General features: G+C 54.6%; 47 protein-coding genes and 1 pseudogene (1 of these 48 running past the window's edge). 25 read left to right on the forward strand and 23 right to left on the reverse strand.

The annotated features are described in order from the left end of the window. Positions 1–457: 457 nt before the first annotated feature. Both BLR09_RS21880 and BLR09_RS21885 read left to right on the forward strand, forming a co-directional pair. Entirely contained in the window at positions 458–1,246 is a 789-nt protein-coding gene (locus BLR09_RS21880; RefSeq protein WP_093207875.1) for an SDR family oxidoreductase, read from the forward strand. 9 nt (positions 1,247–1,255) lie between these two features. Continuing rightward, entirely contained in the window at positions 1,256–2,173 is a 918-nt protein-coding gene (locus BLR09_RS21885) for a S66 peptidase family protein (protein WP_093207876.1), read from the forward strand. On the opposite strand, the gene BLR09_RS21890 is transcribed toward BLR09_RS21885, so the two are convergent. Next, positions 2,170–3,048 (reverse strand): geranylgeranylglycerol-phosphate geranylgeranyltransferase, encoded by an 879-nt coding sequence (locus tag BLR09_RS21890; RefSeq protein WP_093208179.1) that lies wholly within the window; start codon positions 3,046–3,048, stop codon positions 2,170–2,172. The genes BLR09_RS21885 and BLR09_RS21890 overlap by 4 nt on opposite strands. Before the next feature lie 185 nt (positions 3,049–3,233). On the opposite strand from BLR09_RS21890, the gene bshA reads away from it, so the two are divergent. The 9 genes from bshA (at position 3,234) to BLR09_RS21935 (ending at position 11,609) form a co-directional block, all read left to right on the forward strand. After that, positions 3,234–4,388, forward strand: a complete 1,155-nt coding sequence (gene bshA, locus BLR09_RS21895) for an N-acetyl-alpha-D-glucosaminyl L-malate synthase BshA (RefSeq protein WP_093207878.1) — start codon at positions 3,234–3,236, stop codon at positions 4,386–4,388. A gap of 26 nt (positions 4,389–4,414) precedes the next feature. After that, positions 4,415–5,743, forward strand: coding sequence for an NAD(P)/FAD-dependent oxidoreductase (locus tag BLR09_RS21900; protein ID WP_093207879.1), 1,329 nt, complete (start codon positions 4,415–4,417; stop codon positions 5,741–5,743). A gap of 85 nt (positions 5,744–5,828) precedes the next feature. Then, positions 5,829–6,485, forward strand: coding sequence for a sterol desaturase family protein (locus tag BLR09_RS21905; protein ID WP_093207881.1), 657 nt, complete (start codon positions 5,829–5,831; stop codon positions 6,483–6,485). A gap of 119 nt (positions 6,486–6,604) precedes the next feature. Next, complete coding sequence (gene recJ / locus BLR09_RS21910) at positions 6,605–8,326, forward strand: single-stranded-DNA-specific exonuclease RecJ (RefSeq protein ID WP_093207882.1); 1,722 nt, start codon at positions 6,605–6,607, stop codon at positions 8,324–8,326. A 23-nt stretch (positions 8,327–8,349) separates the two neighbouring features. Beyond that, positions 8,350–9,084 carry an LPS export ABC transporter ATP-binding protein gene (lptB, locus tag BLR09_RS21915; protein WP_093207884.1) on the forward strand — a complete coding sequence of 245 codons (735 nt, stop codon included), beginning with the start codon at positions 8,350–8,352 and terminating at the stop codon, positions 9,082–9,084. Between the two features lie 76 nt (positions 9,085–9,160). Further along, positions 9,161–10,324 carry an AIR synthase related protein gene (locus BLR09_RS21920; RefSeq protein ID WP_093207885.1) on the forward strand — a complete coding sequence of 388 codons (1,164 nt, stop codon included), beginning with the start codon at positions 9,161–9,163 and terminating at the stop codon, positions 10,322–10,324. 3 nt (positions 10,325–10,327) lie between these two features. Further along, positions 10,328–11,008: a DUF433 domain-containing protein gene (locus tag BLR09_RS21925; RefSeq protein WP_093207887.1), complete on the forward strand. Its 681-nt coding sequence runs from the start codon at positions 10,328–10,330 to the stop codon at positions 11,006–11,008. Further along, the gene (locus tag BLR09_RS21930; protein ID WP_093207888.1) at positions 11,005–11,352 is read left to right on the forward strand and encodes a hypothetical protein; all 348 of its coding nucleotides are present in this window, start codon (positions 11,005–11,007) and stop codon (positions 11,350–11,352) included. The genes BLR09_RS21925 and BLR09_RS21930 overlap by 4 nt, the downstream gene beginning before the upstream one ends. Then, positions 11,349–11,609, forward strand: coding sequence for a DUF167 domain-containing protein (locus tag BLR09_RS21935; RefSeq protein WP_093207890.1), 261 nt, complete (start codon positions 11,349–11,351; stop codon positions 11,607–11,609). Before BLR09_RS21930 ends, BLR09_RS21935 begins: the two co-directional genes overlap by 4 nt. Here BLR09_RS21935 and BLR09_RS21940 read toward each other — a convergent pair. The 3 genes from BLR09_RS21940 to BLR09_RS21950 all read right to left on the reverse strand — a co-directional run bounded on the left by BLR09_RS21940 (position 11,592) and on the right by BLR09_RS21950 (position 15,722). Continuing rightward, positions 11,592–12,293: a YjjG family noncanonical pyrimidine nucleotidase gene (locus tag BLR09_RS21940; RefSeq protein WP_093207891.1), complete on the reverse strand. Its 702-nt coding sequence runs from the start codon at positions 12,291–12,293 to the stop codon at positions 11,592–11,594. The two genes, BLR09_RS21935 and BLR09_RS21940, sit on opposite strands and share 18 nt — an antisense overlap. Further along, positions 12,265–12,882 (reverse strand): hypothetical protein, encoded by a 618-nt coding sequence (locus BLR09_RS21945; protein WP_093207893.1) that lies wholly within the window; start codon positions 12,880–12,882, stop codon positions 12,265–12,267. Before BLR09_RS21945 ends, BLR09_RS21940 begins: the two co-directional genes overlap by 29 nt. A gap of 203 nt (positions 12,883–13,085) precedes the next feature. Further along, positions 13,086–15,722 carry a valine--tRNA ligase gene (locus BLR09_RS21950; RefSeq protein WP_093207895.1) on the reverse strand — a complete coding sequence of 879 codons (2,637 nt, stop codon included), beginning with the start codon at positions 15,720–15,722 and terminating at the stop codon, positions 13,086–13,088. Positions 15,723–15,893: 171 nt separating this feature from the next. Here BLR09_RS21950 and BLR09_RS21955 point away from each other — a divergent pair, with 171 nt between their 5' ends. Together BLR09_RS21955 and gatC are read left to right on the forward strand one after the other, a co-directional pair. Then, positions 15,894–16,679 (forward strand): lysophospholipid acyltransferase family protein, encoded by a 786-nt coding sequence (locus BLR09_RS21955; protein WP_093207896.1) that lies wholly within the window; start codon positions 15,894–15,896, stop codon positions 16,677–16,679. A gap of 29 nt (positions 16,680–16,708) precedes the next feature. Next, entirely contained in the window at positions 16,709–16,996 is a 288-nt protein-coding gene (gene gatC, locus BLR09_RS21960) for an Asp-tRNA(Asn)/Glu-tRNA(Gln) amidotransferase subunit GatC (RefSeq protein WP_093207897.1), read from the forward strand. A gap of 150 nt (positions 16,997–17,146) precedes the next feature. Here gatC and BLR09_RS21965 read toward each other — a convergent pair whose 3' ends face one another. Then, positions 17,147–17,929, reverse strand: a complete 783-nt coding sequence (locus tag BLR09_RS21965) for an amidohydrolase (protein WP_093207899.1) — start codon at positions 17,927–17,929, stop codon at positions 17,147–17,149. A 97-nt stretch (positions 17,930–18,026) separates the two neighbouring features. Here BLR09_RS21965 and BLR09_RS21970 point away from each other — a divergent pair, with 97 nt between their 5' ends. After that, positions 18,027–19,253, forward strand: coding sequence for a glycoside hydrolase family 99 protein (locus BLR09_RS21970; RefSeq protein WP_093207900.1), 1,227 nt, complete (start codon positions 18,027–18,029; stop codon positions 19,251–19,253). 2 nt (positions 19,254–19,255) lie between these two features. Here the strand turns inward: BLR09_RS21970 and BLR09_RS21975 are convergent, their stop codons facing one another. Further along, the gene (locus BLR09_RS21975; RefSeq protein ID WP_093207902.1) at positions 19,256–21,637 is read right to left on the reverse strand and encodes a T9SS type B sorting domain-containing protein; all 2,382 of its coding nucleotides are present in this window, start codon (positions 21,635–21,637) and stop codon (positions 19,256–19,258) included. 195 nt (positions 21,638–21,832) lie between these two features. Between BLR09_RS21975 and recG the strand changes: the two genes are divergently transcribed. Beyond that, positions 21,833–23,932 carry an ATP-dependent DNA helicase RecG gene (gene recG, locus BLR09_RS21980; RefSeq protein WP_093207903.1) on the forward strand — a complete coding sequence of 700 codons (2,100 nt, stop codon included), beginning with the start codon at positions 21,833–21,835 and terminating at the stop codon, positions 23,930–23,932. Positions 23,933–24,069: 137 nt separating this feature from the next. Continuing rightward, entirely contained in the window at positions 24,070–27,492 is a 3,423-nt protein-coding gene (gene ileS, locus BLR09_RS21985; protein ID WP_093207905.1) for an isoleucine--tRNA ligase, read from the forward strand. Positions 27,493–27,560: 68 nt separating this feature from the next. Here ileS and BLR09_RS21990 read toward each other — a convergent pair whose 3' ends face one another. The 3 genes from BLR09_RS21990 to BLR09_RS22000 form a co-directional block, all read right to left on the reverse strand. Beyond that, complete coding sequence (locus BLR09_RS21990) at positions 27,561–29,447, reverse strand: peptide-N-glycosidase F-related protein (RefSeq protein WP_093207906.1); 1,887 nt, start codon at positions 29,445–29,447, stop codon at positions 27,561–27,563. 275 nt (positions 29,448–29,722) lie between these two features. Further along, positions 29,723–31,831 carry a 3-hydroxyacyl-CoA dehydrogenase NAD-binding domain-containing protein gene (locus BLR09_RS21995; RefSeq protein ID WP_093207908.1) on the reverse strand — a complete coding sequence of 703 codons (2,109 nt, stop codon included), beginning with the start codon at positions 31,829–31,831 and terminating at the stop codon, positions 29,723–29,725. A 3-nt stretch (positions 31,832–31,834) separates the two neighbouring features. Further along, positions 31,835–33,040 (reverse strand): acetyl-CoA C-acetyltransferase, encoded by a 1,206-nt coding sequence (locus BLR09_RS22000; RefSeq protein ID WP_093207910.1) that lies wholly within the window; start codon positions 33,038–33,040, stop codon positions 31,835–31,837. Between the two features lie 295 nt (positions 33,041–33,335). Between BLR09_RS22000 and rpmB the strand changes: the two genes are divergently transcribed. The 5 genes from rpmB to BLR09_RS22025 all read left to right on the forward strand — a co-directional run bounded on the left by rpmB (position 33,336) and on the right by BLR09_RS22025 (position 38,465). Next, on the forward strand, positions 33,336–33,563 hold the full coding sequence (gene rpmB / locus BLR09_RS22005) for a 50S ribosomal protein L28 (protein WP_093207911.1): 228 nt from the start codon (positions 33,336–33,338) through the stop codon (positions 33,561–33,563). 70 nt (positions 33,564–33,633) lie between these two features. Next, entirely contained in the window at positions 33,634–34,581 is a 948-nt protein-coding gene (locus BLR09_RS22010) for a CPBP family intramembrane glutamic endopeptidase (protein WP_245689991.1), read from the forward strand. Between the two features lie 89 nt (positions 34,582–34,670). Next, on the forward strand, positions 34,671–35,807 hold the full coding sequence (locus BLR09_RS22015) for a nitrilase-related carbon-nitrogen hydrolase (protein WP_093207915.1): 1,137 nt from the start codon (positions 34,671–34,673) through the stop codon (positions 35,805–35,807). 105 nt (positions 35,808–35,912) lie between these two features. Continuing rightward, on the forward strand, positions 35,913–36,764 hold the full coding sequence (locus BLR09_RS22020) for a 2OG-Fe(II) oxygenase (RefSeq protein WP_093207917.1): 852 nt from the start codon (positions 35,913–35,915) through the stop codon (positions 36,762–36,764). 42 nt (positions 36,765–36,806) lie between these two features. After that, positions 36,807–38,465: an ArnT family glycosyltransferase gene (locus BLR09_RS22025; RefSeq protein ID WP_093207918.1), complete on the forward strand. Its 1,659-nt coding sequence runs from the start codon at positions 36,807–36,809 to the stop codon at positions 38,463–38,465. 43 nt (positions 38,466–38,508) lie between these two features. Here the strand turns inward: BLR09_RS22025 and BLR09_RS22030 are convergent, their stop codons facing one another. The 3 genes from BLR09_RS22030 to BLR09_RS22040 form a co-directional block, all read right to left on the reverse strand. Continuing rightward, positions 38,509–39,273 carry a glycosyltransferase family 2 protein gene (locus BLR09_RS22030; protein WP_093207920.1) on the reverse strand — a complete coding sequence of 255 codons (765 nt, stop codon included), beginning with the start codon at positions 39,271–39,273 and terminating at the stop codon, positions 38,509–38,511. Between the two features lie 216 nt (positions 39,274–39,489). Beyond that, positions 39,490–40,560, reverse strand: coding sequence for an NAD-dependent epimerase/dehydratase family protein (locus tag BLR09_RS22035; RefSeq protein WP_093207921.1), 1,071 nt, complete (start codon positions 40,558–40,560; stop codon positions 39,490–39,492). Positions 40,561–40,722: 162 nt separating this feature from the next. Continuing rightward, positions 40,723–40,971 carry a hypothetical protein gene (locus BLR09_RS22040; protein ID WP_093207923.1) on the reverse strand — a complete coding sequence of 83 codons (249 nt, stop codon included), beginning with the start codon at positions 40,969–40,971 and terminating at the stop codon, positions 40,723–40,725. Positions 40,972–41,171: 200 nt separating this feature from the next. On the opposite strand from BLR09_RS22040, the gene BLR09_RS22045 reads away from it, so the two are divergent. Next, the gene (locus tag BLR09_RS22045; RefSeq protein WP_093207924.1) at positions 41,172–42,350 is read left to right on the forward strand and encodes a glycosyltransferase family 2 protein; all 1,179 of its coding nucleotides are present in this window, start codon (positions 41,172–41,174) and stop codon (positions 42,348–42,350) included. A gap of 45 nt (positions 42,351–42,395) precedes the next feature. Here BLR09_RS22045 and BLR09_RS22050 read toward each other — a convergent pair whose 3' ends face one another. Beyond that, positions 42,396–45,773: a carbohydrate-binding protein gene (locus BLR09_RS22050; RefSeq protein ID WP_093207926.1), complete on the reverse strand. Its 3,378-nt coding sequence runs from the start codon at positions 45,771–45,773 to the stop codon at positions 42,396–42,398. Positions 45,774–45,948: 175 nt separating this feature from the next. Between BLR09_RS22050 and BLR09_RS22055 the strand changes: the two genes are divergently transcribed. The 3 genes from BLR09_RS22055 to BLR09_RS22065 are packed head-to-tail and all read left to right on the forward strand — an operon-like array spanning position 45,949 to position 48,530. Continuing rightward, positions 45,949–46,791, forward strand: coding sequence for a glycosyltransferase family 2 protein (locus tag BLR09_RS22055; protein ID WP_093207927.1), 843 nt, complete (start codon positions 45,949–45,951; stop codon positions 46,789–46,791). Between the two features lie 3 nt (positions 46,792–46,794). Beyond that, complete coding sequence (locus tag BLR09_RS22060) at positions 46,795–47,688, forward strand: glycosyltransferase family 2 protein (protein WP_093207929.1); 894 nt, start codon at positions 46,795–46,797, stop codon at positions 47,686–47,688. Between the two features lie 2 nt (positions 47,689–47,690). Beyond that, positions 47,691–48,530 carry a beta-1,6-N-acetylglucosaminyltransferase gene (locus BLR09_RS22065; protein WP_093207930.1) on the forward strand — a complete coding sequence of 280 codons (840 nt, stop codon included), beginning with the start codon at positions 47,691–47,693 and terminating at the stop codon, positions 48,528–48,530. Here BLR09_RS22065 and BLR09_RS22070 read toward each other — a convergent pair. The 10 genes and pseudogenes from BLR09_RS22070 to BLR09_RS22110 form a co-directional block, all read right to left on the reverse strand. Continuing rightward, positions 48,513–49,385 carry an alpha-1,2-fucosyltransferase gene (locus tag BLR09_RS22070; RefSeq protein ID WP_093207932.1) on the reverse strand — a complete coding sequence of 291 codons (873 nt, stop codon included), beginning with the start codon at positions 49,383–49,385 and terminating at the stop codon, positions 48,513–48,515. The genes BLR09_RS22065 and BLR09_RS22070 overlap by 18 nt on opposite strands. Further along, on the reverse strand, positions 49,382–50,830 hold the full coding sequence (locus tag BLR09_RS22075; protein WP_093207933.1) for an O-antigen ligase family protein: 1,449 nt from the start codon (positions 50,828–50,830) through the stop codon (positions 49,382–49,384). Before BLR09_RS22075 ends, BLR09_RS22070 begins: the two co-directional genes overlap by 4 nt. Further along, the gene (locus tag BLR09_RS25600; protein ID WP_176785641.1) at positions 50,830–50,973 is read right to left on the reverse strand and encodes a hypothetical protein; all 144 of its coding nucleotides are present in this window, start codon (positions 50,971–50,973) and stop codon (positions 50,830–50,832) included. Before BLR09_RS25600 ends, BLR09_RS22075 begins: the two co-directional genes overlap by 1 nt. 4 nt (positions 50,974–50,977) lie before the next feature. Beyond that, positions 50,978–52,141, reverse strand: a complete 1,164-nt coding sequence (locus BLR09_RS22080) for a glycosyltransferase (protein WP_093207935.1) — start codon at positions 52,139–52,141, stop codon at positions 50,978–50,980. 4 nt (positions 52,142–52,145) lie between these two features. After that, the gene (locus BLR09_RS22085) at positions 52,146–54,278 is read right to left on the reverse strand and encodes an exopolysaccharide transport family protein (protein ID WP_093207937.1); all 2,133 of its coding nucleotides are present in this window, start codon (positions 54,276–54,278) and stop codon (positions 52,146–52,148) included. A gap of 2 nt (positions 54,279–54,280) precedes the next feature. Beyond that, a complete protein-coding gene (locus BLR09_RS22090; RefSeq protein WP_245689992.1) occupies positions 54,281–54,958 on the reverse strand; it encodes a TolC family protein in 678 nt (225 codons plus the stop codon). A gap of 11 nt (positions 54,959–54,969) precedes the next feature. Next, complete coding sequence (locus tag BLR09_RS22095; RefSeq protein WP_093207940.1) at positions 54,970–56,139, reverse strand: sugar transferase; 1,170 nt, start codon at positions 56,137–56,139, stop codon at positions 54,970–54,972. Positions 56,140–56,172: 33 nt separating this feature from the next. Further along, positions 56,173–56,568 (reverse strand): annotated as a pseudogene (locus tag BLR09_RS22100) (response regulator transcription factor); the annotation flags it as partial. A 376-nt stretch (positions 56,569–56,944) separates the two neighbouring features. Further along, on the reverse strand, positions 56,945–57,568 hold the full coding sequence (locus tag BLR09_RS22105) for an acyltransferase (RefSeq protein ID WP_093207943.1): 624 nt from the start codon (positions 57,566–57,568) through the stop codon (positions 56,945–56,947). Beyond that, positions 57,565–57,671, reverse strand: the 3' portion of a protein-coding gene (locus BLR09_RS22110; protein WP_093207944.1) for a glycosyltransferase. 1,087 nt of this gene lie beyond the right edge of the window; the window shows 107 of its 1,194 coding nt (coding positions 1,088–1,194); its start codon lies beyond the right edge, outside the window; the stop codon is at positions 57,565–57,567. Before BLR09_RS22110 ends, BLR09_RS22105 begins: the two co-directional genes overlap by 4 nt.

The raw sequence follows: 57,671 nt of genomic DNA on the forward strand, positions 1-57,671 counted from the left end.
GATACTGGGTTCGCCCCCGGGAAAGTAGGTAATCGCCTCCCATTAATGGATAGCAAAGCTCCTGTAACCGGGAGCTTTTGCTGTTTTTAGGCAGTTGTCGGCTGTCAGCTGTCGGCGATCGGCTGTCGACTTTTAAGCGGTAGGCTGTAAGCTATAGGCGGCAACACGCCCCTTGCGAATTACCCCAGGTGCTCCCCAAACGGAAGAGCGCCTTTTGCGTGATATACAGGTAGCTGCAACTACCGATATTACCCCCGAGCCCTGATTGCTTTAAGCTGACTGCCGAAATGAAAAACGCCCTCCAGACCGGAGAGCGTTTTTTGATGTAATACTGACACCGCGAGCAATAGCTTAAGGCCTAAAGCTTATTGCTTACTGCCGAAAATTGACCGCCGATCGTTGCAGCTTTAAGCCAATCCCTGACTGCTGACTGCCGATCGCCCCCTATCTTTCCCATATGAATCTCGATCTTACCGGAAAAACAGCCCTTGTCTGCGGGAGTACGCAGGGGCTTGGCTGGGCAACAGCCGTAGAACTGGCACAATTGGGTGCAACGGTTGTGCTATTGGCGCGTAACGAAGACCGGCTCAAAGCCCGTGTCGCCGAGCTGAATCGGTCTGCCGGACAGGAGCACCATTACCTCGTTGCCGATTTTACTTCGCCGGAAAATGTAAAAGAGGCCATACAGACCTTTCTCAGGCGGCATAACACGATCCACATCCTCGTCAACAATACAGGCGGCCCCGCGGGCGGTGCTATCCTCGATGCCGAGCCGGAAGCCTTCGCATCAGCTTTTAGCGCCCATTTGCTCTGCAATCAGGTACTTGTTCAGGCTGTCGTGCCCGGAATGAAAGCTGCCGGTTTTGGACGTGTTGTCAATATCATTTCCACATCCGTTAAAATGCCGCTGCCCGGCCTGGGTGTTTCCAATACCATCCGCGGAGCCGTTGCCAGTTGGTCCAAAACCCTGGCAGGCGAATTAGGCCCCTTTGGGATCACCGTAAACAATGTTCTTCCAGGATACACGGAAACAGCCCGGCTCGACTATGTCCTCGGGCAGCGTGCTGAACGCGAGTCCAGAAGCCTGGAAGACATCAAAAAGGAGGTTTCTAAAGATATCCCAGCCAGACGAATCGGTCAGCCAGAAGAGTTCGGCTCAGCAGCAGCGTTCCTCTGTACGCCCGCAGCGGCCTATATCAACGGAATTAATCTGCCCGTCGATGGCGGAAGATTAGGTTGTTTGTAATTTCACGACATGCATGTACCCATTCTTCGCCGGCCGGAAGCGCTGAAGCCGGGCGATACCGTGGCCCTGATGGCCCTGGCAAGTAAAATCGATTACGACAAAGTCATCCCACCGGCCATAGCCGTGCTGGAGAAATGGGGACTCAAGGTTGTCGAAGGACAATCTCTCAAAAGTCACTGGCATACTTTCGCCGGAACGGACGATATCCGCAGGGCCGATTACCAGCGGTTTCTGAACGACACATCGGTCAGGGCGATTATTTCAGCCCGTGGCGGGTATGGCAGTTCCCGTATCCTGGACCAGATTGACTATACGGCTTTTCAACAGCATCCGAAATGGGTGGCTGGCTTTTCTGATATCACAGCGGTATTATGCGACATCTACCGGCAGGGAATCGAAAGCCTGCATGCTACGATGCCCAAGCTGTTTTTTCAGGATGAAACCGGTTATTCCCTGGAATCACTCAGGAAGCTGCTGTTTGGAGAGGAAGTAATTTACCAGACCGTTCCCCAGGCCGATAACCGGTCGGGAACAGCCACAGGCACGCTCGTAGGCGGTAACCTCTGCCTGTTTGTTCATGTAGCGGGTTCACCGGCCGACGTGGATACGAAAGGCAAGATTCTCTTTCTTGAAGAAACAGAGGAATTTCACTATTCCGTCGACCGGTATATGGTCCAGCTACGGCGGGCAGGAAAACTGGAGGGGCTCGCAGGATTGATTGTAGGAAGCTTTTCAGAGCTTCGGGACAAGCCGGAGGACTTCGGTATGTCTATCCGTGAAATTATTCAGTACTGGGTGAAAGACTACTCTTTTCCGGTGGTCTATGGCTTCCCGGTCGGTCACGAAGCCGGAAACCTCGCGTTGCCGGTCGGTCGGAATGCCCGGCTGACGGTTGCTTCGGACGAAGTACGGCTCGAGTTTGTCTAAACAAATACCATCGTCAGGACGCCGGCCAGCATGATGATTTTGCAGAGCGTACTCAACCGGGCGAAATCCTGCTTGGTATCGGCATAGTAGAGCTGATAAGTCAGGTAGCCCACCGGAAAGAGGAGCCCGACAAAAACATACCGGAGCGTTTGATTCTGCAGGGGAGCCGTCATCGAGAAAAGGATGACAACAAACAACGCGATCAGCGTGTAGAGCAGGTACTTGGTCCGGGGAATGCCCCAGAGAATAGGCAATGTCTGACAGCCGAACGTCGCATCTCCCCGGACATCTTCCATATCCTTGATAATTTCCCGAATCAGGGAAATACTGAAAGCGAACAGCGCGTAGATATAGACTTCTGTCTCATGGCGATGGTAATGAACCGCCATCACGACCAGCGAGAGGCCCGTCAGCAGCGAAACCATGAGGTTTCCCCAGAAGGGAAGCCGCTTCAGGTGATTTGAATAGAGCCAGAGAAAGAAAACGGCAAGTGTATTGAGGAGAAAGACTTTCCGGTCGACCAGCCATCCCAGCGCTATTCCCGCAAAATTCAGAAAGAGATTGATACCCATGGCCCATCGCCGCTTCAGGTAGCGTCCGATGATGACCTTTTCGGGTTTGTTAATCAGGTCGATCTTGATGTCGTAGTAATCGTTGATGATGTAGCCGGCCGCGGCGATGCAGCTTGTTGCCAGGGCGAGCAGGAATACGTCCCGTTCCACCAGCAAGCGGTACCAGGGAATGGATTCTTCGCCGATCAGGGTAAAACGGACCAGGTATTGGGTAAACGCCAGGATCAGCAGGTTCGGCCAGCGGATCAGCCGGAAAAAACCGGTAACGATCTGACGGGCTGTCGGCTTGGGTTTATGGCGCATGTAGTTACTTCTTTCGCAGGGAATACGTAAAATTACGGCAAGAAAAGCGAACGAAAGGCATTTGCTGCCACCTCCGCCCATTTCTGTTCATCCAAAATTAATAGACGAGTTACGGCCTGACCGAAACCAACCGAACAATAGTTCTGTTGTACGGCAAACGGAAACGAATCATTCTGCATACATCGATGAATATAGGCATAGTGTGCTACCCGACTTTTGGAGGTAGTGGAGTCGTCGCTACCGAGCTGGGCAAAGCATTGGCCAAAAATGGGCACCGTGTTCATTTTATCACGTACAGTCAGCCTACCCGGCTTGACTTTTTCAACGAAAACGTCTTTTACCACGAGGTTTTTATTCCATCGTATCCGTTGTTTCAGCACCCGCCGTATGAGCTCGCGCTGTCGAGCAAGATGGTGGAAGTGGTGAAAAACCATCAGCTGGATCTCCTGCACGTGCATTATGCCATTCCGCATGCTTCAGCGGCCTACATGGCCAAGCAAATCCTCCGGACGCAGGGAATTACCATTCCGGTTATCACAACGCTGCACGGAACGGATATTACACTGGTTGGAAAAGACCCGTCTTTCGAGCCGGTTGTTACTTTCAGCATCAACGCTTCTGACGGGGTAACGGCGGTATCCGAAAGCCTTCGCCGCGACACCTACGAACAGTTTGCCGTGGAGCGGGAAATCGAAGTAATTCCGAACTTCATTGACCTGGAGCGCTTTCAAAAGCAGAAAAAGGACCATTTCAAAATGGCCATTGCGCCGCTCGGGGAAAAAATACTGCTCCACATTTCCAATTTCCGGAAAGTGAAGCGGATCGAGGATATTCTTCGCATGTTTGCAATACTCCGGAAGGAAATGTGTGTGAAGTTGCTCCTCATCGGCGACGGTCCCGAACGGGCCGGTCTCGAAAAAATGGCGCGGGAAATGGGCATCAGTCAGGATATCCGTTTTCTCGGGAAGCTCGATGCGATTGAAGAAGTACTGTCGATTGCCGATCTTTTCGTCATGCCTTCCGAAAAAGAAAGCTTTGGACTGGCTGCACTGGAAGCAATGGCCTGTGAAGTACCCGTGATTTCATCCAACGCTGGAGGTATTCCGGAGGTAAATATTCAGGGAAAAACCGGGTTTATTTCGGAAGTAGGGGATTACGAAGACATGGCCCGTAACGCTGCCTTTGTCCTCCAAGATGAGCAGCTGCCGGTTTTCCGGGCGCATGCGCTGGCCCGGGCCAAAGAGTTTGATATCAACCTGATTTTACCGCGGTACGAGTTTTTCTATCAAAAGATTGTCGCGCAGAGCAAATCCGCGTTGCCCGACCTCGAAATAGCCTGATCCATCATCCGCAGCGATCCTTCCCTATGAACTCCAATATTCCGAAAACTTCGCAGAAACGTGTCGTCATCATCGGTGCCGGTTTCGGCGGACTTGCCCTGGCCCGGAAGCTCTCGGCATACCCCGAAATCCAGACGGTGCTGCTGGATAAAAACAACTTCCACCAGTTTCAGCCGCTTTTCTATCAGGTGGCGATGGCTGGTCTGGAGCCCAGCTCGATTTCGTTTCCGCTTCGCAAGGCGTTTCAGAATAAGCTGCACGTTCATATCCGGGTGACGGAAGTACTCCGGATTGATACGGACAAGCGGGAGGTCGTGACATCGACGATGGGCGGTATTTCGTACGACTACCTTGTCATTGCTGCCGGCGCCGGTACCAATTTCTTTGGTATGCAGAACATTATCGACCGGGCGCTGCCCATGAAGTCGGTAGGCGAGGCGCTGGCACTGCGAAACCGGATGCTCGAGAACTTCGAACGGGCGCTGATTGCCGACGATATCGAAGACCGGCAGGGGTTGATGAATGTTGTCGTGGTCGGTGGGGGGCCTACGGGAGTTGAGTTGTCTGGTACTTTAGCAGAGATGAAGGTGCATATTCTGCCGAAAGACTATCCTGAACTGGATTTCCGGCAGATGCAGATCTACCTCGTGGAAGCCGGCGCCGAATTGCTCGGGCCTATGTCGGTGGAGTCTCAGGTAAAATCAAAACAATACCTGCAGAACCTTGGCGTGCATGTGTTGCTCAATTCACGGGTGACGGATTACGACGGACAGCACGTCCACCTGCTGGATGGCACCATACTCCGGACAGATAACCTTGTCTGGGCGGCCGGTGTCAAAGCCAATACCTTCGAAGGTATTCCGGTAGAGAAACTGGGCCGTGGCGGCCGTCTGAAAGCCAATGAGTTCTGCCAGGTAGAAGGCTATGACAACATTTTCGCGATCGGAGACGTGGCGATTCTCAGCGGTGATGACAAGTTTCCCGGCGGGCATCCGCAGCTGGCGCAGCCGGCTATTCAGCAGGGAAAAATACTCGCTGAGAACCTGCTTCGGCTGATCCGCGGCGAGGAAATGAAAGGATTCCGGTACAAGGACCTGGGATCCATGGCGACTGTCGGGCGTAACCTGGCCGTTGTGGACCTCCCGTTCCTCAAGTTTCAGGGATTTCTGGCGTGGATGACGTGGATGTTCGTACACCTGATGTCGATTGTTGGCGTCAAAAACCGCCTGCTGATTTTCATCAACTGGATCTGGAGTTACATCACCTATGACCAGTCGCTCCGGTTGATCATACGGGCAAAGGAACCTAAGCTTAAGCCGGTTATCCACGAGTCTGTAGAAGTTAACCCATCCTGATGCACGGGAACAATTGACAGAAGTCAGTCTTTCTTCCGTCTCTGATACGTATTTTTGCACTTTCTACCGATAACCACGCGTAGCCATGGAACCACAAAAACTCAGACCTAAAAACTCTGGAACCAAAAAACTATTCGACAACCCTGTACTCGAAGCACTATCCCGGACACACATAGCCATCCCGGTGTCGATGTTTTTCATTGCGGGAGGCGCATTGGGGTGGTACGCATTCACGCATACGGATCTGACTAACTGGCTGATCGGCGTATTGTTCGTGGCGGGTGTCATCAGCTTCACGTTTGTAGAGTACTGGATGCACCGGAGCGTATATCACATTGAGCCGACGACCCCGGCCCGTGCCAAATTTCAATATACCACGCACGGTGTACACCACGAATATCCGAAAGACAAGAGCCGCCTGGCCATGCCTCCGCTGCTGGCGCTGATCATTGCGACGCTCCTCTTTACGATCTTTTTCGTGATCATGGGCGAAGCGGCCTACGCCTTCTTCCCGGGCTTTATCTGGGGCTACGCGGGCTACCTGCTGGTACACTACTGCGTGCATGCCTATCCCCCGCCGAAGAACTTCCTGAAGCATCTCTGGATCAATCACGCCATACACCACTACAAGGATGGCAACGTTGTTTTCGGCGTTTCGTCGCCCCTGTGGGACTACGTCTTCCAGACCATGGACGACAAGTCCAAGAAAAAAGAGACCGGAAAAGCGATGGAAACGCTCTGAGGGCTTATTCCTGACTCCCTGGCAACGGGCCGCCTGCTCCAGGCGGCCCGTTGTGTTTCACGTTCTTAAAATTTCTGAAGGGTAGCCGTGCTGCCGCGTTTCTTCGTTATTTTGCAAGTATGGTTGAGAAGCGTTGGACATATCAAATACCCCCCGAGACGCAGGAAGAAAAAGAACGGGTGGAAGAACTGGCGCAGGCCATTAACCTGAACCCGTTTCTGACGACTCTTCTCTGGCAACGGAACATTCGTTCCTTCGACGACGCAAAAGCTTTTTTCCGGCCTCAGTTGAATCAACTGCACGATCCCTTTCTGATGAAAGACATGGACCGGGCGGTAGAACGGCTGAGCCATGCCCTCAAGGCTGGTGAGAAGATTCTTGTGTACGGAGATTATGACGTTGACGGAACGACATCCGTCGCGCTTTTCTACGGTTTTCTACGGACGTTTTACCCGTCACTGGAATTTTATATACCGGACCGGTACAAGGAAGGCTACGGCGTTCAGCAGCCGGGTATTGACTATGCGTTGGCTAACGGCTTTACACTGATTGTGACACTTGACTGTGGAATTAAGTCCGTCGACCTGATCAACAGCGCCCGGGAGCAGGGTTTGGATTTCATTATCTGCGATCACCACCGTCCGGGAGATCAGCTGCCCGATGCAGTTGCCGTGCTTGATCCCAAGCGGGAAGACTGTCAGTATCCGTTTAAAGAGCTGACAGGGTGCGGCGTAGGTTTCAAACTGCTGCAGGCTTACTGCCAGTATGAAGAGATCAGCCAGGAGCCCCTGCTGGAATACCTGGATCTCGTAGCGGTCAGCATCGCCGCGGATATCGTCCCGATTGTGGGCGAAAACCGGATACTGGCTTATTACGGGTTGAAGCAACTCAATGCGGCTCCCCGTATGGGCCTGAAAACCCTGATCCGGGCGGCGGGTATGAAGCCTCCGCTGGACATTACCAACGTTGTTTTCGGATTAAGTCCCCGGATCAATGCCGCCGGCCGTATCAAGCATGCCTACGACGCGGTGAATCTCCTGCTTTGCGAAGATGAAGCGGAAGCGGAAGACTTCGCCCGTATCATCAACGTACACAACACCGATCGCCGGGAGTTCGATACGCGCATCACGCAGGAAGCCCTGGAGATGATTGAAGGGAACGACTGGCTTCGCTCGGCGAAAACGACCGTACTGTTCAAAAACGACTGGAACAAGGGCGTCGTCGGAATTGTAGCCAGCCGTTGCATAGAGCGGTATTACCGTCCGACGATCATTCTGACCGAATCAAACGAAAAAGCGGCCGGGTCGGCAAGGTCGGTACCGGGTTTTGATGTGTACGAAGCCATTGAAGCCTGCTCGGACCTGCTTGAACAGTTCGGCGGGCATATGTATGCGGCCGGTTTGACGCTTAAGGTAGAAAATGTACCTCTTTTTCAGCAGCGGTTTGAAGAGGTAGTCGCCCGGAAAATCCGCTCGGAAGATCTCACGCCGCAGATCGACATTGACATGAAGCTGCCGCTGACGACGATCAGCGACAAGTTCTTCAGCATTCTCAGCCAGATGGGGCCTTTCGGGCCGCAGAACATGACGCCGGTATTTGTAGCAGAGCAGGTATATGTCTACGGAACACCCCGTATCCTCAAGGAAAAACATCTGAAGATGGACGTACGCCAGCAGGGTGGAGGCGTATTCCCCTGCATCGGTTTCGGCCTGGCGCACTTTTATGAACCCTTGCTGGAAGGGAAGCCGTTCGACCTTTGTTACCAGATCGAAATGAATGAGTTTCAGGGACGGCGGAACCTCCAGCTTCATATCAAAGACATTAAATTCCGGACAGCCTGAAGCGGCGCCGGAGCACGAATCGCATGATTCTTCGTACCGAAAATCTGGTCAAGAAATATGGACAGCGCCTGGTCAATGACCACGTGAGCTATCAGGTGGCACAGGGCGAAATTGTCGGACTTCTCGGGCCCAACGGCGCGGGAAAGACGACGTCTTTCTACATGGCAACCGGGCTGGTGAAGCCCAACAGCGGCAAAGTATATCTCGACGACCAGGACGTAACCAACCTTCCGATGTTCAAGCGGGCCCGGTTGGGCGTGGGCTACCTGGCGCAGGAAGCCTCCGTTTTCCGGAGCCTGACAGTCGAAGAAAACATCCTGGCAGTACTGGAGCTCCGCGGCGGGATGAATAAGACCGAGCGCCGGGAGAAAATGGAGTCGCTGCTGGAGGAATTCAGCCTCACGCACGTCCGCAAAAACAAAGGACAGGTACTGTCGGGCGGGGAGCGCCGGCGCACGGAAATTGCCCGCAGCCTGGCTGTAGATCCGAAGTTTATCCTGCTGGATGAGCCGTTCGCCGGGGTGGATCCGATTGCCGTGGAAGAAATCCAGGGTATTGTCGCGAAGCTGAAATTCCGGAATATCGGCATCCTCATTACCGACCACAACGTGGACGAAACGCTGTCGATTACTGACCGCGCCTACCTGCTTTTTGAAGGAAAGATACTCCGTGCCGGCACGCCGGAAGAGCTCGCCGCCGATCCGGTTGTGCGTCGGGTATACCTGGGTACGCATTTCGAGTTGAAGCGGAAGATCTGACAGCAGGGCGGGGTATTCCGGAAAAGCGAGCGGAAAGACCGTCGCAAAATCCGGCGATTCGCCCTACCTTTGCACCATGCAAGATCGCTATGCGCAACGGGGGGTATCTGCCTCCAAAGAAGACGTACACAAAGCCATCGCCGCTTTGGACAAGGGACTTTTCCCGAAAGCTTTTTGTAAGATCGTTCCCGATACCCTTGCCGGAGATCCGGAATACTGCACGATTATGCACGCCGACGGGGCAGGTACAAAAACTTCCCTGGCGTATCTGTACTGGAAAGAAACCGGAGACCTGTCTGTTTGGAAAGGCATTGCGCAGGATTCCATCGTGATGAATACCGACGACCTGCTATGCGTCGGCTGCACCGGCCCGGTATTGCTTTCCAGCTCTATCGACCGGAATAAAAACCGGATTCCCGGAGAAGTAATCGCTGAAATCATCAACGGTACTGAAGAAGTCCTGGCCATGCTCCGCGAGCACGGCGTGGAAATCTACTCGACGGGTGGCGAAACGGCCGATGTAGGAGATCTGGTTCGTACCATTACGGTCAACAGTACCGTCGTGGCCCGTATGAAACGCTCCGACGTCATCTCCAACGACCGCATCGAGGCCGGTGACGTAGTCGTAGGCCTGGCCTCTTACGGACAGGCTGCATACGAATCTTCCTATAATGGTGGAATGGGCTCGAACGGACTTACCTCTGCCCGCCACGACGTGCTCGGTCATTACCTGGCGGCGCTGTACCCCGAGAGTTTTGATCCCGAAGTACCTTCTGATCTGGTATACAGCGGCTCGCGCCGCCTGACGGATCCGGTTGAAGGTACTCCGCTGAATGTGGGCCAGCTGGTTCTGTCTCCTACGCGGACCTATGCGCCGGTTGTCAAGGCGATTCTTTCCGAAATCCGCCCGCATGGGATGGTACACTGCTCGGGAGGCGCACAGACGAAGGTGCTGCACTTTATCGATAATCTTCACGTCGTCAAAGACAACCTGTTTCCGATTCCTCCGCTGTTCCGCCTGATTCAGGAAGAAAGCGGTACGGCCTGGTCGGAAATGTACAAGGTCTTCAACATGGGCCATCGCCTGGAAGTGTACCTGCCCGAAGCGGAAGCGCAGCGGGTTATTGAAATTTCCCGGTCGTTCGGCATCGAGGCACAGGTAATTGGCCGGGTTGAAGCGTTTGAAGGCAAGCGGGTAACGGTCCGGAGCGAGTTCGGCGAATTTACGTACGGAGACTGAGGCATGGGGGAAACGATCCAATCTGTTGAACCCGCGCTGGGAACGGGCGTATATACCGTTCCAGATGTCGCACATATTCTCCTGCTGCCGCTGACGCGGGTCCGTCGCTGGCTGGATGAATTCTGGAACGGACGGCTGTCCGAAACGACCGGTATGACCTATTCCTGGGGAAAAGGCCGCGACCGCGTTGTCACATTCCAGACCCTGATTGAATTCTATGTATTCTTCAAGCTGCGGGAGCTCGGGATTTCGACGACCCGGATTTTGCAGGCCCATGAAGTCAGTTCCCGGTTGTTGCAAACGCCGTTTCCGTTCGCGTCGTCGTTTTTGCTGACCGATAGTAAGACGTTATTTGTCGAAATCGGAAACGAAACGCTGATCACTGCCGATTCCCGGCTGCAGTATGAAATCCGTGAAGTCATGGAAGGCTTTTGCCGGAAAATCGAGTTCGACGCCGACAAGCTGGCGTCAAAATTCTGGCCATTGGGCAAGGACCGCTCCATCGTGATCGATCCGCACCGGCAGTTTGGTCAGGCAGTGATTCAGGGAACGTCTGTTCTGGCCGAAACCCTTCACCGGATTCACCTCGGAGGAGAAGAAAAGGAAACGATTGCCAGCCTGTTTGCGGTAACGCCGGCACAGGTCGACGACGCCCTCTTCTTCGTTAACCGTTCTGCCTCATGAAACTCTTTCTGGATACGAATCTGACACCTTTTTTTCCGGCAGCCCTGCAAAGCGCGCTGGGGATGCTTCCGTGGAAAGAGGGAGAGTTTTCAGGTAAGCGCGACGCCGTACTGCTGACTCCGGAACTGAATGTTCATCGGACGCCTTCCCACTGGGCCATTCTCCGGAAACTGGGCGTAAGCGTGATATTCGTTTCCCTGCCGCCAGAGGGCGTATGGTTTCTCGACGAAGCAGCTATCCGGCAGAAGCGCTGGGAAGACATACTTCGCAAATGCAACCGGCAGGAAACCCGCCCGTTTGCCTTTCGGTGCGACCTGAACGGCACGCGCCTCAAAGCGTTATGACGCTCCATATCCGGGTAAAGCCCAACAGCAAGGTCGACGGACTCGCCTATGACGACGCCGGAAATCTCACCGTTAAAATCAAGGCTCCGGCACAGGACGGTAAAGCCAACGACTACCTGGTGAAGTACCTGGCAGGCGTTTTCGGTATTTCGAAGTCCAAAGTACAGCTCGTATCCGGCTTCACCAATCCCCATAAAAAGTTGGAAATTGACGCTGAAGAGGCAGAAATCAAGCAAATACTACAACAGCTTGTGTAGCTCCCGCAACTCGCTGATCTGATAGGTAGCATGCTCGTAAGCCGGGTAGTGCGATTGCTCCGGCCGGAAATACACCGCGTCCATGCCGACGCTCAAGGCTCCGGCGATATCCGTTTCGGGGTTATCGCCAATCATCAGTGATTCCGACACAGCAGCGCCGGTTAATTCCAGCGCAAAACGGAACATCTTCTCTTCCGGCTTCTGCGCACCTGCTCTGGAGACCGTAATCACTTCCCGGAAGTAGTCTGTAATACCACTGCTTGACATTTTAATGGCCTGTACCTCGTCAAAACCGTTGGTCAGAATGTGCATTTCGTACTTCGGCGCGAGGTAGTCGAGCAACTCTTTCGTGCCGGGCAGGAGGTGGGGCTTGTAAGAACATTGCGCGAGGTACCATTCGCTGTATTCGTCACAATGCGGGTGCTCGTCACAACCCAGCGCGCTCATCACTTCCCGGAAGCGGCGGTGCCGCAATTCAGCTTTGGTAATGCGGTTGGTATCGTGCAGGTGCCAGAGCTGTGCATTAACCTGGCCGAATGTTTGCTGGAGGAGGCTTTTTCCGCTTACACCAAATGTTGCAAGTCCGAAATGATCATACAAATCAGCCAGGGTTTCATTGGAGTTCCGTTCAAAATCCCACAGGGTATGGTCCAGGTCAAAAAAGAGATGTTTGTACGCCGGCATGATGGAATATTTTCTTGTCCTTTATCTGTGGACGGTGTTTCTCGAGAAAATCGGTGAATAACTCCAGCTCGTCGAGCAGGGGTTGGAAATCATACGAATCGTAATGGTACGTTTCGAGGTAAACGTTCTGGAAATCGGTAATGAGGTAGTCCAGCTGACGAATATTCCATTGACGGAGACCCAGCAGATATAACGTCTGAAAGTGATGGGCGAACTTCGGCGGCTGGTAAGAAGCCGTGGTTTTGATGTCTATGGCGCGGTTTCCGCCCACGATATCGACAAGCCCGTAGAACTCGACATGCCGGATAGCCGTCCGCACATAAAACTGCGTTTTATACCGGAACGGCAGGTGACTCCGCATTTGCCGGATAATATCCGCGGAAAAAGCTTCTTCTCCCTTGCCGGTGACGAGCGCCGTTTCGAAGTTCACGCCGCGTAGCTGAGCCTCTGTTTGCGGACGGGGTACACGATTGATCCGGTCGATCAGCTCCTGCTCACTCACGTAGAGGTCTCCTTCGCTGTTCCGGGCTTCGTGGTGAAACAGTGAAAAGGACTGAAGCAAAGAGGGATAGATGCGGTAGCGAAGCATTTTAAGGGCTTTAAGCTATATGCTGCAGGCTTTAAGCAAAAGGCTGTTACCAATGGTCTTCTTTTTAACTTTCTGTGAATTCTGTGTTTTCTGTGAGAGATTTAATTTTTTCTCACAGAAAACACAGAATTCACAGAAAAGGCTCGATGAGGGAACTGAACCGGTTACTATCCGATTACAGCCTACAGCCTACAGCCTACAGCCTACAGCCCGAGGCTCGTAAGCGCCTCGCGGAGCGCTTCAATCTTGCGTTCGGCGTCGGCTTTTTTCTGCCGTTCCTTCTCTACGATTTCCGGCTTGGCGTTGGCAACAAACCGTTCGTTGGAAAGCTTGGCGTCGACCGACTTCATAAAGCCTTCGTTGTATTCAATTTCTTTCGAGATACGTTCGCGTTCGGCTTCCACGTCGATCTTTTCACCGAGTTCGATGAAGAGCTTGTCGACGTTGACGAGAAACGCCGTTGCACCGGCTACGTCTTCCTCAACTACACGGATCGGAGAGGTATTGGCGAGTTTCCGGACAATACCGTCAATCCGGTTGAAGCGTGCCGGCGCATCGGTCCGGACGGCCAGCGGCAACTCTTCCTTCGGCGAAAGGCCTTTGGAATTCCGCGTTTCCCGGATTTTCGTCACAATCTCAAACAGCGCGTCAAAATCGGCGAGCAGGGCGGCGTCAACCGCTCCGACCGTCGGATAGGCCGCCCGGCTCAGGCTTTCGCCTTCCCGCCGGTCGCGGAGATTCTGCCAGATTTCTTCGGTGATGAAGGGCATGAAGGGATGCATCAGCGCCATCAACTGATCGAAGAACGTCAGCGTCGCTTCATAGGTTTCCCGATCGATCGGCGTTTCGAAGGCCGGTTTGATGATCTCCAGGTAGTTCGAACAGAATTCGTCCCAAATCAGCTTATAGGCAGCATGCAGGGCGTCTGAAATCCGGAATTTGCTGAAGTGATCGAGGATTTCGGCCAGAGTCGTATTCAGCTTCGACTCAAACCAGGCTACTGCCAGGCGGTTTCCTTCCGGTGCGGGCTGATCTGAGATTTCCCAGCCTTTCAGCAGGCGGAAAGCATTCCAGACCTTGTTGCAGAAGTTACGGCCCTGCTCACATAGCTTTTCGTCAAACAGCAGGTCGTTACCGGCAGGAGCCGAAAACAGCAGGCCAGTCCGGACGCCGTCGGCGCCGAATTTCGCAATCAGGTCGAGCGGGTCAGGGGAGTTGCCGAGCTGTTTCGACATCTTCCGGCCTTTGGCGTCCCGTACGATTCCGGTGAGGTATACGTTTTTGAACGGCCGCTCGCCCATGAATTCATACCCGGCCATGATCATCCGGGCTACCCAGAAGAAAAGGATATCCGGCCCCGTAACGAGGTCACTCGTGGGGTAGTAATACTTGATATCCTTATTTTCCGGATCCTGAATGGCATCAAATACGCCGAACGGCCACAGCCAGGATGAAAACCAGGTATCGAGCACATCATGATCCTGTTCGAGATCCTGCTCGGTGAGGGCGAACAATTGCAGGTCGCGCTGCGCTTTCCGCAGGGCTTCCCGCTTGTTTTTCGCTACGATGATCGTGCCGTCTTTCAGGTAGAAGGCCGGAATCTGCTGGCCCCACCAGAGCTGGCGGGAAATACACCAGTCGTGGATGTTTTCCATCCACACCCGGTAGGTATTCTTGAATTTCGCCGGAATCAGGGCAACGTCGTCGTTCATGACGGCGTCCAGGGCCGGCTTCGCCAGGTCTTCCATTTTCAGCCACCATTGCATCGAGAGTTTGGGCTCGATGACGGCGCCGGTACGTTCGGAAGTCCCTACGTTCGACTTGTAATCTTCAATCTTTTCGAGGAAACCCTTTTCCTCGAGCTCCTTGATGATCGCCTTGCGGGCAGCAAAACGGTCGACACCAACGTAGATCTGCGCCTTTTCGTTGAGCGTGCCGTCGTCGTTGAGGATATCGAGTACCGGCAGACGGTGTTTCTGGCCAAGTTCGTAGTCGTTCAGGTCGTGTGCCGGCGTTACTTTCAGCGCGCCGGTTCCGAAGTCCATCGTCACGTATTCATCAAGAATAACAGGGATTTCCCGGTCGATGAGCGGAATCCGGACTTTCTTTCCGTGGAGGTGGGTATACCGCTCGTCTTCCGGGTGAACGCAGATCGCGGCATCCGCCATGATCGTTTCCGGGCGGACGGTCGCGATGGTCACAAACGCACCATCTTCCCCAACCACAGGGTAGTTGATGTAAACCAGGCGGGATTGTACTTCCTTGAAGATTACTTCTTCGTCGGAAAGCGCCGTTTTGCCCTGGGGATCCCAGTTCACCATCCGGACACCGCGGTAGATCAGCCCTTTGTTGTAGAGACGAACGAATACTTCGATGACCGAATCGTAATACGTTTCGTCCATCGTGAAGCGGGTGCGGTCCCAGTCGCAGGAAGCGCCGAGCTTTTTCAGCTGCTCCAGGATGATTCCGCCGTATTTTTCCTTCCACTCAAACGCGTAGGTGAGGAATTCTTCACGGGTGAGGTCGGTTTTAGCGATTCCCCGTTCCTTCAGCATGTTGACGACCTTGGCTTCGGTCGCAATGGAGGCGTGGTCGGTTCCCGGCACCCACAGTGCTTCCTTTCCTTCCATCCGGGCTTTGCGGATGAGGATATCCTGGATCGTGTTGTTCAGCATGTGTCCCATGTGCAGGATACCTGTCACGTTGGGAGGCGGAATCACGATCGTATAGGGTTCTTTGGCGGGGTCCGGCTGAGAGGCGAAGACTTTGTGCTTCAACCAGTACGCGTACCACTTATCTTCAACTTCTGTGGGAGAATACGTTTTGGAAATCGAGCTCATGGAAACAGTAGTGATGGTCCGGAAAACCCCTTCCGGGACAGCATTTGGAAACACAAAGATACGCATTCCGGCCCTGTGGGAGGAAATAATGTTGGGAGGGCATCCGGCCCGGTTCCGGACCGTCCGGCAGTACCTGCGCGGAGCAATGGCAAAAAAGGCTATTTTTGTTCCATGAGGCGTATTTTACTGAGTCTGTATTCCGTTTGGGCAGCCTTCTGGTTTCTCTTCATCTTCCTGTTAATTTTCCCCTTCCAGTACCTGTTTCTGCAGAAAGAGTCCTGGAAACCGCTTGCACACCGCTGCAACCGCATCTGGGCGCAGTTGTTCTTTCCGTTGATCGGCATGCCTGTGTTTGTTCGTTTCGAGGGAGAAAAGCCGGATGAGCACCGGGCCTATGTTTTTGTCTCGAACCATTTTTCGTACCTCGACATCGCCGTATACATGCTTATCGTGAAGAATTATTTCGCGTTTATGGGAAAAAGCGTCCTGAAAAAAGCGCCTTTGTTCGGGTACATGTTTGCGAAACTGCATATTCAGGTAGACCGGAACGATCCGCAAAGCCGCTCCAAATCCCTCCAGCGGTCGTACCGGGCGCTGAGCCAGGGGCGAAGCATGGTTATTTACCCCGAAGGCGGTATCAAGGCGACGCATCCGCCGGCCATGTTTCCCAACTTCAAGGACGGCGCCTTCAAAATGGCCGTCAAACAGCAGGTACCTATTGTCCCGATTACGTTGCTGAACAACTACAAACGCCTTCCCGATAAGAAGAAAATAGGAATATACCCCGGCGCTATCCGGGCGGTTATTCATCCGCCGATTGAAACAAAAGGGTTGGGAGAAGACGCCATTACGCGGCTGAAAGAAGACGTTTTCGCACTGATGCAAACGACGCTCGACGAGTACCACCGCGATCCAAAGGCCCATCGGGAGGCATACGAGCGGTTTACCGTTTTCTGATCGCCGGAAAAATCACGACCTTTGTCATTATGCAGGTAGACAAAGACACCCTACAGAAGATCGCACAGCTCGCCCGCCTCGAAATTCAGCCGGGCGAAGAGGAATCGCTGAAAGCTACTCTCAGCAGCGTGCTGACATGGATGGAGCAACTCAACGAACTCGATACATCGGGCATCGAACCCCTAACGCACATGAGCGTGGAGGTGAATGCGTTCCGCCCGGACGTCGCGAAACAGACGCTGACTACTGAGCAGGGACTCCTCAACGCCCCCAAACGGGATGAGCAGTTTTTCCGGGTACCCAAAGTGCTGGAGTAGGTTCAATGAAAAGAATAGCCAGGCCGGTCGACTAACGACCGGCCTTTTTTATTGCCCCTGTGGATAGTGGGGAAAAGAGTTATCCACATTCTGATTATTTCTGTGGATAATCACTTGTGAAAAATGGGGATGTCGGTATAAGTAGTTCACCTACAGGTACTTTATCTCAAAGTCGTCGGCATCCAGGTAGGCTGGAAAACCTTCCCGGAATGTGGATAAGTCTTCCTTGCTGAGGGAAACGGTGTGGACAAAAGCCGATTCCTGTGGAGAAGTAAGCCAGTTCCCCCGAAAATCGATTACGCCGGAAGATCCCTCGTGGAAAACCCCGTTTCCGTCGTTTCCGACACGGTTCACTCCGACGACATAGCTCTGATTTTCAATTGCCCGCGCCGTCAGCAGGCTCCGCCAGGCATAGTCCCGGGCGGCCGGCCAGTTGGCCACATACAGCAGAAGGTCGTATTCGTTATCCACATTGCGGCTCCAGACCGGAAAACGCAGGTCGTAACAGATCAGCGGACGGACCGTCCACCCGCGCCACGTACGCTGTACTTTCCGGGTACCGGCGGCGTAGACCTCGTGCTCGCCGCCCATCCGGAACAAATGACGTTTGTCGTAATAATCGAATGAACCGTCCGGTTCCATCCAAAGCAGCCGGTTGACGTAGGAGGAGCCGTCCCGCACGATGAAACTACCGGTGACCGCGGCATCATACCGTGCGGCAATTTGCTGCATCCAGCGCGTAGTAGTCAGGTTCATTGGCTCGGCAACGGGCGCCGGGTTCATCGTAAAACCCGTCGTAAACATCTCCGGCAGGACAATCAGATCGGTACCCGCTGTGATCGTCTCGAGGGTTTCTTCGAGCATGGACCGGTTGGCGATGGGGTTTTCCCAGTGCAACGGCGTTTGTACAAGCGTGACGCGGAGAGCATTCATACGAAATCAGTTTGATATACGAAGGTATCGGAAAAAGAAACAGGCGCCTATCGCCCCGGGTTTCCGGAACAGGTACTTTTGTGCCAACCTCTAAGACATGAAAAAACTACTCCTTGCGCTGCTGCTCACGCACGCGGCCTCCGCTCAAACCTATACCAACGTCAACGGCCTGGTCATGGCCGGGTACCAGGGATGGTTTTCCACGCCGGACGACGGCCTCGACCGGAGCTGGCACCACTACCAGAAGAAGGGAAAATTCGAACCGGGATATGCTTCGGTGGATTTCTGGCCGGATGTGTCAGAATATGAAAAAACCTATGAAACCGCGTTTCTCCTTCCCGACGGTACCCGCGCCCGGGTGTATAGCCCGGCGGATGCCGGGACGGTCGACCGCCACTTTCACTGGATGAAACAATATGGCATCGACGGCGTATACCTGCAGCGGTTTGTTTCCGAAATCCGTCACGAAAAAGGAAAACGCCATTTCGATACAGTGCTTGAAAACGCCCTGCGTGCGGCCCGTACCTATGGCCGGGCTGTCAGTATTATGTACGACCTCAGCGGGTGTACTGCGGCCGATCTGGCTATTGTGGCGCAGGACTGGGTCGCTATCCGCCGCCGTTTCGGCCTGGACGACCCCGCCCGGAACCCGACGTATCTCCGCCACCGGAACAAACCCCTGGTGGCCGTCTGGGGCGTGGGTTTCAACGACAACCGGAAGTATGCCACCGCCGATGTACAGCAATTAATAATAAAACTGAAAGAAACAGAGCTTTCCCTGCTCATCGGCGTTCCGTACTACTGGCGGACGCTGGATAAGGATACCCTTCCGGATACCCTGTTACATGATCTGATCCGAAGCTGCGACGTAGTCATGCCGTGGGCTGTAGGCCGGTACAACGGAGAAACCTATACAAAAACAGCTGCACCGGTACTCGAAGGAGACATCCGCTGGTGCCGGGAAAACGGCGTGGACTACATGCCGCTGGCCTTTCCGGGATTCAGCTGGGGGAATCTGAAAGACAGCCCGTCGGTATACAACCAGATTCCGCGGGAAAAAGGGGCTTTTTTCTGGAAGCAGGTGGCCGGCGCCCGGGCCGCGGGTGCACAGAGCCTGTATGTGGCCATGTTCGACGAAATCGACGAAGGAACGGCGATCTTCAAAACCCTCCGGGAAGGAGAAACCCCGCTCAACGGCTCAGGCCGGTTTATCGGCATTGAATCCGGACTTCCCACCGATTATTACCTCTGGCTTACGGGGCAGGCCGGGGACTGGTTTCACGGAAAGCCGGGGTATGGACCGACGATGCCTTCGCGGCGCTGAGGCTACAGGATAATGGTCAGACTGCCGCTGATGGTAGGCCGGCCGTTGTTCGGCTGGATGACGTAGTAGTAGGTCGCCGCAGGTAGCCGGGAGCCGTTCCGGTTGCCATCGAATGGCCGTGAATATCCTTTGGAATAGAAGAGTTCACTTCCCCAGCGGTTAAAAATCCGTACTTCGGCATTTGGGTAGTGTTCAATACCGGGAAGCTCCCAGGTATCGTTTGTGCCGTCGCCGTTGGGGGTGATCCCGTTCGGAATCGTGATGCGTTCCCAGACCGTAACCGTTACATCGTCCGACGTTTGGCATCCTTCCGCGGAGGTACCGGTGAGTACATAGGTAGTGGTAAGCGCCGGCGATGCGGACGGGCGAATAACCTGCGTATTGCTCAGGCCTGCGGGCGGGCCCCATTCCAGTGTAATGCCTTCATCGGCAACGCCTTCCAGAGTTACACTATCTCCCCGGACCATACCTTTATCCGGACCGGCGGATATTTTCGGCGAAAGCGTTACTACTGCTATTCGCGTAGCTACTGCCTTACAGCCATACTGATTCCTGACTGTGTACGTAATCGGAAATTTACCCGGCCCGGAGGCGACGGGGTTAAAGACTGATCCGACAACACCCTTTCCCGAAAAGGCTCCGCTCGCTGGCGTACCTACGAGCGTCACTGTTGCCAGGTGTGAACTGCATACCGCCGGGATGGAATCCAGGGCGGCGGTAGGAGACGGGTAGAGCGCCACGTTGAAGGTATCGGAAAGGGTACGGCAGTTACCGATCGACGCCTGGAACGAGTAGGTGCCAGACTGCCGGATGGTGTATTTACTACCCGTCGCGCCGGCTATCGGCTGGCCATTGAGCCTCCATTGAAAGGTATAGCCTACCGAATCGAAAGCAGCTAAGGCAACGGAATCTTCTCCGCAAAAGCTCCTTTTTGAAGGTACGGAGGTGAAAATAGCCTTGGGAATAGGGTTAATGGTGACGTCTTTCGTCGGAATGTAATAGCAACTGGTGGCTTTATCCTGCACCCGGACACTGTATTGGCCCGATTTCGCAGCGGGCGTGGAGGCTGTCGTTTGTCCTTTCAGCGTATCGCTTTCGTATTTCCAGAGATAGGAATAGTTACCGGTGAGGGTAGAAAGTACGACTTTCTGGTTGGCGCACGCCGGCAACGGGACATTGGCCGTTATTTCTGCCTTGATGCCGGGAACCATGACGAGGGTAACCATCACCGACTTTTTCGATTCTGAACATACTTTCGAAGAGCTGACAACCACCTGGTACTTACCCGGCGCTTCGGCCCGGTAACGATAGGAAGTAGCTCCGGGAATGTTAACGCCGTCTTTTTGCCACTGGTACGAAGCATCCGGCTGGTTTTGGGTGATCAGGTCGAGGTAGCCGTTTTCGCAGAAATTGGCGGTAACGATGCCTTTGTCGCGGTCTGCCTCCGGCGTGTCGTCCTTGTAAACGGTCGGGTCTTTCAGGGTATTGACAGGGCAATCGACTACGAGTAGCTGGAAATCCCGGCGAACGGTACCGATTTTCACTCCGTTTCGGTATTCATCTACCTGAACGGTAAAAACATGCAGCCCGAGCTGACTCGCAGTAACCGTCAGCAGACCGGTACCGGAACCGACCTGAAGCGGAGGGTTTCCGTTGATCTGGTGACCGGCGTCAAATCCGGAAGCCCATTGCACCAGGGGGTAATTGCTGCTCCCGGTTGGAAGATTGGGGTTAGGCTGGCCCTGTGTGGCATAGCCGGCGTAGGGTGTGACGAGTGAATAGCGCAGCTCATCGCCATCCTGATCCGTTGCCGCGAAAGAAAAGGAAAAAGGCTTGTTGACGCAGATATACTCCCCGTTGACCGACCCGAAAACAGGCGAGGAATCCAGAAAAGGCTGACCGTTTCGTAGCAGCGCCGGAAATTCGAGGTAAAACGTCATGCCTGCTGCTCCGGGGCTCACAATGTTATCAGCGCCGCTGTTCCGGCAGCACCGTTCCCAGGCGATGTAGTAGCCCTGGGGATCGTCGTAGTTCGCAACGGGCAGGTCTATTGGCGCCCAATACCGCAGCGTGGAAGTCTGAAGGCTGCGGGCGGTGGCGCAGGCCGGGTTGGCGTACTGCACCGGCGTGGTACTCTGGAGATTCAACTGGATATTGAGCATCCGGCTGTTGTCTCTTTTCCGGAAGATGGAAACAGTAATCGACGGATCTTTGCGCGTATTTTTCCCGCCTATTTCGTCAAAAAACAGGTTAAGGTACAGGTCGTAGGAGCCGGGTACGGCAGACTTGGCAACCATTTCCATGTTTCCTCCGACAATGTGGTTGGCTATTGCCTGCCCGCACAGACAGAGGAAAACGCCCAGCAAACTGCATAGTTTTTTCATTGCGCGAGTTCCGGCAGCAATCGGAAATCCTGATAAGAACGCTAAGCGAATGTAGAAATTTTACGGGCTATTTCGGGAGATAAAATAGGCGCACGCTGCTTTCTTTCGGCGGAAGTACCGGTAAATTCGACGTATGGGGGAAGAATACTATTTTTGCCCGTATTGATTCCTGTCTGACCGGGAGGCCATGAAGTAATGATGGAGACGAACTTCTTCGATACAAAAATAGAGTTTCTGAAAGGAGTAGGTCCTCAGAAAGGAGACCTGCTCAAGACCGAGCTGGGTATCTTCACCTTTGGCGATCTTCTCCAGCATTATCCCTTCCGGTACGAGGACCGCTCCCGGTTCTACCGCATTTCCGAACTGCGGGAAGACCTCCCCGGCGCGCAGGTAAAAGGGCGCCTGCGGCAGCTGGAAGTAATCGGGGAGGGACCTAAGACACGCCTGATCGGTCAGTTCAGCGACGGTACCGGTTCTATGGAGCTGGTTTGGTTTCAGGGAATCAGCTATGTACAAAAGAGCCTTTTCCGGGACCGGGAATACATTCTGTACGGAAAACCGACCAGTTTCCAGGGACGGTTTCAGATGACGCACCCGGAAATGGAGCCCCTCACGCCGGAAAACGAGCGCGGAGGATACTGGCAGCCCGTCTACAACCTCACCGAGAAACTACGCCGCCGGTTTATCGACAGCCGGACCATTTCCCGTTGGCAGCGGCAGATCCTGGAGCTCGCCGGACGCCAGATCCGGGAAACGCTGCCCGATAGTCTGATGGAAAAATACCGGCTGGCGACGAAGTTGCAGGCGCTCTGGGGCATTCATGTGCCGGGAAACGAACAACATATTCACCAGGCAAAGCGGCGGCTGAAGTTCGAAGAGCTGTTTTACAACCAGCTCCGGCTCATCAAGCAGAAAATTCTCCGCAAAACGGAATATCCCGGGCAGGTATTCGGGCGGGCGCAGCTCATCCGGACCTTTTACGACGAACACCTGCCGTTTGACCTCACCGGCGCGCAGAAGCGCGTGATCCGGGAGATTTTTGAAGACATGCGGTCCGGTAAGCAGATGAACCGCCTGCTGCAGGGCGACGTAGGATCCGGAAAGACCATCGTCGCCTTTATCTGCATGCTGCTGGCGATTGACAACGGCGCGCAGGCCTGCCTGATGGCGCCGACGGAAATCCTGTCGGACCAGCACTTTCAGGGACTTAGTGTTTTCGCGGAAATGCTGGGGCTGCGGATGGGCCGGCTGACCGGCTCGACGCCAAAGAAGGAGCGGAAAATCCTGCATGAAGGGTTGCTCGACGGGTCGATCCAGATCGTCGTTGGTACGCATGCCCTTCTGGAAGATATCGTACAGTTTCAGAACCTGGGGCTTGTCATTATTGATGAGCAGCACCGTTTCGGCGTCGCGCAGCGGGCCAAGCTCTGGCAAAAGAATGAAACGGTGTTTCCGCACGTACTGGTGATGACGGCGACGCCCATTCCCCGGACGCTGGCGATGACACTGTACGGCGACCTCGACCTGTCCCAGATCGACGAGCTGCCGCCCGGCCGGAAGCCCATTGTCACCCGTTGGAAGTCAGACCAGCATCGCCTCGAAGTATTTGGTTTTGTGCGGCAGGAGCTGGCGAAAGGCCGCCAGGCCTACATCGTTTATCCGTTGATCGAAGAATCGGAGAAGCTGGATTTCAAAGACCTGATGGATGGCTACGAAAGCGTACAGCGGGCTTTTCCTGAATACCAGATCAGTATTGTCCACGGCAAAATGCCCGCGAAGGATAAAGACTATGAAATGCAGCGCTTCCTGAAGCAGGAAACGATGATTATGGTGGCGACGACGGTCATTGAAGTCGGTGTCAACGTACCTAATGCGTCTGTCATGGTCATCGAAAGCGCCGAACGCTTCGGACTGTCGCAGCTGCACCAGCTGCGCGGGCGGGTAGGCCGGGGAGCCGACCAGAGCTATTGTATCCTCATGACCGGCCTGAAGCTGAGCACCGAAACCCGCATGCGGATGAAAGTCATGGCGGAAACAAACGACGGGTTTGTGATTGCCGATACCGACCTGCGGCTGCGCGGCCCCGGAGACATGGCCGGTACCCAGCAGAGCGGGGTAGTAGACCTGCTTCTCGCTGATCTTTCGAAAGACGCGGAGGTACTCAAAGCTGCCCGGGAGTCTGCCATGCAGATACTGGAGGAAGACCCGGAGCTCGTCCTCCCGAAAAACCAGCCGATCCACAATCAGCTGCTGCATTTGCGTGAAAATGAGAGCAACTGGGCGCGGATAAGTTGACGGTGGAGTAGCCGGTATCCCCGCCCTTTCCCCAAAAACTCCTACTTTTGCATTTCGTTTAGCGGCCCTGACGGAACGACAGGCCGCCCGGCCGTGTTTTCCACGACAGGACTAATGATCCCATTTCTGATATCCTTATGAATTTCCCCGAATACAAAAACCTCGATTACGCCGCCGTTGCCGACGAAATTCTGCAATTCTGGAAAGAAAACCGGGTCTTTGAACAGTCGGTCGAAGGGCGGGAAGGAAAGCCCAGCTTTACCTTTTTCGAAGGTCCTCCGTCTGCCAACGGGACTCCGGGAATTCACCACGTCATGGCCCGGACCATCAAGGATATTTTCTGCCGCTACCAAACGCTGAAAGGCAAGCAGGTTAAACGAAAAGGCGGCTGGGATACCCACGGCCTGCCGATTGAACTGCAGGTGGAAAAGGAACTGGGCATTACGAAGGAAGACATCGGTACCAAAATCAGCGTCGAAGAGTACAACCAGCGCTGCCGGGAGACCGTCATGCGGTTTACCGACCAGTGGAACGACCTGACCGAAAAAATGGGCTACTGGGTGGACCTCGAAAACCCCTATGTCACGTACCACAACGAATACATTGAGAGCATCTGGCACCTCCTCAAGAAACTTCACGAGAAGGGGCTGCTCTACAAAGGCTATACGATTCAGCCGTACTCTCCGGCGGCGGGGACCGGACTCAGCTCCCATGAGCTGAACATGCCGGGCACGTACAAAGAAGTGAAGGACGTATCGATTGTCGCCCAGTTCAAAGTGAAACTGACCGGCAAATCGGCGTACCTGTTCGACGCGGCCGACAGCGACGATATCTACATCCTCGCCTGGACGACTACGCCCTGGACGCTTCCGTCGAACGCCGCCCTTACGGTCGGTAAAAACATTGATTACCAGCTCATCAAGACTTTTAACCCGTACACGCACCTGCCCGTCAACGTGGTATGCGCGCGGGACCGGGTGGCGGCGTATTTCCCGGAAAAAGGCAAAGACGCAGACTTTGGCGCCTATCAGGCGGGCGACAAGATCATTCCCTGGTCTGTCGTCATGGATCTGAAGGGCGAGCACCTCGAAGGCATCGAATACGAGCAGCTAATGCCGTATGTGCAGCCGGAAATCAAGGCGTTCCGGGTGATTGCGGGTGATTTTGTCACGACGGAAGACGGTACCGGCGTGGTTCACACCGCGCCGACGTTCGGGGCGGACGATTTCCGGGTTGCCCAGCAAAATGGTATCCCCGCTATCATGGTCCAGGATGAAACGGGAAAGGATGTTCCGCTGGTAGACAAGCGCGGCCGCTTCGTGAAAGAAGTAACCGATTTTGCCCTCGAGTACGTCAAGGAACAATACCTAAATGACGAAGAGAAGGAAGCCGAACGCGAAAAACAGGGCCGGGATAAGTACCTCTCGGTCGACGAACGCATCGGTATCCTCCTCAAAACCGAAAACAAGGCATTCAACGTCCAGAAGTTTGACCACCCGTACCCGCACTGCTGGCGGACGGACAAACCGGTACTGTATTACCCGCTCGACAGCTGGTTTATCCGTACCACGGCGAAAAAGGCCGAGCTGGTAGCCCTCAATAAAACCATCAACTGGAAGCCGGAAAGTACCGGTACCGGCCGCTTTGGCAACTGGCTGGAAAACCTGGTTGACTGGAACCTGAGCCGCAGCCGGTACTGGGGTACCCCGCTGCCGATCTGGCGCAGCGAAGACGGGGAAGAAGTATGTATCGGCTCTATCGCCGAACTCAAAGCAGCCCTGGAGCACGCACAGAAGGACAATGTACTGAACGACGAACAGCGGGCTGCTAACGAAAGCTTCCTGTCGAAACTCGGTACCGAAGCACTTGACCTGCACCGCCCGTATGTCGACGAAATCTATTTCGTTTCGGCTTCCGGAAAGGTAATGACGCGGGAAACGGACCTGATCGACGTCTGGTTCGACTCCGGCGCCATGCCCTATGCGCAGTGGCATTACCCCTTCGAAAACAAGGATATCTTCCAGAACAGCTACCCGGCCGATTTTATTTCGGAAGGCGTAGATCAGACCCGCGGCTGGTTCTTCACGCTCCATGCCATCGCAGGGATGCTGTTTGATTCGGTAGCGTTCAAAAACGTCGTGTCGACAGGACTGGTACTCGACAAGGACGGCGAAAAGATGTCGAAGCGGAAAGGCAACGTCATCAATCCGTTCGATGCGCTGGGCAAATACGGTACCGATCCGATCCGCTGGTACATGATTACCAATTCCAACCCGTGGGATAACCTGCGGTTTAACCTCGAAGCCGGGGTGACGGAGGTACGGAACAAGTTCTTCGGAACACTGACGAATACCTATAACTTCTTCGCGCTGTACGCCAACCTCGACGGATACGAGCTCAACGAGTTCGACCGCGTACCATACGAACAGCTCGGCGAGATGGACCGCTGGATTCTGTCCAAGCTCAACTCGCTGGTGCGGGATGTAGATGGCTATTATGCAGATTATGAGCCGACAAAGGCCGGCCGAGCTATTCAGGATTTCGTATCGGATCACCTGTCCAATTGGTATGTACGCCTGTCACGCCGGCGTTTCTGGAAAGGAGAACTGACCGACGACAAGCGTGCTGCGTTCGAAACGCTTCAGGAATGCCTGCTGACGATGGCACAACTGATGTCGCCGATCGCTCCGTTCTATTCCGATTGGCTCTACCGGAACCTGACGGAAGGCGCACGGGAGAAAGCCGTTGCTGGCAATACGCCGTTGCGGTTTACGTCCGTCCACCTGACGGATTTCCATCCCGTTGAAACCTCGCGCATTGACCTGGAACTGGAAGCATCGATGGAACTGGCGCAGCGGGTATCCTCGCTCGTCCACTCCATCCGGAAAGTGAACAAGATCAAGGTACGGCAGCCGCTTTCGCGCGTGCTGGTACCCGTGCTGAATGAGTTTACGAAGCAGCGGCTCGCCCGTGTGGAAGAGCTCATCAAGGCGGAAGTAAACGTGAAGGCGGTGGAACTGCTCGACGATACGTCAGGCGTTCTCAACAAAAAGGTAAAACCGAACTTCAAGGCGCTGGGGCCCAAATTCGGTCCGAAAATGAAGGAAGTAGCCGCCCTGATTCAGGGAATGGATACGGCAACTATCGCTGCGCTGGAAAAAGCGTCAGCACTGGAACTGAACGGTTTTACGGTAGAACTTTCGGATGTGGAAATCCTCACCGAAGACCTGCCGGGTTACCTGACCGCTCAGGAAGGCGGTCTGACCGTGGCGCTCGACGTACATATCTCGGAAGAGCTGAAGTACGAAGGGATTGCCCGGGAATTCGTCAACCGGATTCAGAACCTCCGGAAAGACAGCGGGTTTGAAGTAGCAGACAAGATTGCGATTTCTGTTTCGACGTCGGAAGAGCTGATTCGTACTGCGCTTCAGGCCAACAGCGAATACATCTGTACCGAAACCCAGGCCCTGAGCCTGAACCTGCTGGATAGCCTGGCGGATGCCGTTTCGGTAGAAATGGATGAAGTGGCGCTGGATGTGAAAGTGGAGGTAGTCGCCTGATTATATTGGTAGTAAAAAAGGTGGCGCGGCCGGGCTTTGCCCGGCCGCGCCACCTTTTTTTAGGATACTTACTGTCCGACGCGAATGCGTTTGTTATACTTCATTACTCCTTTGACAAAAACACGCAGGTAATACCGCTGCGGCTTCCGATAGGAGAGATCATACTCAAATACGCCTTCTTTCAGGTTTTCGTAGACATGCCGCTCGACGAGCTGCGCGCCTTCGTCCGTACTAATCTGTACTTCCACCTGCTCCGGCTCGTTACCGAGGTAGTCGAGCGTGGTTTTGCCTTTCGTCCGCGTTGGAAACAGGCCGATAGATGGCTCTGCTACTGCGATTTGCGGCGCGTCAGCCCGTACCTCAAAGGCATGGTAAACCGAACTGCCGAAGTCCGATTCGAAGGCCTTCAGCAAATGTCCCTTCGCATCCATCAGCATAAAGGTACCGCGGCCGCCGCGCACATTGTACCAGAATTCGAGGCCGTCGCCCGCCGTATCGGCCAGCGCCAGTTCATAGGCTCCCGGCTCCAGGCGGAGCGTATCGCGGTAATCGGTATTGTCTTTCAGGTTTTTTCGTTCGAAAACGACCTTCCCTTCGCTGTTTTTGACGGAATAAAAGTTATGGCTGGCCTGTTTGTTGGTCCGCAGGGCCACTACTACCTGTTGCGGGTAAACCGGAACCTGGGTAAACGACGTGCGGAAGGTATTATCGCCGGGCCAGGCGTCTTTTTTGCCGTTGGGAGACAACAGTGTTACCTCGAAGGAATTTTGCCCTGGACGACCGTCAATAGTGCCCGGCAGACGAACTTCTTCTGTCTGATTAAAGACCAGTTTCCCTTTCCAGGAAAACGTTTTCGCCGGATAACCCTTCGTACCATACCGGATCGTCAGCGAAGTAAGCGGGGCTGTGCCGAGGTTGCGGATCAGCACGCGCGGCCCGAATGAAACGGGATTATGCCGCGCGTGAACCTGCTTGTCAGTCGGCGCCAGGACGTCTGCAACCGCCGCGTCAACCGTTGCTTTTACAGGTCCATATTCAATCAGGTAGGCGGTGATTACTTCGTTGACATTCGGATCATCGGACTGGTATGGCTCCATGTCGATGTCGACGGTATGCTTGCTCGACGGCGCGACAGTCAGGTCATAGGCGTCGGGCTGCTGGAGGTCGCCCGGGCACCAATAGGCTCTGTCCAGCACCCAGGTGCCTGCCTGTGGGTAGAGCGGATTATCGCCGCATTTCTTCCAGATATCCCGGCGGTCGATCAGGGCGCCGTCCATGCGAACGTCCCGGTACCGGCTGCAAAACTCGCCGCATCCGTTCTTGTCCATGCCGTGGCCGGTATGAAAAACCACCAGACGCATGCGGCGGGTAGCCTTCCCGACGGTGAGCGTATAGGGTTTGAGGTCTTCCTCAATGCTGCGGTCTTTGTTGCCGTAGCGGTAGGAGGCATCGTAGATTTTGTGGACGGCGAGCGGCTCGGCAACGGGCGTACCCTTTACAAATTCGAATTCGACAGTAATCTTCCAGCCGCGGTCCTGATTGGGCTCATAGCCGGAATGGTAGTAGACAATTTCGGCTTCCCCACTGAGGAGGGAACGGAAGTCGGTGATATCGGCAGTCCATTCAAACGACCAGTTTTTCCCGAAGGCGCCTCCGTATGGCGTCAGCATGCGGCCGATTTCATACTTCTCGTCAGTGCCTTTTTTCCTGAGGTAGATATGGTCGAGGTAGTCCCAGTCGGCGCAGCGCATGGAGTCCGGGCAGCCGAAGCGCACACGGAGCGTAACCTGGCGAAACGAGCCGGAGGGGAAGGAAACGGTCCCGGGATATTCCCGAAAACCTTTAGCGGGGTCTGTTACCACCACCGCCGCCTGATGAGATAGCACACGGAGGGTATCCTGCGCCTGAGCTGTAAATGACAGACAACCCAGGGCCAGCAAAAGTCGATGAAGCATGAAATAAAAAATAGACGTCTCGGAGAGTTTTCCTTAACTACAGAAAGAAGCAGCAGCATGGATTATACCCGGGACCCGCTCTGTGATTCGAGGAGCCGTTCGGAACATCTCGAATAGCGTGTTTTCCTTAACTACAGAAAGAAGCAGCAGCAGGAATGATACCCTGGGCTGCTTTGCCACTCTTCGAGTTTTCCGCAGGACATCTCGAAGAACATAAAGAGCGAAAAAAGCCCCGCAGAACAGTATCTACGGGGCTTTTGACAAAGACCATTTACCTAAACCGGCCTGAAACGTTCTCCATAGGCTTCAGCGAGCCGGATAGCTTCTGCACGGAAGGCCTCTTCACCAACGGTGTCTTTCATCGACAACGCTCCGCCGAGATACGCCGGGAATCCCCAGGCCAGTATCGACCCGAGATCCGCGTCGAGCTTTGTCCGGATCACGCCTTCGTGAAAACAATGCTGAGCTTCCAGCGACTGACGATAAAGCAGTCTCTTCTTTACTTCTTCGAGCGAAGGCTGTTCCGCCGCAAGCGGGTACAGGTCGGCCAGTCCCGGCCACAGGTATTTCTTCGCCGGTGCTTCCGGATATTCATAGAAACCCGCTTTCGCTTTTTTGCCGAGCCGGCCATCTGACACCATCCTGCTGGCAGTGTCAAAGCTTGCGTCGTCAGGTGCCAGGGCGCCGTCTTTGATGCCCTGACCGGCAATTTTATAGATGAGATCGAGGGCTACTTCATCTGAAACCGCCAGCGGTCCTACCGGCATACCGGCCAGAACGCCTGCTTTTTCGATCAACTGCGGATCGACGCCTTCGCGCAGCAGCCGGATACCTTCGTCGGTATAGCTGCAGAAACAACGGGAAGTATAAAATCCCCAGCTGTCATTGACGACGATCGGCGTCTTCCGGATTTTCCGGACATAGTCCATCGCCAGGGCGAGGGCAGTATCCGAGGTTTGCTTGCCGAGGATGATTTCCACGAGCTGCATTTTATCCACCGGAGAAAAGAAATGCAATCCGATGAAGCGATCCGGATGAACCGCCGCCTCCGCGAGTCCGGTAATCGGCAGGGTAGAGGTATTGGAGGAAAAAACGCCTCCATCGCGCAAAAGCGGCTCAGCAGCGCGGGTTACTTCTGCCTTCAGTTCGCGGTTCTCAAAAACGGCCTCGATAATCAGGTCGCAATCCTTCAGATCATCATAATTTCCTGTTGCATGGATGAGCGAGAGCGTTGCGTCGGCTTTTTCACGCGTGGATTTACCCCGTTGGATGGCCTTTTCAAGCAGACCGGCAGAGTAGGCTTTTCCTTTTTCGGCTACTTCTGCCGAAACATCCTTCAATACCACCTGAATACCTGCCAGCGCCGAAACGTAGGCAATACCCGAACCCATCATCCCGGCTCCGAGAATACCCACTTTCCGGATATCCGTAACAGGAATACCCGTTGGGCGGGAAGCGCCCTTATTCGCCTCGTTCTGACCAAAAAACAATGTCCCGATCAGGTTTTTGGCTACAGCAGATTGCGCTACTTTGACAAAGTGCCGGCTTTCCACCGCCAGCGCCCGGTCGATATTGATGGATAATCCCTCGTAAACGCAACTCAGGATAGCCAGCGGCGCGGGGTAGTTGCCATGTGTTTTTTGCATGACCTGCGCCGCGCCGCCCATAAACAGAGGCGCCGTTTTGGGAGACTGCACGCCTCCTCCGGGTACGGAATAATGATCTTTTCCGACAATCGCGCCCTTTTTGTTGCGCTCGTCCCACGGTTGCAGAGGCGCCGGATTGGCCTTGATCCATGCGATTGCTTTGGCGAGCAAATCTTCCGGCGAGTCAGCCAGTTCATCGACGATACCGGCAGCATGCGCTTCTTCCGGCGACAGGCGCTTGCCTTCCAGCAGGTAGGGCGCCGCCGCGGCGATACCAATCAGGCGGGGGAGGCGCTGCGTCCCGCCGGCGCCGGGGAGCAAGCCCAGCGTTACTTCCGGCAGCCCGAGCTGCGCTTTCGGATTCCGGAGCGCGATGCGGCGATGGCAGGCCAGCGTGATTTCAAGCCCTCCGCCCAGCGCGGTGCCGTTAATAGCCGCGACTGTGGGTTTACCCGACGTTTCGATGCTGCGGAAGAGCCGCTGGAGATCCATCGAAAAGGCGAACATATCGGCTGCCGGTTTGTCGTTGAGCCGGAGGATCATTTTGAGGTCGGCTCCGGCGACAAACTCGTTTCGTTCCGATGTGACGATGATGCCCGTTACCCCGGGATCGTCAAAAGCCTTTTGGAGGGCCTCCCGGAAGGCCGGGATACTTTCGTCGTTGAGAACGTTCATCGGCTGGCTGGTCATGTTCCAGCTCAGGATGGCAATCTGGTCCTGTATGCGGTAGTGGATCATGGTTCAGAGTCGTTCGATGATGGTGGCAATACCCATTCCTCCGCCGATGCAAAGGCTGGCGAGGCCGGTCCCTTTACCTGTACGTTCGAGTTCGTCAAGCAGGGTCATCAGCAGGATGGCGCCCGTCGCTCCCAGCGGATGTCCAAGCGCAATCGCGCCGCCGTTTACATTTACCTTAGCCGGATCGATACCCAGTTCTTCCATGAAAAGCAACGGAATCGCCGCAAAGGCTTCGTTGATTTCGAAAAGATCGATATCGGCGACCGACATACCATTCCGGCTCAGCGCCTTGCGCGTAGCCGGAACCGGGCCGGTGAGCATAATCGTCGGTTCCGATCCGCAAACGGCATATCCGCGGATACGGGCGCGGGGCTTCAGGCCGAGTTTTTCGCCAATGGCTTTCGAGCCGATGAGGATACCGGCTGCGCCGTCTGTGATTTGAGAGGAATTCCCGGCGTGATGCACGTGGCGGATCGCCGGCAAGGCCGGATAATTGAGCAGGGCAAGCGCGTCCAGACCGGCCTGTCCGATGGCCTCGAAGGCGGGGTTCAGGCGGGCCAGGGATGCTTCGGTGGTATCGGTGCGGATACCCTCATCCCGGTCGAGCAATACCTGCCCGATTTCATCCAGCGCCGGAATGACGGAGCGCCCGAAACGGCCTTCCTGCCACGCAATGGCCGCTTTCCGATGAGAATCTGCGGCAAAACGATCAAGCTGCTCCCGCGAGTACCCCCATTTGGTGGCAATCAGGTCAGCTGAAATGCCCTGCGGAACAATCCGGTGCCGGCTGATGATCTCGGGGTTGGTGAAGAGTGCTCCACCATCCGAACCCATCGGCACACGGCTCATGGATTCAACGCCTCCGGCGATGAGGAGGTCTTCCTGGCCGGCCATGACCCGCGCAGCGGCGGTATTGACGGCCTCCAGCCCCGAGGAGCAGAAACGATTGAGCTGAACGCCCGCCACCTGCGGGTCATACCCTGCGGTCAGAACCGCGGTACGGGCGATGTCGGCGCCCTGCTCGCCAACTGGCGCGACACATCCCATGACGACGTCATCGACTAGGGAAGTATCAAGCGCGTTGCGCTCGCGAAGGGCTTTGAGAACAGAAGTCAGCAGGCGGACGGGCTGCTGATCGTACAGCGCACCGTCCGATTTGCCCCGCCCCCGGGGCGTACGAACGGCGTCGTAAAGAAATGCTTCAGCCATAATTGTCGAGAGGAAAGAATGATGGCAACGAGCGGCCAAGGTACATAAAAACAGTATGCAAGCATACATTTTAAGGAAAAATGAAAGACGAAATAGGATTTGTAAAAGAAATCGGAGGCAGGTGAAAACGCTTTTATCCGTTTTTTGTTGAAAACTTCCGGGACCTATTTGGCTGATAACCACTTAAAAGTTATCTTTGCGACTCATTTTACAGAACAGTCCGGTTTACGAACTGATTCTCAAGAAATTAAAGCCGGTTTCCGGTTATTCCATAACGCATTAACTAGATAGAACAATGGCACGGGTTTGTCAGATCACGGGCAAGAAAACGCAGACGGGTTGGAACGTCTCGCATGCCAACAACAAAACGAAGCGGAAATTTTTCCCGAACCTGAAGACGAAGAAATTCTTCATCCCGACGACAGGTGAATGGGTAGAAATCAAACTTTCTACGCAGGCGATCCGCACCATCAACAAGAAGGGCATCGAAGCCGTTCTGAAAGATGTAGGCGTACAACTGTAATAAAGCCTTTACTGGTAGTGAAAGAGGCCCTGGCAGGAATTTGTCAGGGCTTCTTTCGTTAATGACTCCCATGCGCCGTTTTTTCGCTTACCTCACCGCTTTTATCCGGGAAGATTTCAACCTGCGCCTGTATGCGGGCACGGCAGCGTTCGTGGCAGCCATGACGGCGTTTAACTACGCCGTGGACCTGGAAGACGGTATCATCGACAAGCACCGGGGAGAGGTACTGCGGTTCTGGCTCTACGCGGGCCTGGACGCGTTTATGTATTACAGCGTGACGGTTTTCTGGCTTCTGGCCAACCGGCAACTGTCTATCCTGAAAACCGCCCGATTCTGGCTCTTCAGCCTGGCGGCAATAGGGGTACTCGCCTGGTGGCAGGATTACACGGGGTATTCGAAGGTCGTCGGACTGCCGGTTTTCGGCGAAATCTACAGCTTCGCGCACTATTGTTTCTCAAACCTGAGCTCAGCCCTTACCGTATGGGTGCCGTTTGCGGTATTTTATCTGTTGGTCGACCGGCAACCGTCTCATTTTTACGGCTTTCGGCCCGACTGGCTCAGCCTGAAAATGTACGGTATCCTGCTGCTGCTCATGGTGCCGCTGATCGCGTGGGCGTCGTTTCAGCCCAGCTTCCTCCAGACCTACCCGATTTACAAGGGGTGGGGCGCCGCGCGGGCGCTGCATTGGCCGGAATGGATACCCGCCGTTATTTTTGAGCTGTGCTATGGGTTCGATTTTATTTCGACGGAGCTGATTTTCAGAGGTTTCCTGATTATCGGGATGATGCAGGTCGTCGGGCGCGGAGCGGTTCTCCCGATGGTGGCGGTATATGCCACGGTACACTTCGGAAAGCCCCTCGGTGAGACAATCGGCTCGGTTTTCGGAGGGTATATTCTGGGCGTTCTGGCCTACCAGAGCCGTACGATATGGGGTGGAATCGCCGTCCACCTCGGGGTTGCCTGGCTGATGGAGCTCGGGGCTTTTCTCCAATCATTCGTTCACTCTCCTGAAAAATGATATTTTTATCTGTTTTTTGGAATGAGAAGTAAACTCTGCCCGCTTTTCCCCCTCAAAGGCAGAAGAATATTCTAACCGGATCGTTAAAAATGTTAAAGCGAACAGTACTCGGCCTGGCATGCACGCTGTTTCTGGCATGGGTGGTGTATGTCATTTGGGCGAATAAAGACCGCAATATGGGTCTTCCGCCCGCCGATGTCCAGTTCCGGAGTTTTACCGAAGTGGGCCGCGATTCCGGAAGGGGCAACCTGGTTGGTATTCAGCCCTATATGCTGCCGGTAGACTACTCCAGCGAGGAGGCATTTTTTCAGAAACTCAACGGCTATTTTTCCGAAGCCCGCAAGAAGGGCTGGTTGAAAGCCAAGAGTATTGTCGTCCTGCCGGAATACCTCGGTACCTGGCTGGTGGTGGCAGGCGAGAAGAAAGAAGTCTATGCCACGCCACACCTCACCGAAGCCGTGAAGATGCTGGCTTACAGCAATTTCTTTACCTACATGTCATCGGTTATGCAGGCGCCGAAAGAAATCGGCGACCGCACCAGCTACGCCATCATGACCATGAAAGCCGGAGACATGGCCAATATCTACCAGCAAACGTTCTCCCGGCTGGCCGGCAACTACGACGTCACCATTGTGGCGGGATCTATCGTCCTGCCGGAACCGACGGTGAAAGAACGGAAACTGGCGCTCGACAGCGGTCCGCTGTACAGCGTTTCCGGGGTTTTTACGCCGGACGGCAGTCTTTCCGGCCTCGTTCGCAAATCGTTTCTTTCGCCGAGGGAACAGCTCTTTATCGTTCCCGGAAAAGCAGACAATAATCCGGTCATCCACACTCCGGCGGGCAAACTGGCGGTACTTATCAACCAGGACTCCTGGTTTCCCCAATCCTATAAAAACATCCGCAAACAGCAGGCCAACCTGATTGCCGTTCCGGCCTACCTCAAGTATAAAAACCAGCTGGGCGTCACCTGGGATGGGTACGAAGGCCATCCGACTCCGGCCGATGCCGTTGCCGATGTCAATAAAATCACTGAAAAAGAGGCCTGGGACAAGTTCAGCTTCGGCACCCGCGGACCGGCCGAGGCGGAGGTTAAAAAAGGGATTGCGGTATTTCTCCGCGGAGACCTCTGGGACCTCGGTACCGACGGTTCTACCCTCATGCTGAGTGATTCGCTTTCCTACGGCAAGCGGAACGAGGGCGCCGGATTGTCCTGTATCTGGTTGTAATGCATCGATAAGCAGTCAGCTTTTGAGACGGATATCAGGAAAACTGCCTGTTGGACGTTACTTTTGCACCGCTGAAATGTTTTCAAACCAGCCAACGTACATTCAATGAATCCGACTGCCACTCGTCCGCTCGTCGACCTGGAAAAATGGAAGCAACAACTTCCGGAACTCAAAGCCAGGTACCAGACCGACCAGCCCTATCCGCATATTTCGGTCGATAACTTCCTGGAAGAATGGGCAGCCGAGAAGGCAATGGCGTCTTTTCCGGCCATTCAGGATGAAGGATGGATTCACTATGTCCACGTCAATGAAAAGAAGCATGGACTGAATAAAATGGAACTGCTGCCGCCGTTCATTCAGGAGGTCATTACCTATCTCAACTCCCCCGAATTTGTGGCATTCATGAGCGAGCTGACGGGCATTCCCAACCTGAAGCCCGACGAAATGCTCGAAGGCGGCGGTCTGCACCAGTCCAAGCGCGGCGGTTTTCTCAACGTACATGCCGATTTCACCGTTCACCCCCACAAACGGAACTGGAAGCGCCGGGTCAACCTGCTGGTGTACCTCAACAAAGACTGGAAGCCCGAGTACCGCGGCGATCTGGAACTGTGGGACCGGAATATGACCGGCGTTGTAGCTAAAATTGCGCCGATCTTCAACCGCATCGCCGTTTTCAATACCGACGACGATTCCTATCACGGACTTCCTGACCCGATCCAATGCCCGGAAGACATGACCCGGAAGTCTATCGCCCTGTATTATTTCACCGAAGAAAAGGAAACCCCGAAACTGCGCCCGACCAACTACCAGGCCCGGCCCGGAGACGGCATCAAATCCGTTGCGATCTGGCTTGATAAACAGGCGGTTGCAACCTATACCCGCGTGAAACGCACGCTGGGTATCGACGATAAGATGGTCAGCAAAATCCTGAATATCTTCGGAGGAAAGAAAAAATAACCTATCTGCCAGCGGCCTTCCCGCCGGAAGGCGTACCTGACCATGAACCGACTTACCACTTCAGTACTGATCGCCCTCGTGGCGGGATTGTTCTTCATTCCCTTTCTGGGAGGCGTCCATTTGTTTGACTGGGACGAAATCAATTTTGCGGAAATCTCCCGCGAAATGATCGTACTGAAAGACTACCTGCGGGTCCACGTCGATTTCAAGCCGTTCTGGGAAAAACCGCCCTTCTTTTTCTGGCTGCAGGTTATCGCGATGAAGATTTTTGGTGTCGGAGAGTTTGCCGCCCGCTTTCCCAATGCCATTTGCGGAATTATTACGCTGATCCTTCTGTACCTGCTGGGCGAACGGCTTTTCAACCGCCGTTTCGGCCTGATCTGGGTGGCTACGTACCTGGGTTCCGTGCTGCCGCACCTCTATTTCCGGTCGGGAATCATCGATCCCTGGTTTAACCTCTGGATTTTCATCGGGTTAAACGGCATCATTTTCTTCCGCTGGAAGAAAGATAAATTCGGTTTCAAGCTTCCGCAGAACAAGTGGTTTTACCTGCTGCTCGGCGGTTTTCTGCTGGGGATGGGCGTGCTGACGAAAGGCCCGGTCGCCTTCCTCATCGTCTGTCTTGTATTAGGCGTATATTTCCTGCTGAACGGTTTCCGCCTGTTTATCAGTCCGTTACATTTCTTGGTTTATGCGCTGATGACGTCGGTGGTGACGCTCTGCTGGTATGGCCTCGAAACGTGGCAGCACGGCCCTTGGTTTATCAACGAGTTCATCAAGTACAACTACCGGCTGTTTTCCACACCGGATGCCGGGCATGCCGGGTTCTTCGGGTATCACTTTGTCATTCTGTTCTTCGGATGTTTTCCGGCAAGTACGTTTGCAATTCGCGCCCTGAGTTTCCGTTCTGAAACCGGCGAAACCGACTACCAGCGGGATTACCAGAAATGGATGGTTATTCTTTTCTGGGTAGTGCTTATTCTCTTCAGTATTGTGAAGTCGAAGATCGTGCATTACTCCTCGATGTGCTATTTCCCGCTGACGTACCTCGCGACGCTCACGATTTACCGCATGTGGACTGGAAAAGTCGTTTTCAACGGCTGGATGAAAGCCGGTGTAATCATTTCCGGAGGAGCATTTGTGCTTGCTACCATCGGAATGCCGATTGCCTCGCACTGGATTGGCGCGATTCAGGCGGCCATTGCCCCGGATGATACATTCGCCGCCGCGAATCTGGACGCGAAGGTCCACTGGACCGGCTGGGAGGCCTTACCAGGCGTATTCCTGATCGGCGTGATTTTCCTCGGTGTACGGTTCCTTTCGCACCGGAACTACGAGCGGGGTATTGTGACGCTCTTTATCGGCACAGCCTTCTTCTCGACCTTTACGCTCTGGCTTTTCATCAACCGCATCGAAGGATATTCGCAGGAAGCGGCCATCCGGTTTTTCGAACAGCGTCAGGGTGAAGACTGCTACATTGTCACCTGGGCATACCGCAGTTATGCACCTTATTTCTACGCCCGTCAGCAACCGGAGCGTAACCCGAAGAGCTACGACAAGGATTGGGTCGTACGAAGCCCGGAAGTAGACCGGCCGGCGTACGTCATCGGTAAAAACTACGTGGAGGCTGAGCTCGATACGATTCCGACTTTACAGAAAATCGGAAAGGAAAACGGGTTCGTCTTCTATAAGCGCAAATAAAAAACCCCTCCGGTATGCCGGAGGGGTTTTTTTATGGTCTTATTTATCGGCTGACGGTTGCATTCTGCGCCGTCTTTTTCTTCAGATAATCGCCCCGGGAGAAAAACTTCTCGATCATGCAGTACAGCAGGATGAAGAAGTACCGGCTGCCCATTTCCTTAATCTTAAGCTTCGATTCGCCGTATTTCCGGTTGGTCCAGGAGTTGGGTACAATTTCGAAGGAATAACCCCGTACGTACGCCTTGAGGGGCAATTCAACGGTCAGGTTAAAGTGCGGAGACAAAAACGGCTTGATACCTTCGATGGTTTCCCGCTTGTAGAGCTTGAATGCGTTGGTGGTATCGTTGTATTTGATGCCAATCATCACCCGGATGATGAGGTTGGCAACGCGGTTAATGGTTTTCTTCAGCGCCGGATAATCGATGACTTTGCCGCCTTTGACCCAGCGGGAACCGAATACGGCATCGGCATCGGTTTCCTGCATCTTACGGTAAAAGCGAACGAGATCTTCCGGGTCGTCTGACATATCGGCCATCATCACCGCCACGCAATCGCCCGAAAAACGCTCCAGGCCGTACCGCACCGCATAGCCGAAGCCGTTGGGGCCTTTGTTGGTTTCGAAGTGCAACGTCGGAATTTCGAGGGAAAGCTGCTGAAGTACCTGAAGGGTATTGTCTTTCGAGTTATCGTTGGTGACGAAAATCTCGTGTTCGATCCCTTCCCGGGTCAGTGTCTGGTGAAGGGACCGCAGGGTTTCCGGAATAGAGTCCTGTTCGTTGTAAGCGGGAATGACGACGCTTAGTTTCATATGGGTTTCTGACAATAAGTCGAAGGGGCACGCGACCTTTCGGGAAGACAAAGGTAAAATATTCTTTTTCTAATGAACGAATCCGGACGAACAAGATACAAAACTCACAGTGAGGAGATTAGCGTATGGCAGAAAAAAACATACTTGTCTGATTCCGGGTAAGGCAAAAAAAAGACCACGGACTCTGCTCCGTGGTCTTGTCTTCAGGTAGTTGTCTTATGCCAGGCGGAGGCGCTCGGCAATACCGTCGTGGATTTCAACCAGCGTAGCATGGATGTCATACGTCCAGTTCCACCCCGGATAATGGGCTTTGAACTTGGAGAGGTCAGACACGTACCAGATATGGTCTCCGATCCGGTTGGTATCGGAGTAGGTATAGTTCATTTTGTTGCCGGAGATCTCCTCGCAGAACTTGATGGCTTCCAGCATGGAGACGTTGGCAAAACGGCCGCCGCCTGCGTTGTATACTTCACCGGCACGGGGAGCCTGGTAAAAATGCCAGAACATGTTGACGAGGTCATGCGCGTGGATGTTGTCGCGGACCTGCTTGCCCTTGTATCCGAAGATGGTATACTGGTTGCCGGTGATGGCACATTTCATCAGGTACGACAGGAAGCCATGCAGCTGGGCGCCGGAGTGGTTTGGGCCTGTGAGGCAGCCACCGCGGAAAATACCCGTCTTCATGCCGAAATACCGGCCATATTCCTGCACCAGAATATCTGCGGCCACTTTCGAAGCGCCGAAGAGGGAGTGCTTGGTATGGTCGAGGCTGAGGTGCTCGTCGATTCCATTGGCGTAATACGCATGGTCTTCAGCGATTTCCCAGCGGTTTTCGAGCTCTACAAGGGGAAGGTAGTTCGGGTTGTCGCCGTATACTTTATTCGTCGACGTGAAGATGAAGACCGCTTCCGGGCAGTGCTGCCGGGTCATTTCCAGCAGGTTGAGCGTTCCGTTGGCGTTGACGGAGAAGTCCGTAAACGGCTCGCGTGCGGCCCAGTCGTGAGACGGCTGCGCAGCGGTGTGAACGATCAGCTTCACATCGGCACCGTATTCTCTGAAAATCACATCCAGTTCTTCTACTGAGCGGATATCGGCTGAACGGTGTACGTAGTTAGAATACTTCTCCTGGATACGGTTCCGGTTCCATTCGGTATTGCCGTCTGTTCCGAAGAAATATTGCCGCATGTTGTTATCAATCCCGACTACCAGATCGAATTTGTCTGCAAAGAAGGCGACCGATTCGCTGCCGATCAGCCCGGCAGATCCGGTCACTAATGCGATATTCATGGAATAATAGCTTTGAAAAATGCAATAAAAGTTACGGGGATGGTCCTATTTACTTCGAATAGTCACAAAGTAAGCCGCTAAATTAGACAGATTACCCTTAAACCAAAAAAGCGATACAAACTAAATCGTACCGCTTACTCAATATATCGGGAAAATGCCTGCTTAGTTGTGCGTAGCGCCTTGCAGGGAAAGGATCTTCAGACGAATGTCTTCCGCCCGTTGAGCCGTTCCTTCTTTGTCGGGCCAGGTGTTTTTCAGCTGTGCAGCTGCGCTGTCAGGAGAAACGCCGTAAACCAGTTTGTTACCTTTCCGATAGTCGGCCTGTTCGATTGTATTGGCCCGTTGGTATTGGCAGGAGGCCATCAGGCTACCCAGCAGAAGAACAGAAAACAGAATTTGTACGCGCTTCATATGCAGAATGATGTCAGGGACAGGGCGCAAAAATAGGCACCAATTCGTTTCAGGACAACATAAAAATGGAAGTTATGAAGCATCGATCGCTCCGCCGGCTTCCGCCGCCGCTGATTTCGCCCGGGTACCGGAGGATTCCGGGCACGGAGAGCGCAACAGGACGGACAAAAAACTATCTTTGAGCGAATCATCCGCCTCTTATGATTGTCCTCGCCGCAGCCCTCTTCTGGCTTCTGATCTTCCTTGTTTTCTATACCTATCTCGGATATGGCATCCTGCTCTGGTTGTTGTTGAAATTCCGGAAAAAGCGGGTCATCCCTTCCCGGCCTGACTACCAGCCGGACGTCACGCTCGTGGTTCCGGCCTACAACGAAAAAGCCTTCCTCGAAGAAAAAGCAGCCAACTCCCTCGCCCAGACCTATCCGAAACTCCGTGTATTATTTGTAACGGAAGGTTCGGACGACGGAAGTACGGAATGGATGGAAGACCGTTTTGCGGGTAATGACCGCGTAAGGATACTGGGCGGAACGATTCGCCGTGGGAAAGTCGAAGCCATCAACGAAGCCATGAAATACGTGGATACGCCGCTCGTGATATTTACCGATGCGAATACAACCCTCAATGCCAACGCCGTAGCAGAAATCGTGCGGCAGTTTTCGGACCCGGGTGTTGGTGCGGTTGCCGGTGAAAAACGCATTCAGACACACGATTCCGAAGCCGCCGCCGGTGCCGGCGAAGGATTGTACTGGAAATACGAATCCTTTCTCAAAAAACTGGATACAGAACTATACAGCGTGGTTGGCGCGGCAGGGGAGTTGTTTGCCATCCGCACCGAACTGTATGCGCACGTGGAAAAAGACACCCTGCTGGATGATTTCATGATTTCCCTGCGCATTGCCGCCGCCGGTCACCGCGTGGTATACGCGCCGGAGGCGTACGCGATCGAGCGGCCTTCTTTTTCCATCGGAGACGAAAAGAAACGGAAGGTACGCATCGCCGCCGGAGGCTTTCAATCGATGGCCCGGCTACCGCACCTGCTCAATATTTTCCGGTATGGGTGGCTGTCCTTCCAGTATGTATCCCACCGGGCAATGCGCTGGGCGGTTGCGCCGTTTGCGTTGCCGCTGATTTTCTTCCTGAATATCATCCTTGTAGCGCTGCGGGCCGGTATCCTGTATGACGCCCTGCTGATCGCACAGGTATTGTTTTACCTGGCCGCCTGGGCCGGAAACTGGCTCGAAAACCGGAAGCTCCGCGTCAAGGCGCTGTTTGTGCCGTACTATTTCACCTTTATGAATCTCTGCGCCATCCAGGGCTACTTCCGCTACCGGAGAAACCAGGAAACGGGGGTATGGGAGAAAGCGAGAAGGGCGGTGTGACGTGGGCATGGGGCCCGGTGTTCAACCCCATGCCCTTTGCGTTTACTATTCTTCTTCCTTCATAATTTTCTTAAACATCCGCACGTCGTCCTGAAGTACTTCCACGACATATAGTCCCTTGGGTAACCCGCTCAGGTCGATTTTTTCGCGGAGCAGCGTCGTTTCCTTCCGGAACGTAGACCGGCGATGAATACGCCCCAGGTTCGCGTCGTAGACCGATACCTTCACCGGACCGACGCGGTCGTTTTCCAGCGAAATCTTCAGGTCTTTTGCCGATGGGTTCGGGTATACCCGCAGGGTCAGGAGGGAAAGGTCGGCCGGTTTCTCGGCAGACGCTGTCCGACCGCCGGTAGCGGCCATCGGAACGATGAACACCGGTGTTTCCGAAACCGGTACGCTGACATGGCCGGAAACAGCCGTGAGCGTATCCACCCGCATGGAATCCGAGCCGGCGCGCAAGGTGTACCGCAGTGCAGCGCCCGCTCCGTCCAGGTCGAGTGAGTAGCTCGCGGTGCGACCGACTTCGTCGGGTACTACCAGCATGTAGACCGATTTTCCGTTGTAGCTGTAGCGGTCCACGATGGGATCGGCGTGGAGGGTTTCCTGCCAGGCATATTCCCCGAAATGATGTGTCGTCTGCTTGAGGTAATCGGCCGATAGGCGGCGTGTCAGATTGGTATTGATGAATCCCATCGAGCCGAACTGGATCGGTACGGTCGGATTATCGTCATACAACTGATAGAAAAACAGCTTGTCGATACCGCCCCGGGCATAGGTCAGCGCCGTCCGGAGGAGCCAGTCGGCCTGCACCTGCTCCACGGTTTTGGTGCCGATGGCGATGGCTTTGAGGGGGCTGCCCTGGTTGAGGTCATACCCTGCTTCGGTTACCCATACCGGCATGTCATATGCCTTCGCATGAGCCAGTTCGCGGAATTCGATTGCCCGCTGATAGGTCGGCGCGATCTCCGGTGCCGCGCCGCGGCCTGACGTGCCGCTTTGCGAAGAGCTGGTGTTATCCGAATAGAAGTGATAGTTGATCACGTCCCAGCAGAGGTTAACGCTGCTGTCCGGTTTGTAGCCCCGAAATTCCTTGCACCAGTCGATCATGCCGCGGATATAATCGGTACTTGCGGAGGCAAGTCCACCCATGACGACAATCATCGTAGGGTCTGCGTTTTTGACACCTACACCGGGACCCATCGTATTTTTATGTCCATCGTAAAAAGCGGACATATTGGCGGCGTATTCCCGGCCCGTCTGGTAGGCGCGACGGCCTTTCCACCACTTGTCACGCTCGTTGTCACACTCGATGTACTTGATGAGGTTGAGGCCGATTTTTACGGTATTGACCGGGTCGCCGGTCCATCGGATGGTCGTGTCCACGCTGAGCAGCGCGGGGTTGACATTGGTATTGGCGCCATACCGGGCGGCGTACTGGAAGGCGACTTTCGCCTGTTCGAGATAGGATTGCGGGTCAGAGAAGTCTTTTCCGTATTTCAGGGGAACGTTCTCCGCATCGCGCTGACCTTCGGGATAGGTCTGCTGCATCCAGCCGGGAATGGTTTTAAGGCAGGCGAGAACGGTCATACCGACTTCCTTGCAGCGCTGGTAAATGGCGTCATAGTTCCAGCTACCGCTGTGGACGGGGTTATAGGTATACCGGCCCTCGTTTGATTCCAGCTTTTCCCAGTCCATGTAATGCCGGATACCGGTGAAGGCTCGGGCCGGTGCCAGTTTTGATTCCTGGACATGGGAAGGATCGTTCGGATCTTCAAAGTCCCACTCAAAGGCATTTACGCCCATCATGTCTTTCAGTTTGGCATGTTTGGCAGGAAGTGCACCCGGAGAGGTAGCCGGAGGGGTATAGGTCCCGTAAAACTCTACTTCGTTCGGATACTGGTACCAGGCAGAAAGGACGATATACCGGGCATTGGTAATAGCGGTATCCAGCTTGAAAACCGATACACGGTCGGGGTAAGGTCCTACCCACTCGTTGTACCGGCTGCCGCTGAAGGTCGCAATCGTCTTGCGGTTCCATTGGGAGTCGATGATGGAAATCGTCAGGGGGTAGTCGCCCAGCGAACCTTCTCCGTCGTAAAAACGAATACCCTGAATGGTCATGTTTTCTCCTTTTTCGAGCGGATAATACGCATCGAAATGAGGCAGGATTTTGCCATAGCCCGTGCTGACGGAAGCAGAGAGATTGCCATCAAAAAGGCCTTCCAGGCCATTGCTGACGTTGTTGAGCTGATACCAGCGGGAGGCGGTGACAGGGATTTTCGTTCCCATCGCGGTGTCGGCAGGGAGGACGGTGAGGGCTATTCCTACGCTCTGGGCGGGGGCGAAATGACTGTTGCCTGCCTGGGACGCCGTTAGCGTTACCGTACCCGCAGCCAAAACAGTGGCTTTCCAGGTACCGGTGGCGTTGGAGACGGTGATGACCGACGTGTTCGAGGAAGAAAACGTAACCGGTGTTTCGTTGTTGGTACTCGTTGCCGTCAGGTCAAACGGCGCATCGCCGACGGTTTTGTCCGGCAACGGGCCGAAATTGATCACAGAAGCCTGCAACGAACTCCGGTTCGCCTCGAACCAGTTGAAATTCCAGCCGCCCTGTTTGACATATACCCTGAGTACCTGTATGCCGGCGCTGAGGGGTACGGTTGTCGTGATCGTCGACCAGTTTTGCCAGCCGCCGGTAATCGGCACATCGATCCGCCCGAGAACGGAGTCGGTAGCCGCCGAGCGGACTTCGATTTTTCCATCGGCATACGCATTGGCAATCCGGAAAAGGAAGTTGTAGCTGCCGGAAGTATCGACCCGGACGCTGTAGTCGAGCCAGTCGCCGTCGTCAATCCAGCCGACGTTGTACCCGCCGCCGGTGTCGGACGTAGGGTCAACCTGGATACCCTTCATGCCGTCGTAGTCTTCCGCTTCGATTTTCCCGGAGAGGGCCCGGGGCGAGACCACGTCAAACCAGTTAAAATTCCAGGCACCGGATTTGACAAAGAGACGGAGGGTCTGGTCGCCGGCAGGGAGGGTTACCGGGGTGCTGATGGTTGTCCAGCTTTGCCATCCGCCGGTTTGCGGTACCGAGACAGTGCCGAGAACGGCGCCGGAGGCATTGCGGATTTCGATGATGCCGTTGCCATAGGTTTCGGCGGTACGGAAGCGCATGATGTACGTCCCCGCGGAGGATACGTGGACGTCGTAGTCGAGCCAGTCGTTGTCGTCTATCCAGCTCACATTCAACCCTCCGCCGGTGTCGGAGGTGCTTTCTGTTTGAATACCGTACATAGCGGTGTACGATTCCGCCTCTATCCGTCCAGGGAGGGCCTGGTAGGATGACGGTTTGCCGGCCAAGGAGGGGGAGGCGGCAAACAGCGTTCCCACGGCGAAGAGGGAACTGAGTAAGGTGTGCTTCATGAGTAGTAACTGCGGCGGACAATGATTATTCCGAAACAATACCAAGTTAACTAAAACCAGCGCGTACTTTCACCGAAAAGGATAATTATCATCAATCCAATTTGTAACTGGTCACTACTATACGTTTGCAGGTTCTTTAGAACTTTCCTATCATGCAGGAAATTTCATAACTGTCATGTTCAGCATTCCCGCCAGGCTGTCGCGACACCGGTTCCGCTACGATCCTCAGGCTATTTCTCCCGCTCTTCTGGAAGATCTCCGGAAGCGTCTTTCTGTGTTTCGCGTTGAAAATCCGGAGGTTACGATAGCCATCCCTGCCTATAATGAGGAAAAGAACCTGTTGAATACCCTGTCCTCTCTGGCGGATATACAAACCCGTTTCCGGACGGAGCTGATCATCGCCAACAACAATTCCAAAGACCGTACCCAGGAAATCCTGGACGCCTGCGGCGTGCGTTCCGTTCTGGTAACGGACCAGGGTATAGGTTACGCGCGGCAGGCCGCTTTACTGCAGGCGAAGGGGACATACGTCCTCAACGCTGACTGCGATTGCCTCTATCCGACAACCTGGGTCGACGCCCTCGTGACGCCCCTCGAAACCGGGGAGGCCTCCTGTACCTACGGCACGTATTCTTTTCTCCCGAGCGAGCTCAACTCCCGGACGGCGCTGGCGTTTCACGAACTGATTTCCCGCATCGGCTTTCGGTTGCGGATCTGGAAAGGGCTGGAGTTTATCAACGTACTCGGCTTTAATTTTGCCTTCCGGCGGGCGGATGGACTTGCAGTGGGCGGCTTCCGGGTGGATGCCGGCCACCAGGGGACCGTCTCGGCGCAGGGCGTCTGCGAAGACGGCTGGATGGCGATGAGCCTGCTCGACAAGGGTAAAATCGTCCATGTGACCAAAGGAGCGCATGTCTGGACGGACGACCGCGTACTCAACCGCGACGGCGGCGTCTGGAAAGCCTTCCGTAAACGTATCCGGGTCGAGATGTCCCGCGTGCTGAAAAAGCCAGCCTGACCTATGGACCTTGTTTCGATCGTTACCATCAACTATAACCAGCCGGAAATTACCCGCCAGTTTCTGGATGCCTGCCGGTCGCTGACCTATCCGGATCTGGAGATCATCGTCGTGGATAATGCCTCCCGGGAGCGTCTGTCCGATCTGATCGACATTCGCGCCTATCCCAACGCGAAGATTGTCCGCAGCGAAACCAATCTCGGCTTTACCGGGGGCAATAACCTGGGGATGGAGCATGCTTCAGGCTCGTACTATTTTATCGTCAACAACGACACCGAGCCGCAGGGAAATCTCATTGAGACCCTGCTGGAGCCCTTTGCCAAAGACCCGTCGATCGGCGTAACCTGCCCGAAAATCAAGTTTTTTGATCAGCCGGATACCGTTCAATATGCAGGGTATAATCCGATGAATCTCTATACCGGAACGGCTACGCCCGTCGGATTATATGAGAAAGACGGCCCGCAGTTCGATACGCCCGGATTCACCCATTTCGCGCACGGATGTGCGATGCTGGTGAAAAAAGAGGTAGTGGAGAAGGTAGGACGGTTTGCAGAGCGGTTCTTTCTGTATTATGAAGAATTGGACTGGTCGCAACGTATCCTCGACGGCGGATTCAAAATCTGGTACCAGCCTTCGGCGTTGATTCTGCACAAGGAATCGGTGTCGGTCGGGCCGAATAATCCCCTGAAAACCTATTACCTGACCCGTAACCGTATTCTGTACATGCGCCGGCATGGTTCGGCCGGTCAGCAAGCATTTTTCTTTCTGTTCTTTTTGATCGGCGTACTGCCGAAGCACCTGCTGACCTATGTCCTGACGGGTCGTTTCGCGCATGCGAAGGCGTTTCTGCGAGGCGCCTGGTGGAACCTGACCTCTCCCAGCACGTCTCCCGTATAGCTATGTTTGCCTACCTGATACTGGCTCACGCCCATCCGCAACAACTGGCACGGCTCGTCCGGGCGCTGCGCCATCCAGATGCGCATTTTTATATCCATCTCGATGCAAAAACACCGGAAGAACCTTTCAGGGAAGCGGTTTCGGGAGAAGATATAACGTACATCGGCCACCGGGAAAAGGTAGCCTGGGGCGCCTATAGCCTTGTGCAGGCAACGCTGAATGGCTTTGCGGAAATTATCCGGTCACAGCGACCGTATTCCTACGTTCATTTACTGAGCGGGCAGGACTATCCCCTCGTATCGCATGAGACGATGGCGTCCTTTTTTGAAGCGAATCCGGGAAAGCAATACATGGAATTTTACCCTGTGGAAGGCGTCTGGACGGAAGCGATTCCGCGAATCCGGAAGTACCATTTCGTGAATTTTGATTTTCCGGGGAAGTTCATGGCCGAGCGTATGGTAAACGCCGTTATGCCGGCACGGAAGATGCCCGACGAGCTCACCGCGGTAGGCCGCTCCCAGTGGTTCAGCATTACGCCCGAAGCCATCCGGTACATACAGGGGTACCTCGGGCGGCATCCGGAAGTGGTACGTTTCTTCCGGTTGACCTGGGGTGTCGACGAGCTTATTTTTCAGACCCTTCTCTATAATTCACCCTTCCGGGATTCGCTGGTCAATGACAATCTCCGGTACATCGACTGGTCGGAAGGGAAGGCCAGCCCGAAAACGCTGACGCAGGCCGACTGGCCGGCGATGCAGGCTTCCGGTAAGTTTTTTGCGCGGAAATTCACCGAAAACGACGAAGTACTCGACCGGATTGATCAATCAAAGCTTCACCCATGAAGCCGGTATAAGGTCTTTGGTGTCGAGTTCGGGTTTGTTGCGGAACCATTGCGCCGGCGCGATGACGTATTTGTCAGGCCGTTCGTTGAGCCACGCTCCCCACCAGCTGAAGGAGCTGTTGGCGATGATGTGGTGCCGGCAGGTGCGCATCAGCATAAGATCGGCCAGGTCGCTGTCTGCACCTTCATTCTGTACGAAAACGGCGTCGTCCCCGATGCGGAAATGCTCGGCTACCCACGGGTGATCATCCGTAAAAACAAAGAAACGACTATTCGGAAAGCGCTCCCGTATCCGGGCGATAGCCCGTTCGTAATACTCCATTCCGACAAAACCGAAAGTCTGACTGAACGACGTGTTGTGTACATAGTCGCCCCGCCGTATGTGCACAGAAACAGACACCGGTGTAGCAGCGATCTGATCGCGGTAAGCGGTGTAGACGGGTCCGAGGTCTTTTTTTACCGTCAGTTCTTTCCGGAGTAAGCCCCCGATGCCGGAAAAATACCGTTCGGATTGCCAGAAGCCGTCGAGCGTTACCATCAGCGCCCGGGTTTCGAACGGCTGCGGATTGTACGCAAAGCCTTCCTCTTTCACCAGCTTGAAAAAAGGCCGGAAACTGCGGTTCGGAAAGAGCTTGGTTGCTTTCGAGACGTAGAGGAGCGGCGAGGTATTGAGGATGTTGTAGTCGACATCGAAATGATGCAGCTTGAATTCCCGCGGCGTATCGGATTCATAAAATTGCCGGTAGTAGGCGAGGTCTACATACAGCGCTGTGTCCGACCGAATAGACAAATGCCGTGCTATGGCATACTGAAAAAGCTGGTTACCAAGGCCGTGGGTAATTTTGGTGACGATCATGTGAGTCTTTTTCGGTCGATGGAATAGGTAACGTCAATGAGCGCGGCCATCAGGTAGAAATAGATACTCGAGGGAAACTGGACCAGCGCTTCCTGCGGATAATTACCGATGTTGAGTACGAATACGGCCAGCAGCATCGCCAGGCAGTAGGCCTTGAGCTCCCGGTCCTGTATCCGGTAATAGTTGGTGATGCCTGTCTTCAGAATAAGGAACATCATACTGCAAAAGAGCAGGAGGCCTACCCAGCCCATTTCTACCGCCACCCGCGTATAGCCGCTGTCGGGAGGGAAATTGGCCAGGAAAGAGTGCGGTGCAAAGCGCTGGCCCCATGCGCCGGTAGCGCCGAGGCCGCCGCCGATAGGGTGTGTCAGAATATAGGGCTGAATCCGTTTCTGGTTGGCTTTCCGGACGTTGAATGACGCGTCGTCGGAAGGGCGGAACGCCGTCTGAAAACGGTAAAGCGTCGGATTGGAGGTCGGAATGAAAATCAGTATCGTCAGCGCGAAGCCGGCTATCACTGAAAACAGCAGCACATACCGGTTGTAATTCAGGATCGCAAACAAAACCAGCCCTGCGGGTACCAGTACATACGCCCCCCGCGTCCCGGAATACAGCATCGACAGCAGGAAAACCAGCGCCAGAATACCCAGTATGAGTTTCTTCCAGATGGCGCGGCAGCCGACGATCAGCGCCAGGCAGATCATACTGCCAACGACCATGTTATAGGAAAAGGCGACCGGGTCCGAAAAGATCGAATATTTCCGCCAGTGCCCGTTGATGAGGAGGAGACTGGCGATGGTCGGATCGGAATGAAGCCATTCTTCTTCCGCTGCCGAAAAGCCGATGTATTCCTGCTTCAGCCCATATAAAGCCGCAAACAAGGCGAGGCCCAGCCAGATTTTGAAAATGGTACGGATGAGGGTTACCGTCCGGATCTGGAAACGGAAAATGAAGTACATCAGTGTCACGACCGCCACCGAGCGGACCGTGTACACCCATGCCAGCCGGGATTCGGCGACGGGGTTGAGTACTTCCAGAAAGTTATAGGCAATCCAGATGAGGATCATCCGGCTGACCGGACCTTTGAAGATACTCCAGTCCTGCCGCCGCCGCTGGTATACAAAAAAACCGAGGATGAGGAGCCCCTGAATGCCGTCCATGAGCGTACCCATCGGGAAGTGAATCCCGAAGCGCATCATGTAAAACAGCAGGTAGGCAAATACAAGTAACGTAACGACGCCGAAGGAAGGATAGGCGACGATCGCATAGATAACCGGCAGGGCGATCATGCCCGCGATCATACCTGCGCCGGCCGTCACACCGAAATGTACCGTCAGGATCCCCAGCCCGAGCGAGGCGGTCAGCAGCACAAGCAGACCGGGCCACGACGCAAAAAAGCGGGTCCAGTCGGTTTGGGCAAGCCTGTTTCGGAGGGATTCAATCATCAGAAAAACAACAGTTTAAAAAAGAAAACAAATACGCTGCCGAAAGCCACCCACAGCGCAACCAGGCGCGCCATGCGCTGGACACGGGGAAGATCGTCTTCCGGCGTCCGTTGTTTTACCTTCGTTTGTGGCAGCACTTTCATGGCGTCAGGATTTTTCGGAACCGTGCCGGGTAGCAACGGAAATGGTATTGGCTTTTTTCGCCTTGACCAGCGCCATCAGCTGAAACCCGATAAACCGGGGAATGTTGATGAGCGAACGGTAGATGCGGGGATCTGTCGGCGAAGCGAGCAGAGCCAGCAGAAATCCCGCCGCAAACAAAAACAGCGCTGCAAGCCAAATCAGCCCCTGCGACGGCAGCCAGATCAGATCCACCGCCATCATCAACACAGACAGCAGCAGGAAAATAAACAGGGGCGGGCGGAGGAGGACCAGGCCGAAAACCGTCTGATTCCAGCTGAACCGTCGCACGCCCGTCAGCAGCAGGTCAAACCCGAAAAAGAAGTACTTAAACCAGGTATTGATCCACCGGGCGCGCTGCTTGACGAGCTGATCAGACTTGGCCGTTTTTTCGTCGTACACAATCGCTTTATCCGTAAAAGCGATCCGTTTACCGCGCTTGACGATGGCGTGCTGCAGGACTTTGTCGAAACCGGCGCCGGTAACATCGAGGTGTTCCAGGCACTCCCGGTACAACGCCGCCGTAAAGGCCATACCCGAGCCGGCCAGCGTGGCCGAGGACCCCAGGCCGTACAGTACTTTGCCATCGTAAAAATGGTAGTAGATGTCCCGGGCAGCATCGAGGCAGGCAAAGGTACTGTTCAGGTTTTTCGCCTCCCGGATACCCTGTACAGCTTCGAAACCCTGGTCGAAGTAGCGGTTCAGTTCATTGAGGTATTCCGGATCGACGAGGTTGTCGCTGTCGATAATCGTCAGCCGCTCGTGCGGGCGGGCAAAATGCCGGATCGCGTAGAAGTGTGAGCGGGTATTGCTGGCGAGGACGGTCTCCGGCCGTAACAGATGAACCCGGGAATCGTCAAAATGCAGATGCGAGATATCGCATTTGTCGGCCACGATGTAGATCAGGTATCGCTCGTAATGCAGCTTCAGCAGCGACCCTACTACCTGCGGCAGAAGATCGGTCTGTTCATACGCGGTTACGATAATGGCATAGTCTGCCTGCTCCGCACGGGCGGGGCCGGGTTGCTTCCTTCCCCGGACGAGGTACAGCAGCAACAGCAGGAGCGGCAGTACAAGATTATAGCCAATCAATACCTGCACCAGTATCCACAAGGCAGACAGTAGTTCCATTGTATCAGGTAGTTACCTTGGTGAGTACCCAGCCGGCAAACGTATCTCCGAGCCCTTTGAGGTAGGCGACGGCCGGTTTCCGGCGGGCTTTGATACTATGCCCCGCCTCGAATACGGCTACTACCCGATCGGCCAGTGCCAGCCACTCCTTGGTTTTGTTCAGTGCGGTAAGCGACGGCGTTTCAATCAGCAGAATATCGTATTCTGCAGAAAGTGCCTGAAGATACCGGCGGACAACAGGCTCTCCGGCCAGCTCAAACAGCGAAGTATCGCCGCCGCGGTTGCCCAGCACCGTAATCAGCCCGGCAGATGGCGTCAGCGGTGATCCCTGGAGTACTTCTTCCAGGTACCCGTCCGGTTTCAGCTCGCGGGAGATGGCCGGAGCGTCGAAGTTCCCGTCGATGAGCAATACGCGTTTCCCGACCCGCGTAAAGGCATGCGCCAGACTGACGATGGTCTGCGTTTTTCCTTCCCCGTGTACCAGGCTGGTGAGAGCGGCGATCTGTTTGGTGCCGAGCTCGCGCTCCAGCTCGAAACGAATGGAGCGGACCCAGTTGCGGTAGCTCTGTGCGGCGGTCGACGAAGCCTCATGCTCCCAGAACGAACGCTGGTCGGTATCCAGCGACAGGCGCACCAGGTGCCCGAGTACCTGTGTTTGCGTGGCGTCGGCCAGTTCCTGCGGCGTGCGGATAGACCGGTCTAGGTAGAAAAGGATGAAGAAAATCAGCAGGCAGAAAACAAAGCTGACAACGCCGGCCAACAGGACCAGAATCATCTTCTTCGACGGAGAAATCACCCCCGGAGCGGCCTTTTCGATAACGTGCAGCTGCATCGTTGAATGCACCCGCATCTTCGCCTCGTTGTACCGTTGCAGCGCCTCGATGTACTCTTTCGACGCGACATCGATGCTCGTTTCGTACTCCTGAATGCGGGCTTCGTTCGGAACGAGCTTGTCGAGCCGCAGATTAAGGCGGTTCAGTTCTTTCTGAATGGATTCGATGGAATTGCGGGCCAGCTCGAGGGAAATCTCCAGGTTCATCTTCTGCGTGACGAGATCCGTTTTCGCGACGAGCGGGTTGTAAATGTACTTATCGGTCGATTCGTTGATCTCGGACGTCAGCCGGTTCTGAAGGGAATCAATCGCGCCTTTGTATTTCGGGTCGAAGTTGCTCCGGTAATAGGCATCGTTGACGGCCCGTAAATGCTGTTTCGTGACCACAATCCGCTGGTTGATAGCCGTCATCGAGCTTTCGAGGTAGCGGCGGTCGGCGGGATCGAACTTGTTGTCAATATTCTTCAGTGCGGCAGTATAGGCAATGACGTCTTTCAGTGCTGTTTCTTTCCGTCCTTCGAAATCAACCAGCTGGCCGTACAATGCCCGCGCCTGTTCGTTGAGGTTCAGGACGCGGTTTTCGATCTTGTACATCTTCAGCTGATCCATCCGCCCGTTGAGGACCGCCAGCTTTTCGTTCATGAACCTCTCCAGAAATTCGATGGACCGGTCGTTGCTGAGCTTCAACCGGTAAGAGAAATTGGTGATGAACTCTTCCGCCAGGGTATTGACAGCGAAGGCGGTCAGCTGCGGATGTTCCCCCTCAAACTCCAGGTTGATGTAATCGCTGTCGCTGAGGCGGTAGATACTGAAGCTTTTCGCGAGAGAGGTGTTGTCGTATTTGACCGATTCCAGGAGCTGAATCAGTTTGTTTTCCGCCGGATTCCAGGGAGACAGCTCCGTGACAGTCCGGTGCTTTTGCGTGAAAATCGCAATAGCCTGCGCCTTTTCCTGCGCAGACAGGCTTTCGATCTGCTTGCTGGGCTTCCGGAAGCTGCCCTTTTCCCCGGCTTTGAGGTCATGCAGAATCAGTTGGTAGGCAACCTGATCCAGCGTCTTTTTCAGGTAGAGGTTCTGAATGATATTTTCAAACTTCTGGTTGATTTCAGACGCCTGTTCGCTGCCGCCGAAACTGAATCCCTGATCGGTTTTGTCGACAAGACCCGTCGAAATCCGGGCCTGAGAGCGGTACTGGTCGGGCAATTGTTTGACCAGGAAGTATGCGGCTACAGCCGTAAGCACCGGCACAAGGATAAGCGTGAGCCGGTTTCGGTTGAGCAGTTGCAGAAAGCGGAGTAAATCCATGGTCAGTTTACCTTGATATTTTCGAGTTTCTCGCCGAGGAGTTCTTCCAGGCGGGCTTTGGCGTTGAGGACATCGCCTTCCGCGATGATTTTGCCCTGGTTATGGTCGGAAAACATGACCAGTACCTTGTTGTAGGACTCCAGCGTTTCCTCGCCTTTTTCGTATTTGTAGCGGACCTGCTTGAGCATACTTTCAACGTCGAGCAGTGCCTGCCGCTTGATCCGGAGCAGTGCCTGCTGCTGCATATAGGTGAAGTACCGCTGCTTGACGTCGGCTTCAAGGTTCAGGTCAAACGCTTCCTTTTCATGGACGGCAACTTTCTGCTCCTCCCGCGCCTGTTTGAGCAGTATGGGTTTCTGGAGGACGGCCCCGAGGTTGAGCAGCAGCCCGAACTGGTACCCGTTCAGCAGGTTGGGATTCACGATGGTCGTGGTGTTCCGCGGACTATACAGGTAGGAAAAGGACAGCGCGTCGAAATACCCGCGCTTCGCTTTTTCTATGGCCGTATTGGCAACCGAAATACGGGCGTTGTATGCCTTGACCTTGGGGTAGTTGGCCTTGGCTACTTCGATCAGTTTTTCGAGATAAGGATAGGATACATCGGGCAGCATCGATTCGTGCTGGTCCTGAGCCAGGGCAGAGACGCTGCAGAGTATCAGTAGGATAAGTATTCGTAACATCATGGATCGTATCAGACGTTTTCGCTTTGAAACAGCGCGGGGAACGTCTTGAGAATAATTTTCATGTCCATCCCGAATGAGAAATTCCGGGCGTATTCAATATCCAGCTGGAGCCGTTCTTCCTCCGACATATCTTTCTTGCCCTTGCCGCGCTTGGTTACCTGCCAGAGGCCGGTGAGGCCGGCCGGACCGGCAAACCGGGCAATCGACTCATCCGATGTCAGCTTTTCCGCTTCATACAGCGGCAGGGGCCGGTTGCCCACAAGCGACATATCTCCCCGGAGAATATTGATCAGCTGGGGAAGTTCGTCAATGCTGGTATTGCGCAGAAACCGCCCGATCCGCGTGATACGGGGATCGTTGCCGAATTTCATAAATGCCGCTTTGTTGTGCTTCCGCTGAAGGTAAATCTTCTCGCAAAGGTGCTCGTTGTCAAGGTACAGCATCTTCTGGCAGTGCCCTGCACTCTGGCATTCTGAACAAAGCGCAAAGTTCGACTGTACGACGGCCTGCTCCTCATCCCGGTTATACATATTGAACGCCGCCATATCCTTCACCATCTTGTCGGCGTCGGTTCGCATGGTTCTGAATTTCAGCAGATTGAAGACACGGTATCCCGAACCTACACGCCTGGAGCGGTAGATAATCGGGCCCTTGGAATCCAGGCGGATAAGCAGGGCAACGGCAAGCAGGATCGGAGACAGGATGAGCAGTGCGGTGCCGGTCGTCGCGATATCCAGCGCCCGCTTCCACCAGGGGATACGCACCTCAAAACGGGGAGTTTCGGTAGGCTGAAGGGCCTTGAGCTGTTGCTTCCGCAGAAAATACTGAAGCCGGACCACGATATCTCCCCGCCGGAAGTCCCGGGGGAATACGTCACTTGCGCCGGCGTCCTTCGCTTCGCGGAGTATTTCCGGCGTCAGTTTGTCGACCGTCAGGATAAACGGCAGCGTTTTCAGCCAGCTTACGGCCCTGATGCGCCGGAGCAGCTCCATGCCGCCGCTCTGCCCGCTGGCGATCACGGCGTCGGCCGGGTAATAATCCTGCAGCGCCTGATAGATCTCGTCAGTCGTATCAAGCGGCTTGATATTCAGTTGATGGCCGAACGTTTTGATAAATTCAAGGTTCGCGTCCGGATCATCTTCCACATAGAGGATTCGCAACGGCGGTATTTCGGACATGGCGGAGTCGGTTAGGGGTGATGGCTCCGGTTATCGCCGCGACCGCCTGAGGACGGCTTTTACCTTGGCAATAACTTCCTGAGGGTTAAACGGTTTGGTCATAAAATCGTCCGCGCCGAGCTCCAGGCATTGAATGCGCTCGTTGCTTTCTTCGCTTCCCGAAAGAATAATCACGGGAAGGTCTCCGTAGAGGTTACTGGACCGGAGAACAGACAAAAATTCCTTGCCATTGAGGTGCGGCATATGCAGGTCAGCCAGTACCAGGTCTACCGGCGCGCCGCTCTCAATCCAGGCCATTCCGGCCATGCCGTCGTCTTTCATGACGACGCCAAAGTCCTTTTCCAGACAGAGCTGAAGAATTTTCCGGGTCATGGGCTCATCGTCCATGACCAATATGTTCGGTTGATGAGTAGTTGCTGGCGGAGTCATATGTTTTAACGACAATCTGAAAGGAGTTCCGGGATAATGTACGCAATCAATGGAAAAATCGTCGATCCGCCGGCCGGATTCTGTCGCGGACGAATGAGCGGAGCAGGAAAGGGATCTATCGGGCAGTCAAAACCGCTCCTCCGCAGGGAGGCAGGGTGGTCCAGTGGTTTCATGTACGATCGAACTAATGGCGGATCGGGCTAAAGGTCAGGTGGTAGTCTCCCGAGAGGCACCGCCCGAAAAGTGATGCCCGTTACAAAAATAAGACAAAATTACACGGGCTGCAGTACCGGCGAGTACAATTTATTCGGGGGTAACTACGTGAATGACAGTACGTTTCACGGAAAAATATAATTCGATTCGGAAATTCCCCTGCTCAGAGGGCGGCAGGGCGCTCCCAGTTGCCCGTTTCCCGGTTCAGCTGCTTCAGAATGCGGGCGGGGTTTCCTCCCACAACGGAGTAAGGAGGCACATCTTTCGTGACGACGCTTCCGCCCGCTACCACCGAATGCCGGCCGATCCGGACGCCGGCCGTCACGACGACGTTGGCGCCGAGCCAGCATTCTGCTTCAATGACAATCGGAGCAGTAGTAACCGGCTGGTTATGAATCGGTTGGGAGATGTCTTCGTAGGAATGGTTCAGGCCGGAAAGGACCACGTGCTGCGCCAGAATAACGTCCGACTGAATTTCCACAGGGCCGATCACCACGGAAGAAATCCCGATCGTGCAGCGGTCGCCGATATGGACGTCTCCAACGCCGTTGTTGACAACCGAAAAGGACTCGACCACACTCCATTCTCCCAGCGAAAACTGCCGGAAAGGAAGTACATCCATCCGGGCTGACCGCCTTACTTTCGATCGCCGGTGCCGCTTATGGACGAAAGGATTGACAAACCAGCTTACCCAGCGCCGTGGCCGCGCCTCATGGGCCGGTACCAGCATCCAGTGAATCAGTTTTTTCAGCCCCGGCCGCTTGTCGAGTTGTTCGGAAAGGCTCATGCGTTTGATTGGGTTTGTCGGATCGCGTCCAGTAAAAGACCTACGGAGTTTTCCCAGGTATGCTCCAGGGCAAATCCGATACGCTCCTGCGGGGTTGAAAGCT

This window comes from Siphonobacter aquaeclarae (assembly GCF_900103285.1).
GTDB lineage: Bacteria > Bacteroidota > Bacteroidia > Cytophagales > Spirosomataceae > Siphonobacter > Siphonobacter aquaeclarae.

Excerpts from the sequence above, each read along its gene's own strand:
- BLR09_RS21880 (WP_093207875.1), top strand. The coding sequence starts at position 458 with ATGAATCTCGATCTTACCGGAAAAACAGCCCTTGTCTGCGGGAGTACG.
- BLR09_RS21885 (WP_093207876.1), top strand. The coding sequence starts at position 1,256 with ATGCATGTACCCATTCTTCGCCGGCCGGAAGCGCTGAAGCCGGGCGAT.
- BLR09_RS21890 (WP_093208179.1), bottom strand. The coding sequence starts at position 3,048 with ATGCGCCATAAACCCAAGCCGACAGCCCGTCAGATCGTTACCGGTTTT.
- bshA (WP_093207878.1), top strand. The coding sequence starts at position 3,234 with ATGAATATAGGCATAGTGTGCTACCCGACTTTTGGAGGTAGTGGAGTC.
- BLR09_RS21900 (WP_093207879.1), top strand. The coding sequence starts at position 4,415 with ATGAACTCCAATATTCCGAAAACTTCGCAGAAACGTGTCGTCATCATC.
- BLR09_RS21905 (WP_093207881.1), top strand. The coding sequence starts at position 5,829 with ATGGAACCACAAAAACTCAGACCTAAAAACTCTGGAACCAAAAAACTA.
- recJ (WP_093207882.1), top strand. The coding sequence starts at position 6,605 with ATGGTTGAGAAGCGTTGGACATATCAAATACCCCCCGAGACGCAGGAA.
- lptB (WP_093207884.1), top strand. The coding sequence starts at position 8,350 with ATGATTCTTCGTACCGAAAATCTGGTCAAGAAATATGGACAGCGCCTG.
- BLR09_RS21920 (WP_093207885.1), top strand. The coding sequence starts at position 9,161 with ATGCAAGATCGCTATGCGCAACGGGGGGTATCTGCCTCCAAAGAAGAC.
- BLR09_RS21925 (WP_093207887.1), top strand. The coding sequence starts at position 10,328 with ATGGGGGAAACGATCCAATCTGTTGAACCCGCGCTGGGAACGGGCGTA.
- BLR09_RS21930 (WP_093207888.1), top strand. The coding sequence starts at position 11,005 with ATGAAACTCTTTCTGGATACGAATCTGACACCTTTTTTTCCGGCAGCC.
- BLR09_RS21935 (WP_093207890.1), top strand. The coding sequence starts at position 11,349 with ATGACGCTCCATATCCGGGTAAAGCCCAACAGCAAGGTCGACGGACTC.
- BLR09_RS21940 (WP_093207891.1), bottom strand. The coding sequence starts at position 12,293 with ATGCCGGCGTACAAACATCTCTTTTTTGACCTGGACCATACCCTGTGG.
- BLR09_RS21945 (WP_093207893.1), bottom strand. The coding sequence starts at position 12,882 with ATGCTTCGCTACCGCATCTATCCCTCTTTGCTTCAGTCCTTTTCACTG.
- BLR09_RS21950 (WP_093207895.1), bottom strand. The coding sequence starts at position 15,722 with ATGAGCTCGATTTCCAAAACGTATTCTCCCACAGAAGTTGAAGATAAG.
- BLR09_RS21955 (WP_093207896.1), top strand. The coding sequence starts at position 15,894 with ATGAGGCGTATTTTACTGAGTCTGTATTCCGTTTGGGCAGCCTTCTGG.
- gatC (WP_093207897.1), top strand. The coding sequence starts at position 16,709 with ATGCAGGTAGACAAAGACACCCTACAGAAGATCGCACAGCTCGCCCGC.
- BLR09_RS21965 (WP_093207899.1), bottom strand. The coding sequence starts at position 17,929 with ATGAATGCTCTCCGCGTCACGCTTGTACAAACGCCGTTGCACTGGGAA.
- BLR09_RS21970 (WP_093207900.1), top strand. The coding sequence starts at position 18,027 with ATGAAAAAACTACTCCTTGCGCTGCTGCTCACGCACGCGGCCTCCGCT.
- BLR09_RS21975 (WP_093207902.1), bottom strand. The coding sequence starts at position 21,637 with ATGAAAAAACTATGCAGTTTGCTGGGCGTTTTCCTCTGTCTGTGCGGG.
- recG (WP_093207903.1), top strand. The coding sequence starts at position 21,833 with ATGATGGAGACGAACTTCTTCGATACAAAAATAGAGTTTCTGAAAGGA.
- ileS (WP_093207905.1), top strand. The coding sequence starts at position 24,070 with ATGAATTTCCCCGAATACAAAAACCTCGATTACGCCGCCGTTGCCGAC.
- BLR09_RS21990 (WP_093207906.1), bottom strand. The coding sequence starts at position 29,447 with ATGCTTCATCGACTTTTGCTGGCCCTGGGTTGTCTGTCATTTACAGCT.
- BLR09_RS21995 (WP_093207908.1), bottom strand. The coding sequence starts at position 31,831 with ATGATCCACTACCGCATACAGGACCAGATTGCCATCCTGAGCTGGAAC.
- BLR09_RS22000 (WP_093207910.1), bottom strand. The coding sequence starts at position 33,040 with ATGGCTGAAGCATTTCTTTACGACGCCGTTCGTACGCCCCGGGGGCGG.
- rpmB (WP_093207911.1), top strand. The coding sequence starts at position 33,336 with ATGGCACGGGTTTGTCAGATCACGGGCAAGAAAACGCAGACGGGTTGG.
- BLR09_RS22010 (WP_245689991.1), top strand. The coding sequence starts at position 33,634 with ATGCGCCGTTTTTTCGCTTACCTCACCGCTTTTATCCGGGAAGATTTC.
- BLR09_RS22015 (WP_093207915.1), top strand. The coding sequence starts at position 34,671 with ATGTTAAAGCGAACAGTACTCGGCCTGGCATGCACGCTGTTTCTGGCA.
- BLR09_RS22020 (WP_093207917.1), top strand. The coding sequence starts at position 35,913 with ATGAATCCGACTGCCACTCGTCCGCTCGTCGACCTGGAAAAATGGAAG.
- BLR09_RS22025 (WP_093207918.1), top strand. The coding sequence starts at position 36,807 with ATGAACCGACTTACCACTTCAGTACTGATCGCCCTCGTGGCGGGATTG.
- BLR09_RS22030 (WP_093207920.1), bottom strand. The coding sequence starts at position 39,273 with ATGAAACTAAGCGTCGTCATTCCCGCTTACAACGAACAGGACTCTATT.
- BLR09_RS22035 (WP_093207921.1), bottom strand. The coding sequence starts at position 40,560 with ATGAATATCGCATTAGTGACCGGATCTGCCGGGCTGATCGGCAGCGAA.
- BLR09_RS22040 (WP_093207923.1), bottom strand. The coding sequence starts at position 40,971 with ATGAAGCGCGTACAAATTCTGTTTTCTGTTCTTCTGCTGGGTAGCCTG.
- BLR09_RS22045 (WP_093207924.1), top strand. The coding sequence starts at position 41,172 with ATGATTGTCCTCGCCGCAGCCCTCTTCTGGCTTCTGATCTTCCTTGTT.
- BLR09_RS22050 (WP_093207926.1), bottom strand. The coding sequence starts at position 45,773 with ATGAAGCACACCTTACTCAGTTCCCTCTTCGCCGTGGGAACGCTGTTT.
- BLR09_RS22055 (WP_093207927.1), top strand. The coding sequence starts at position 45,949 with ATGTTCAGCATTCCCGCCAGGCTGTCGCGACACCGGTTCCGCTACGAT.
- BLR09_RS22060 (WP_093207929.1), top strand. The coding sequence starts at position 46,795 with ATGGACCTTGTTTCGATCGTTACCATCAACTATAACCAGCCGGAAATT.
- BLR09_RS22065 (WP_093207930.1), top strand. The coding sequence starts at position 47,691 with ATGTTTGCCTACCTGATACTGGCTCACGCCCATCCGCAACAACTGGCA.
- BLR09_RS22070 (WP_093207932.1), bottom strand. The coding sequence starts at position 49,385 with ATGATCGTCACCAAAATTACCCACGGCCTTGGTAACCAGCTTTTTCAG.
- BLR09_RS22075 (WP_093207933.1), bottom strand. The coding sequence starts at position 50,830 with ATGATTGAATCCCTCCGAAACAGGCTTGCCCAAACCGACTGGACCCGC.
- BLR09_RS25600 (WP_176785641.1), bottom strand. The coding sequence starts at position 50,973 with ATGAAAGTGCTGCCACAAACGAAGGTAAAACAACGGACGCCGGAAGAC.
- BLR09_RS22080 (WP_093207935.1), bottom strand. The coding sequence starts at position 52,141 with ATGGAACTACTGTCTGCCTTGTGGATACTGGTGCAGGTATTGATTGGC.
- BLR09_RS22085 (WP_093207937.1), bottom strand. The coding sequence starts at position 54,278 with ATGGATTTACTCCGCTTTCTGCAACTGCTCAACCGAAACCGGCTCACG.
- BLR09_RS22090 (WP_245689992.1), bottom strand. The coding sequence starts at position 54,958 with ATGTTACGAATACTTATCCTACTGATACTCTGCAGCGTCTCTGCCCTG.
- BLR09_RS22095 (WP_093207940.1), bottom strand. The coding sequence starts at position 56,139 with ATGTCCGAAATACCGCCGTTGCGAATCCTCTATGTGGAAGATGATCCG.
- BLR09_RS22105 (WP_093207943.1), bottom strand. The coding sequence starts at position 57,568 with ATGAGCCTTTCCGAACAACTCGACAAGCGGCCGGGGCTGAAAAAACTG.